Annotated in this window: 55 protein-coding genes and 1 tRNA gene; 29 read left to right on the forward strand and 27 right to left on the reverse strand. The window is 44.8% G+C overall.

Annotated features, from left to right (window positions below):
• The coding region (locus IQ270_RS04040) for a glycosyltransferase family 2 protein (RefSeq protein ID WP_193971975.1) at nucleotides 1–1,191 on the reverse strand (1,191 nt) is incomplete at its 3' end.
• A 529-nt stretch (nucleotides 1,192–1,720) separates the two neighbouring features.
• On the opposite strand from IQ270_RS04040, the gene IQ270_RS04045 reads away from it, so the two are divergent.
• Both IQ270_RS04045 and IQ270_RS32210 read left to right on the forward strand, forming a co-directional pair.
• Nucleotides 1,721–2,017: a hypothetical protein gene (locus tag IQ270_RS04045; RefSeq protein ID WP_193971976.1), complete on the forward strand. Its 297-nt coding sequence runs from the start codon at nucleotides 1,721–1,723 to the stop codon at nucleotides 2,015–2,017.
• 16 nt (nucleotides 2,018–2,033) lie between these two features.
• Nucleotides 2,034–2,189 carry a transposase gene (locus IQ270_RS32210; protein WP_368670082.1) on the forward strand — a complete coding sequence of 52 codons (156 nt, stop codon included), beginning with the start codon at nucleotides 2,034–2,036 and terminating at the stop codon, nucleotides 2,187–2,189.
• 120 nt (nucleotides 2,190–2,309) lie between these two features.
• Here IQ270_RS32210 and IQ270_RS04050 read toward each other — a convergent pair whose 3' ends face one another.
• Nucleotides 2,310–2,699 (reverse strand): phycobilisome rod-core linker polypeptide, encoded by a 390-nt coding sequence (locus IQ270_RS04050; RefSeq protein WP_339384279.1) that lies wholly within the window; start codon nucleotides 2,697–2,699, stop codon nucleotides 2,310–2,312.
• Nucleotides 2,700–3,447: 748 nt separating this feature from the next.
• On the opposite strand from IQ270_RS04050, the gene IQ270_RS04055 reads away from it, so the two are divergent.
• Nucleotides 3,448–5,082 (forward strand): MBL fold metallo-hydrolase, encoded by a 1,635-nt coding sequence (locus IQ270_RS04055; RefSeq protein ID WP_193972019.1) that lies wholly within the window; start codon nucleotides 3,448–3,450, stop codon nucleotides 5,080–5,082.
• 241 nt (nucleotides 5,083–5,323) lie between these two features.
• Here the strand turns inward: IQ270_RS04055 and IQ270_RS04060 are convergent, their stop codons facing one another.
• A complete protein-coding gene (locus tag IQ270_RS04060; RefSeq protein ID WP_106148100.1) occupies nucleotides 5,324–5,635 on the reverse strand; it encodes a DUF6679 family protein in 312 nt (103 codons plus the stop codon).
• Between the two features lie 678 nt (nucleotides 5,636–6,313).
• Between IQ270_RS04060 and IQ270_RS04065 the strand changes: the two genes are divergently transcribed.
• The 7 genes from IQ270_RS04065 (at nucleotide 6,314) to IQ270_RS04095 (ending at nucleotide 12,426) form a co-directional block, all read left to right on the forward strand.
• Complete coding sequence (locus IQ270_RS04065; protein WP_193971977.1) at nucleotides 6,314–6,508, forward strand: hypothetical protein; 195 nt, start codon at nucleotides 6,314–6,316, stop codon at nucleotides 6,506–6,508.
• A gap of 220 nt (nucleotides 6,509–6,728) precedes the next feature.
• Nucleotides 6,729–7,049 (forward strand): hypothetical protein, encoded by a 321-nt coding sequence (locus IQ270_RS04070; RefSeq protein ID WP_193971978.1) that lies wholly within the window; start codon nucleotides 6,729–6,731, stop codon nucleotides 7,047–7,049.
• A 48-nt stretch (nucleotides 7,050–7,097) separates the two neighbouring features.
• The gene (locus tag IQ270_RS04075) at nucleotides 7,098–9,164 is read left to right on the forward strand and encodes a CapA family protein (RefSeq protein WP_193971979.1); all 2,067 of its coding nucleotides are present in this window, start codon (nucleotides 7,098–7,100) and stop codon (nucleotides 9,162–9,164) included.
• Nucleotides 9,165–9,268: 104 nt separating this feature from the next.
• On the forward strand, nucleotides 9,269–10,171 hold the full coding sequence (locus IQ270_RS04080) for an aldose epimerase (protein ID WP_193971980.1): 903 nt from the start codon (nucleotides 9,269–9,271) through the stop codon (nucleotides 10,169–10,171).
• Between the two features lie 64 nt (nucleotides 10,172–10,235).
• A tRNA-Lys gene (locus IQ270_RS04085) sits at nucleotides 10,236–10,307 on the forward strand.
• A gap of 187 nt (nucleotides 10,308–10,494) precedes the next feature.
• Nucleotides 10,495–11,574: a class II fructose-bisphosphate aldolase gene (fba, locus tag IQ270_RS04090; protein WP_193971981.1), complete on the forward strand. Its 1,080-nt coding sequence runs from the start codon at nucleotides 10,495–10,497 to the stop codon at nucleotides 11,572–11,574.
• A 204-nt stretch (nucleotides 11,575–11,778) separates the two neighbouring features.
• The gene (locus IQ270_RS04095; RefSeq protein ID WP_193971982.1) at nucleotides 11,779–12,426 is read left to right on the forward strand and encodes a type I restriction endonuclease; all 648 of its coding nucleotides are present in this window, start codon (nucleotides 11,779–11,781) and stop codon (nucleotides 12,424–12,426) included.
• Between the two features lie 74 nt (nucleotides 12,427–12,500).
• Here IQ270_RS04095 and IQ270_RS04100 read toward each other — a convergent pair whose 3' ends face one another.
• Nucleotides 12,501–13,886 carry an NB-ARC domain-containing protein gene (locus IQ270_RS04100; RefSeq protein ID WP_193971983.1) on the reverse strand — a complete coding sequence of 462 codons (1,386 nt, stop codon included), beginning with the start codon at nucleotides 13,884–13,886 and terminating at the stop codon, nucleotides 12,501–12,503.
• A gap of 213 nt (nucleotides 13,887–14,099) precedes the next feature.
• Here IQ270_RS04100 and trpS point away from each other — a divergent pair, with 213 nt between their 5' ends.
• From trpS to IQ270_RS04130, 6 genes are all read left to right on the forward strand, one after another.
• A complete protein-coding gene (gene trpS / locus IQ270_RS04105) occupies nucleotides 14,100–15,536 on the forward strand; it encodes a tryptophan--tRNA ligase (protein ID WP_193971984.1) in 1,437 nt (478 codons plus the stop codon).
• 2 nt (nucleotides 15,537–15,538) lie between these two features.
• The gene (trpA, locus tag IQ270_RS04110) at nucleotides 15,539–16,312 is read left to right on the forward strand and encodes a tryptophan synthase subunit alpha (RefSeq protein WP_193971985.1); all 774 of its coding nucleotides are present in this window, start codon (nucleotides 15,539–15,541) and stop codon (nucleotides 16,310–16,312) included.
• Nucleotides 16,309–17,616: a tryptophan synthase subunit beta gene (trpB, locus tag IQ270_RS04115; RefSeq protein WP_339384280.1), complete on the forward strand. Its 1,308-nt coding sequence runs from the start codon at nucleotides 16,309–16,311 to the stop codon at nucleotides 17,614–17,616. The genes trpA and trpB overlap by 4 nt, the downstream gene beginning before the upstream one ends.
• Nucleotides 17,609–18,790 carry a hypothetical protein gene (locus IQ270_RS04120; RefSeq protein WP_193971986.1) on the forward strand — a complete coding sequence of 394 codons (1,182 nt, stop codon included), beginning with the start codon at nucleotides 17,609–17,611 and terminating at the stop codon, nucleotides 18,788–18,790. The genes trpB and IQ270_RS04120 overlap by 8 nt, the downstream gene beginning before the upstream one ends.
• 85 nt (nucleotides 18,791–18,875) lie before the next feature.
• Nucleotides 18,876–20,309: a M14 family zinc carboxypeptidase gene (locus tag IQ270_RS04125; protein WP_193971987.1), complete on the forward strand. Its 1,434-nt coding sequence runs from the start codon at nucleotides 18,876–18,878 to the stop codon at nucleotides 20,307–20,309.
• 10 nt (nucleotides 20,310–20,319) lie between these two features.
• The gene (locus tag IQ270_RS04130; protein WP_193971988.1) at nucleotides 20,320–21,006 is read left to right on the forward strand and encodes an aminodeoxychorismate/anthranilate synthase component II; all 687 of its coding nucleotides are present in this window, start codon (nucleotides 20,320–20,322) and stop codon (nucleotides 21,004–21,006) included.
• Between the two features lie 30 nt (nucleotides 21,007–21,036).
• Here the strand turns inward: IQ270_RS04130 and IQ270_RS04135 are convergent, their stop codons facing one another.
• From IQ270_RS04135 to IQ270_RS04170, 8 genes are all read right to left on the reverse strand, one after another.
• Nucleotides 21,037–21,405, reverse strand: coding sequence for a hypothetical protein (locus IQ270_RS04135; RefSeq protein WP_193971989.1), 369 nt, complete (start codon nucleotides 21,403–21,405; stop codon nucleotides 21,037–21,039).
• A gap of 42 nt (nucleotides 21,406–21,447) precedes the next feature.
• Nucleotides 21,448–21,864: a papain fold toxin domain-containing protein gene (locus tag IQ270_RS04140; protein WP_193971990.1), complete on the reverse strand. Its 417-nt coding sequence runs from the start codon at nucleotides 21,862–21,864 to the stop codon at nucleotides 21,448–21,450.
• 217 nt (nucleotides 21,865–22,081) lie between these two features.
• Nucleotides 22,082–22,537: a type II toxin-antitoxin system VapC family toxin gene (locus IQ270_RS04145; RefSeq protein WP_193971991.1), complete on the reverse strand. Its 456-nt coding sequence runs from the start codon at nucleotides 22,535–22,537 to the stop codon at nucleotides 22,082–22,084.
• Complete coding sequence (locus IQ270_RS04150) at nucleotides 22,534–22,803, reverse strand: hypothetical protein (RefSeq protein WP_193971992.1); 270 nt, start codon at nucleotides 22,801–22,803, stop codon at nucleotides 22,534–22,536. Before IQ270_RS04150 ends, IQ270_RS04145 begins: the two co-directional genes overlap by 4 nt.
• A 43-nt stretch (nucleotides 22,804–22,846) precedes the next feature.
• Nucleotides 22,847–23,014 carry a hypothetical protein gene (locus IQ270_RS04155; protein WP_228056067.1) on the reverse strand — a complete coding sequence of 56 codons (168 nt, stop codon included), beginning with the start codon at nucleotides 23,012–23,014 and terminating at the stop codon, nucleotides 22,847–22,849.
• A 41-nt stretch (nucleotides 23,015–23,055) separates the two neighbouring features.
• Nucleotides 23,056–23,283, reverse strand: coding sequence for a hypothetical protein (locus IQ270_RS04160; protein ID WP_193971993.1), 228 nt, complete (start codon nucleotides 23,281–23,283; stop codon nucleotides 23,056–23,058).
• A gap of 157 nt (nucleotides 23,284–23,440) precedes the next feature.
• The gene (locus IQ270_RS04165) at nucleotides 23,441–23,776 is read right to left on the reverse strand and encodes a XisI protein (protein ID WP_193971994.1); all 336 of its coding nucleotides are present in this window, start codon (nucleotides 23,774–23,776) and stop codon (nucleotides 23,441–23,443) included.
• Nucleotides 23,764–24,180, reverse strand: a complete 417-nt coding sequence (locus tag IQ270_RS04170; protein WP_193971995.1) for a XisH family protein — start codon at nucleotides 24,178–24,180, stop codon at nucleotides 23,764–23,766. Before IQ270_RS04170 ends, IQ270_RS04165 begins: the two co-directional genes overlap by 13 nt.
• A 242-nt stretch (nucleotides 24,181–24,422) precedes the next feature.
• On the opposite strand from IQ270_RS04170, the gene IQ270_RS31800 reads away from it, so the two are divergent.
• Nucleotides 24,423–24,557, forward strand: coding sequence for a hypothetical protein (locus IQ270_RS31800; RefSeq protein ID WP_255532366.1), 135 nt, complete (start codon nucleotides 24,423–24,425; stop codon nucleotides 24,555–24,557).
• 50 nt (nucleotides 24,558–24,607) lie between these two features.
• Here the strand turns inward: IQ270_RS31800 and IQ270_RS04175 are convergent, their stop codons facing one another.
• Nucleotides 24,608–24,886, reverse strand: a complete 279-nt coding sequence (locus IQ270_RS04175; protein ID WP_339384283.1) for a type II toxin-antitoxin system RelE/ParE family toxin — start codon at nucleotides 24,884–24,886, stop codon at nucleotides 24,608–24,610.
• Nucleotides 24,883–25,110, reverse strand: coding sequence for a hypothetical protein (locus IQ270_RS04180; protein ID WP_193971996.1), 228 nt, complete (start codon nucleotides 25,108–25,110; stop codon nucleotides 24,883–24,885). Before IQ270_RS04180 ends, IQ270_RS04175 begins: the two co-directional genes overlap by 4 nt.
• A 363-nt stretch (nucleotides 25,111–25,473) precedes the next feature.
• Between IQ270_RS04180 and IQ270_RS30680 the strand changes: the two genes are divergently transcribed.
• Complete coding sequence (locus IQ270_RS30680; RefSeq protein ID WP_228056069.1) at nucleotides 25,474–25,776, forward strand: hypothetical protein; 303 nt, start codon at nucleotides 25,474–25,476, stop codon at nucleotides 25,774–25,776.
• Between the two features lie 78 nt (nucleotides 25,777–25,854).
• On the opposite strand, the gene IQ270_RS04190 is transcribed toward IQ270_RS30680, so the two are convergent.
• From IQ270_RS04190 to IQ270_RS04210, 5 genes are all read right to left on the reverse strand, one after another.
• Nucleotides 25,855–26,514, reverse strand: coding sequence for an MAE_28990/MAE_18760 family HEPN-like nuclease (locus IQ270_RS04190; protein ID WP_193971997.1), 660 nt, complete (start codon nucleotides 26,512–26,514; stop codon nucleotides 25,855–25,857).
• Nucleotides 26,514–27,635, reverse strand: coding sequence for a DUF262 domain-containing protein (locus IQ270_RS04195; RefSeq protein ID WP_193971998.1), 1,122 nt, complete (start codon nucleotides 27,633–27,635; stop codon nucleotides 26,514–26,516). The genes IQ270_RS04190 and IQ270_RS04195 overlap by 1 nt, the downstream gene beginning before the upstream one ends.
• 163 nt (nucleotides 27,636–27,798) lie before the next feature.
• The gene (locus IQ270_RS04200) at nucleotides 27,799–28,395 is read right to left on the reverse strand and encodes a Uma2 family endonuclease (protein ID WP_193971999.1); all 597 of its coding nucleotides are present in this window, start codon (nucleotides 28,393–28,395) and stop codon (nucleotides 27,799–27,801) included.
• Nucleotides 28,396–28,496: 101 nt separating this feature from the next.
• Nucleotides 28,497–29,093: a Uma2 family endonuclease gene (locus tag IQ270_RS04205; RefSeq protein WP_193972000.1), complete on the reverse strand. Its 597-nt coding sequence runs from the start codon at nucleotides 29,091–29,093 to the stop codon at nucleotides 28,497–28,499.
• 79 nt (nucleotides 29,094–29,172) lie between these two features.
• Nucleotides 29,173–31,413: a phosphoketolase gene (locus tag IQ270_RS04210; protein WP_193972001.1), complete on the reverse strand. Its 2,241-nt coding sequence runs from the start codon at nucleotides 31,411–31,413 to the stop codon at nucleotides 29,173–29,175.
• Between the two features lie 503 nt (nucleotides 31,414–31,916).
• Here IQ270_RS04210 and IQ270_RS04220 point away from each other — a divergent pair.
• Together IQ270_RS04220 and IQ270_RS04225 are read left to right on the forward strand one after the other, a co-directional pair.
• The gene (locus IQ270_RS04220; RefSeq protein ID WP_193972002.1) at nucleotides 31,917–32,159 is read left to right on the forward strand and encodes a hypothetical protein; all 243 of its coding nucleotides are present in this window, start codon (nucleotides 31,917–31,919) and stop codon (nucleotides 32,157–32,159) included.
• Nucleotides 32,160–32,871: 712 nt separating this feature from the next.
• On the forward strand, nucleotides 32,872–33,900 hold the full coding sequence (locus tag IQ270_RS04225; RefSeq protein WP_193972003.1) for a hypothetical protein: 1,029 nt from the start codon (nucleotides 32,872–32,874) through the stop codon (nucleotides 33,898–33,900).
• 155 nt (nucleotides 33,901–34,055) lie between these two features.
• Here IQ270_RS04225 and IQ270_RS04230 read toward each other — a convergent pair whose 3' ends face one another.
• Together IQ270_RS04230 and IQ270_RS04235 are read right to left on the reverse strand one after the other, a co-directional pair.
• Nucleotides 34,056–34,313 (reverse strand): transporter suffix domain-containing protein, encoded by a 258-nt coding sequence (locus IQ270_RS04230; RefSeq protein ID WP_228056071.1) that lies wholly within the window; start codon nucleotides 34,311–34,313, stop codon nucleotides 34,056–34,058.
• A 154-nt stretch (nucleotides 34,314–34,467) separates the two neighbouring features.
• The gene (locus IQ270_RS04235) at nucleotides 34,468–35,286 is read right to left on the reverse strand and encodes a carbohydrate ABC transporter permease (protein ID WP_193972023.1); all 819 of its coding nucleotides are present in this window, start codon (nucleotides 35,284–35,286) and stop codon (nucleotides 34,468–34,470) included.
• Nucleotides 35,287–35,466: 180 nt separating this feature from the next.
• On the opposite strand from IQ270_RS04235, the gene IQ270_RS04240 reads away from it, so the two are divergent.
• Entirely contained in the window at nucleotides 35,467–36,159 is a 693-nt protein-coding gene (locus tag IQ270_RS04240; protein WP_193972004.1) for an aldehyde oxygenase (deformylating), read from the forward strand.
• Nucleotides 36,160–36,300: 141 nt separating this feature from the next.
• Complete coding sequence (locus IQ270_RS04245; RefSeq protein ID WP_193972005.1) at nucleotides 36,301–37,326, forward strand: long-chain acyl-[acyl-carrier-protein] reductase; 1,026 nt, start codon at nucleotides 36,301–36,303, stop codon at nucleotides 37,324–37,326.
• Between the two features lie 225 nt (nucleotides 37,327–37,551).
• Here the strand turns inward: IQ270_RS04245 and IQ270_RS04250 are convergent, their stop codons facing one another.
• Nucleotides 37,552–38,058 carry a tellurite resistance TerB family protein gene (locus IQ270_RS04250; protein ID WP_193972006.1) on the reverse strand — a complete coding sequence of 169 codons (507 nt, stop codon included), beginning with the start codon at nucleotides 38,056–38,058 and terminating at the stop codon, nucleotides 37,552–37,554.
• 221 nt (nucleotides 38,059–38,279) lie between these two features.
• On the opposite strand from IQ270_RS04250, the gene accA reads away from it, so the two are divergent.
• The 4 genes from accA (at nucleotide 38,280) to IQ270_RS04270 (ending at nucleotide 42,668) form a co-directional block, all read left to right on the forward strand.
• Nucleotides 38,280–39,260: an acetyl-CoA carboxylase carboxyl transferase subunit alpha gene (accA, locus tag IQ270_RS04255; RefSeq protein WP_193972007.1), complete on the forward strand. Its 981-nt coding sequence runs from the start codon at nucleotides 38,280–38,282 to the stop codon at nucleotides 39,258–39,260.
• 243 nt (nucleotides 39,261–39,503) lie between these two features.
• On the forward strand, nucleotides 39,504–40,229 hold the full coding sequence (locus tag IQ270_RS04260; protein WP_193972008.1) for an SDR family oxidoreductase: 726 nt from the start codon (nucleotides 39,504–39,506) through the stop codon (nucleotides 40,227–40,229).
• Nucleotides 40,230–40,371: 142 nt separating this feature from the next.
• Nucleotides 40,372–41,106: a GTP cyclohydrolase I FolE gene (gene folE, locus IQ270_RS04265; RefSeq protein ID WP_193972009.1), complete on the forward strand. Its 735-nt coding sequence runs from the start codon at nucleotides 40,372–40,374 to the stop codon at nucleotides 41,104–41,106.
• Nucleotides 41,107–41,237: 131 nt separating this feature from the next.
• Nucleotides 41,238–42,668 carry a phosphoglucomutase/phosphomannomutase family protein gene (locus tag IQ270_RS04270; RefSeq protein ID WP_193972010.1) on the forward strand — a complete coding sequence of 477 codons (1,431 nt, stop codon included), beginning with the start codon at nucleotides 41,238–41,240 and terminating at the stop codon, nucleotides 42,666–42,668.
• Between the two features lie 1,942 nt (nucleotides 42,669–44,610).
• On the opposite strand, the gene dacB is transcribed toward IQ270_RS04270, so the two are convergent.
• Nucleotides 44,611–46,059 (reverse strand): D-alanyl-D-alanine carboxypeptidase/D-alanyl-D-alanine-endopeptidase, encoded by a 1,449-nt coding sequence (gene dacB / locus IQ270_RS04275; RefSeq protein ID WP_339384282.1) that lies wholly within the window; start codon nucleotides 46,057–46,059, stop codon nucleotides 44,611–44,613.
• Between the two features lie 283 nt (nucleotides 46,060–46,342).
• Entirely contained in the window at nucleotides 46,343–46,669 is a 327-nt protein-coding gene (locus IQ270_RS04280; RefSeq protein ID WP_193972012.1) for a ferredoxin, read from the reverse strand.
• A 245-nt stretch (nucleotides 46,670–46,914) separates the two neighbouring features.
• Between IQ270_RS04280 and IQ270_RS04285 the strand changes: the two genes are divergently transcribed.
• Together IQ270_RS04285 and nblB are read left to right on the forward strand one after the other, a co-directional pair.
• A complete protein-coding gene (locus tag IQ270_RS04285) occupies nucleotides 46,915–47,376 on the forward strand; it encodes a CBS domain-containing protein (RefSeq protein ID WP_193972013.1) in 462 nt (153 codons plus the stop codon).
• Between the two features lie 119 nt (nucleotides 47,377–47,495).
• Nucleotides 47,496–48,158 carry a phycobilisome degradation protein NblB gene (gene nblB / locus IQ270_RS04290; RefSeq protein WP_193972014.1) on the forward strand — a complete coding sequence of 221 codons (663 nt, stop codon included), beginning with the start codon at nucleotides 47,496–47,498 and terminating at the stop codon, nucleotides 48,156–48,158.
• A 354-nt stretch (nucleotides 48,159–48,512) separates the two neighbouring features.
• Here nblB and IQ270_RS04295 read toward each other — a convergent pair whose 3' ends face one another.
• Entirely contained in the window at nucleotides 48,513–48,674 is a 162-nt protein-coding gene (locus tag IQ270_RS04295; protein WP_193972015.1) for a hypothetical protein, read from the reverse strand.
• Nucleotides 48,675–48,804: 130 nt separating this feature from the next.
• On the opposite strand from IQ270_RS04295, the gene IQ270_RS04300 reads away from it, so the two are divergent.
• Nucleotides 48,805–50,091, forward strand: coding sequence for a CAP domain-containing protein (locus IQ270_RS04300; protein ID WP_193972016.1), 1,287 nt, complete (start codon nucleotides 48,805–48,807; stop codon nucleotides 50,089–50,091).
• Nucleotides 50,092–50,487: 396 nt separating this feature from the next.
• Here IQ270_RS04300 and murQ read toward each other — a convergent pair whose 3' ends face one another.
• Together murQ and IQ270_RS04310 are read right to left on the reverse strand one after the other, a co-directional pair.
• Nucleotides 50,488–51,402 carry an N-acetylmuramic acid 6-phosphate etherase gene (gene murQ, locus IQ270_RS04305; RefSeq protein ID WP_193972017.1) on the reverse strand — a complete coding sequence of 305 codons (915 nt, stop codon included), beginning with the start codon at nucleotides 51,400–51,402 and terminating at the stop codon, nucleotides 50,488–50,490.
• A 208-nt stretch (nucleotides 51,403–51,610) separates the two neighbouring features.
• Nucleotides 51,611–51,985 carry a DUF3110 domain-containing protein gene (locus IQ270_RS04310; RefSeq protein ID WP_193972018.1) on the reverse strand — a complete coding sequence of 125 codons (375 nt, stop codon included), beginning with the start codon at nucleotides 51,983–51,985 and terminating at the stop codon, nucleotides 51,611–51,613.
• Nucleotides 51,986–52,233 lie beyond the last annotated feature (248 nt).

Genomic DNA, 52,233 nt, shown 5'->3' on the forward strand with positions numbered 1-52,233 from the left:
ACTGATGAGTTTTTCCTTAATTTCTTGCAACCGCTTCCTTGACGCAAAATAAGCCATCGGGCCGCTAATGCAGCCCCGCAACCCGGCCAACAACAAATCACTAGGGATAGAATCCGGTTGCTGCCGCAAAGAAGCAATTAATTCTGGAATTTGCTTGCAACGCAGCCATTCCCAAGCTAACAGAGGTACGCTAAATTCTCTGTTGACCACAAATATCCGCGTCCAGAAAGCATAAACTCCGATTCCGTAGCCTTGGAGCGTTTTTTGCAATTCTTTCCAGGTGCGGCGGTGGCGGTGCCAACTCAAAGCTCTCGGCTCGTAGACGATGCAGTAGCCGGCACGCAAAATGCGCGCAAACAGTTCGCAGTCTTCGCCGCCCACAGTCGGAGTTCCCGCCCCCAAAGCTTCGTCAAACAGGCCAATGCAGTCGATCGAACTTTTCCGCAAAGCCATACTCGCCGAAACCCCCACCGGAGAGACTATCAGCGGGTTGCACTGCGCCCCGTCAAAAACTCGGCGATAGAAGCCCCGTCCGTGGGGGCTGTAGCGCTCGAACCATTCTTGCGCTTCGGTTTCCAGTTCCAAGGGCATGATTAGCCCCGTCACGCACATAACTCGCGGATCGCTAAAATTCCACAACAGAGATCGCAGCCAATTCGGATCGGGAGCCGCATCATCATCTGTAAACGCTACGAATTCGTGTTTAGCTTCGCGTAAAGCGCAGTTGCGGGCGGCACTGGAACCCGGTACATCTTCGCGCACGTAGCGGACTGTTGGGTAATTTTTGATTAATTCTTCAGTAACCTCCGTGGCGGGACAATTGTCAATTACTAAGTATTCCTGACCGTCATCTGGCATCAGCATCAGCGCGTCAAGAGTGCGCCGCAAATCTTCCGGGCGATCGCGCGTGCAAACTGCTACTGTGGCGATCGGCATTGCCTGCACGGGCCCCCGCTCATCCCATTCCAGGGCATCGTAGAGCCAATTTTTCCACAAGTTGTCACCAGCAGCATTCCTCAGTGTTTCCCGCAATTCCTCACTGACAATGCGACCTCCGACTACCGGCAAAAGAGCTTGACCGCTCGGTTTTCCCTGCATTCTAATTAAAATCAAGGCTTTGCTGTAACGCTCCTCAACCGCAATTTCTGGCGGGAGTGTGTAGAGATCCAGGTCGATAATAGCTGTTGCCATTGTTAAGCATCTTCTATTTTAGATTTTAGATTTTATCTTTCAAAAAACTCAGAGATTCTCAGTATTTTACCTGATGTATTTTAGCCAAATTTGTTGTATGGCGATCGCAGCTTATCAAGGCCGTACTTGCCGATCGCAGATCGCAAATCAAACATAAACCCTCATTTTTGTTATTGCTGTTATTTATTTTTACTTTCGATTACCTCCTAATGTCAAGTTTTTTTCAGACATAAATTTGACAGCCGAAAACTATCGCCCGGATCGGCTGGTGTCAGTTGCAGGTATTATTGGTATTAATCGCCTTACCAGATATCGCGATTAATACCCAATCAAGGCGTTGCTTAATCAGGGTATGAAAAAAATCAGTTTAAAATCCAGAAGCTTTGTGGGTACTGGTTTCTATGATTGGCATATTTAGTCTTTCATACCGTAAATCAGCAACGCCATCCAACAAGAATGGGATATTACTACTATAAGCACGGAAACAATTAACAGAATACTTAAATCATTTTCCATGAGTTGGCACCGGATGCGTCGAGGTGTTGGGGGAGAGCCAGACCCAATAGAATACAAGGAAAAACAAGCACAACTATCAGAACTACAACGACTCGAAGATCTAGGCGAGATAGATTTATACTATTTAGATGAAACAGGATTTTTTCTAATTCCTTCTGCTCCTTATGTTTGGCAAAATATCGGTGAATATTTATCGCTCAAGAGTTGGCGCAGTCATCGTTTAAACCTCTTGATAATCATGAACATAAAAAACAATTTTAACGCCTATATATCAACTGACACCATCAATTTTAATGTAGTTTCTGCCTGAAACTAATAGTTTTTTTGTGGTCAAACGACATACATTTATTGTAGTCAATCGAGCTTTTATTCATACTACCGATTTCATCTACGACCGACTTGAAGAATGGAAAAAACGCGGTCTATATATCTTTGAAATACCGACTTATTCACCAGAATTTAATTTAATTGAGATTCTGTGACCGTTTATTAAATATGAATGGATCGAAATAAATGCCTATTCTAGCTGGCCAGCTCTTGTTTCATGTGTGGAAAAAATACTTAAACAATTTGGAGAAAATTATGTAATTAATTTTGCTTAACTAGTTATCAGCCTCAAAGCCGCTTGCATTGAGGATATTACTGTGATGCTTCGTTTCTTGATAGCCGTCAGGCGCTCTACCTAACAGGTGCTTGAAAGTCAGCTCCGTATAGCGGTAGCGCGGACAAACGTCAAAAAAGCGCGATCGGTAAAGCTCCGATTTCGCCACTTGGCGCACGAACTCGCGGACGCTGATTTCGCCACGTTTGAGCTGCGATTCGGGAACCGAAAGCCGTTCGCTCTCCATTACGTAAGCATTGCCCAAAACTTGTCGGTACACTGCTTGAATTACGGTGGCGGCTTCCTCCTCCGAGCGTCCGGGCCACAACTGAATAGGGTCTGTGTCTTCAAATAGGGCGACGCCCAATTGAGATGCAGATCCAAAAGTCATTTAAACTCTCTCCTGGATAGCCACAAGGTTTGCTTAGAAAAATGTATCAAAGCTTTTACAAAAAAACCGATCGAACTCATAAACTCCCTATCTGCCCTGACAGCAGCAGTTAGCTAGCACAAGTCTGGTTCTCTAAGTTTTTCTTATTGGACTACACACCGCCCTCAAAACCCGATAGATGAAGATTTGTAAAGTTTTGTCAACATCTTTGGGCTACTGAACTAAAATCTTCTCATAAAAAAGACTAGCTTTTAGCAGGCGCAAATTGTGAAAAAAGGTTTAAAACCCAAAATACAAGATCGAGTTCGCTGCTCCAATCAAAGTGCAATAAAATGTAACTTTTGATGCTGGAACCAGTAGCATTAACTTTGTCGAAAGGCGAAGGCCTAAAGGTCGCTGCCTTCGGGAAATTGCTTTCAGGGCGCTGCATCAAATCTTAAGTGCCATTAGTTTCCTTGCACGGGAGCCGGAACCTTCGAGCAAACATTAAATTCTCTTAGCCCGCGCACCACCGTTTTTTTCTGGATCTGTGGCGGAAACACAGTCTTTTCGTCCGTCTTTCCCCGGTTGATGCGTTGATGACTGAACTCGATCGAAGAGACAAATTCAGTAATTCTCGCTTCAATCGCCAACAAGCCTTCTGGCTGACTGGCTTTTGCACCAGATGTCTAATGAATGCAGTCGCTATTGATGTTTGAATCTGGCAATACTGCAAGTTGCGCGCGATCGCAGGGAGCTAACCGCAGTGATGGATCTCGATTGTTTACCTTACGGCGCAGGCCACGGAGAGGAAGGAGTGTGTTTGCTAGTCCGCATGGGGCCGCACCGCATTTTACTTGACTGCGGTGTAGAGGATGTCTCGCCCCTGTCAGCGACACTAGATCGATCGCTCCCAGCCGATTTTGTGGTGTGCACCCACGCCCACTCCGACCACGCCAGAGGTTTGCTAGCACTTCACCAGTCTTTCCCCCGCTTGCCAATTTACGCCAGCGAAGTGACAGCGCGACTGCTAGCCCTCAACTGGCCGGAACAATCTCAGCAGCCGGAGTCCAAGTTCTGTCAAGCACTGCCCTGGCAGTCGTCGATCGAACTGCGCCCCGGACTAAGCGTTCAGTTATTCCCGTCAGGCCATTTGCCCGGAGCGGCCTCGGTGCTGCTGACTTATGCAGCCCCCCACCGCACCTACACCCTGGTTTACACTGGCGACTTTTTCCTGTCCAATTCTCGTTTGGTAGAAGGTTTGCCACTCGGAGAACTCAGGGGCATGAAGCCGGACGTATTAATTGTCGAAGGCAGTTACGGCACGGCGCGCCACCCTCACCGCCGACAACTGGAAAATCAATTAGCCGATCGCCTCCACCGGGCGATCGCCGACGGGTACTCGGTACTGCTGCCCTCGCCGGCCCTCGGTTTGGGTCAAGAACTGCTGATGCTGCTCCGCAGCCACCACTATTTCACCGGCCGCGACTTGGATATTTGGGTAGACGGCACTGTCGCTGACGGCTGCGACGCTTATCTCGAACTGCTGCCCCAATTTCCCGCCGCCGTCCAAAATTTTGCTCTGCACCAACCCTTGTTTTGGGACGAAAGAGTGAAACCCCGCGTCCGCCGCAGGGCTGCCGAACAGTCTCCCGGATTGGGATCGGCTCCCTGTATTGTGATTGCTGACCGCATTGCTGATTTGAATTTGTATGTTGCCCATCGGACAAATCCTTGGATTTTGCTCGCACCTCAAAAACCCGGATATCCCCTCAAAGACTGGCTCCCCAACTTGCCCGAATCAGGAGTCAGAAGCGTCGAAACTTATTTGCTAGCCGAACACTGCGACGGCCCGGGGACTACCCAGCTCATCCACAACTTGCGTCCCCAGCACGTAATTTTAGTACACGGTTCCCCCGCCTATTTGGCTGACTTAGCTAACTTAGACGAGCTCCGCAACCGCTATCAGTTGCACACTCCAGCGACGGGTACGATCGTTGAACTGCCGATCGGGGAAATGTTTTTGCAGCCCGCGATCCCGGAAACTAACTATGAGGGAGAACTCAGCGAATTAGGCACAGAGGTAGCAATTAGCTTGCCGAGTCCGATAACAGCCGATCCTCGGTGGGCCAACTTTGCCGATACCGGTTTAGTAGAAGCCCGCTGGCAAGGCGAAGAACTGGTACTGCGCGGCATTTCCCAGCGGGAACTGCTTTTTCAAGCCAGCGCCGTTGCCACCAACCTCGAATGCTGCGGCAATTGCCAGCACTACCGCGGCCAGCGCTGTTGGCACCAGTCGAGTGCTTTGTTTGGCTTCAAAGTTACTCCCGACGGTTACTGTCCGGTGTTTGAATCGATACCGGAGTCCGAACTTTTCCTAGATCCGGACACAGAAGGCGATTGAAATATAAATCACGCGCTTTTCCGAATCCCTCCTGCCTTCTGCCCAGTGCCTTAAGCCGATCCCAACGATAAATATTCACGCCTAATTACTTACAGATAGCTAGCAATACGATCGTACTCGAACACAAACGCTTCTTACTCTCATTAAATCGGGTTTTTTGCCTAATTCTTCGAGAAAAAAGGGAGAAAAGTCATTTTCTTTTCCCCCAAATCTTATTTGTGCCTCAAGGGCGAGATCGAAACTAATCTAAATTCGAGTCCGGGTAATGATTGCGAATTTGTTCGGCTTCGGGACAATCGTCAGAAACTAGGGGTTCGCAGTTAGTTCTCGACACCGAAGCCAACTTCTGGGACACAGCTCCAATACTTTCTAGACGCACCATTTCTTCCCAGGAGCTAATTTCGTCTTCTTCGTCGGTTTCGTAGCGCAGCGTGACTAGATCCCCTTCAATATCTAGGATACGAGCGCGCTCTATCCAACGTTGCTGATCTCGAAGAAAAATAGAAACCTCACGACCATCACAACAGAGTTGATAGATTTTGCGCTGTAGCATTTGTCAGTTCTCCTGCGCAGTGTAACTTGCTTAAAATATGGGCTGTTTACCTTGACATACTCCCCAACCTCAAGGCGTGGGGATTCTCGATTCAAATAGCTTTCAGCAAGCACGGCTTGTCTGATATTGCCTAGCCCGATAGTTGATGCCCCAACCTATTTGAGAATTTTGGGATTTTATAGAGTTGAGACCGGATTTTTACATCTGGCGAATCAACAATACATAACTTATCATGAAAGCCGTCCGACAAGGACTGGATTCCTATCCCAATTTTTCTGTAATGTACTTTGAGTTTTAAATCGGAAAGCACAGCCATATTGACTGGCCAGTTTCACGTTTTCTGAAACTTCAACACCGATTGGTGTGATTGAATTTGATTCTACCACTAAATCTATCCAGTACGCCATTTATCCGATCGCAGATTTTGCAGCCGCCGGCATCTCTCGCTAGAGGCATTTGCCCGAATACATCACAGAATCAGGACTTGAGGGAACGATGGTTAAAGAAAATCTCGCGACAGACACTTTTTGCTCAGAAGTCATGTTCAGATTTAATTTGACCCTAATTACTTGGGTCACAAATTCTGCCAACAGTCCCGACTGTTTTGAGGTCTCACTCTGAAACTGTTGATTTTGCCTTGGTTGCGGGATTGCCCTGAAACGCCCAACTCTTTATTATATGGTGGTCAATTCGCAACTGTCTGGAGTATTGTCTTCAATAGCTCGATCGAGCTATAGACTATGTGAAAATGCTCTGTGCGATCGTAGAGTATTGGTGCGCTTTCCTCAAGTACCGCCAAACCGCTCTCAAGTAGTGAGTGACGAAGAGTCAGTGGGTTTGGCGCTGGTGTCGTCATCTCGATCGCTGGGCTGAACCGCCACTAACCGAGTACGATATGGTGGGGGAATCATCCTGTTCTAGTTGAGTCAGCAGAAATCGAGATTTTCACAGCGCAGAGTCTATGTTTGTTGTCGCTCTCTTTTGTCGCTGTTTGAGCTATCCGTCGAACAGTTGACACCAGCAGACAACCTACTACTAACTCGCGCTAGAGATAGCCAGTCTCAGTTCATTAAAGAACTAGGCTATCTAGCTAATGACACCTCGCTTTCGTTCCCCGAAGTCTGGGCATACCTCTAAAGCTAATCAACCGCAGAAAAAGCTAATTTTCCGCTGTGAATACTTTGGGTATGAACTTGATGCCGCCCTCGCCGGAAGCAGAAATATCGCACTCAGAACGCTGCTTTTCCGACAAAACTTGACGAGTACGGGGATATTGTCCGCACTCCCTAATGTGTCGAACAGCGATTCGCGAGCAAAAGCTGAAACCCTTTTGCGGTTTTCAGGCGTTCGTTGCAGTCGAGTTCAGACGCAAGCCCCCACCGTGCAGCCATACTCGGCCTGCGGTGGCGGGTAGTTGACAACAAATTGGAGTCATCGCTCGATCTGTTAAGGAGGGTAATTTATGGTATATGCAGAAAATTGGTCGCAGCCGTCAATCTTGGATCTAGCGCGAAAGGGCAACTTTCAAGCCCTGAATTACTGGATTGACAGTTTGCTCAGACCCGAAGGGATTTATGCCCGCGTCGAACAAGCTCAGGCCGGCTGCGTGCAAATCTTAGTAGAATTCCAGCGCGAATTTACGCCAGATACTACTTTACTGGGGAGCACTCTCCGGGAAGGCTTAGTCAAATTTATTTGTCACCAACTCTGGAGACTTAACTCGCCAGCAGTAGAAGGGGTGCGAATTCACGCGCGGTTGGCTGGAGAACCAGAGATTCTCTGGAAACAGTCGGTGCGAATTGTGACTCCGGCAAATCGGCGGCAGCGGCGTTACCGTTCCCTATTGGTCATAGATTGGGTTAAATTTAAAACGTATCGTTCTCTGCTTTTGGTGGGTTCGGCACTTGCTTCATTTATTTTAGGGTGTTGGGTGAGCTACCACGAGGCTCTGGCTATCCGGTTAGTATCCCCAGTCTCGCCTTACCAGCACGCTGCGGTAATGTCGGGGCCGCCTCCTAAACGTCCAGATGCGGTGCAAGCTGCTTTAGAAGTAGTACCCGTAGTCAAACAAAAGCAGGTTGCTAATCCCTACGACCCCACCGTAACGCTGATGTTCGGAGGAAATGTGAATCTATCGGATGCGATCGCAGCATCTGCAGGTAACGATTATCATTGGGCTTTCGCCAATATGGACGAGTACCGGCAAGCAGATGTTTCGATGGTTAATCTAGAAAACCCCCTGACTAGCTCTACCTTGACTAAGAGCAAAAAACAATTAAATTTTAAAGCAGATCCAGAATCGGTGAAAGTATTAACCGAAGGAGGAGTGGATATTGTCAATCTGGCAAATAGCCACGCTATGGATTATGAGGAACCGGGGCTGGTGGAGACTATAAATACTCTAAACAATGCTGGAATTGGGTATCTGGGAGCCGGTAGAAATATTAAAGAAGCTAGGCGCCCAGATATTATTGAGGTTAAGGGTCAGCGGATCGCTTATCTCGGTTATTACGATGCTGACCTTAACGCCGCCGACCAAGGGAAAGCGGGTACTAACCCCCGCCGCAACAATCGCGTGGCAGAGGATATTCGAGCTCTCAGGGGCCAGGTAGACTGGATTATTGTTAATTACCACTGGGGAGTTGAATTGGCAGATTATCCGGGAGACTGGCAGATTGATTTGGCTAGGTTCACGATCGACCAAGGAGCAGATTTGGTAGTGGGACACCACCCCCATGTCCTCCAAGGTGCAGAAGTTTACAAGGGCCGCCCGATAGTTTACTCGCTAGGTAATTTTATATTCGGCGCGAATGCTCGCAGCGATTACGATACCGCAGTCCTGAAAGTATCGCTCAAAGACAGGAATATGAAGGTAGAATTTCTGCCTGTGGAGGTGAAAAAGTTTCAGCCGAAGGTGGTGAATGGGGCGGCGGGCGATCGGATTCTCAAACGCGTGGAGCAAATTTCTAGTATTTTCGATCGACCAATGCGATCTTCTGTAGTTCTAGATGCCCCAATCAACCCAGGAATCACACCAAAAACTCCAAACTCGACCTTGTACCCAGCCAAAAGCGATATCTACCGACCTAAGCTTAATTCCCCAGTCCCGACCGGTGAAAGCAATCTGCCAGACCCAGCACAACCCAAACCTACTCCGATTTTGCCAGCTTTGCCTGCTGCGCCCAAACAGCCGGACAAATCGTCATTTTTTCAGAATGGGACAGTACCTGCAATGGAGTCGAGTCCGCCTCCTAGTCGAGATTTGCCACCTCGTCTATACCGGACTCAACCTCAAAAACCGAGCCGGGAAGCAGATCCGTTTACTCAAGAGCCATTCATTAAAGAACCGTTTATTTCGCCCCCACCTCGAGGCCAAGGAGAAAGTCCCCAAAGCTATGTTTCCCCGAGTGGGGATCTATCTTTCAAAGTTGGACTCAAACAGCAGCCGACAAACAGGATCGTTCCACACACAGTCGGCGACCCCTCCGGGCCACAGATCGTCCTGCCTCCTCTAGCTAGCATTGGTTAGCTGGTGGGGTCGGAGCTTTTGATGCAGAGGGAGGAAAGGGGCGGTAATGGGTGAACAGCAACATACCAGCCACCAATGATTAACGACCGATTTACTAACAACCAATGATCGACGACCTACTACCGATGACAAATGTGTTTGCGATCGCGCTGAAGCAAAAGCAGTACAAAACCTATATCCTCTCCGACGAAACCGCTAACTCTGCTCTAGAAGTTGTGCCGGAACGGGGCGGTATTGCCATTAGCTGGCTGGTTGAAGGCAAAGAAATGTTCTACTTGGACGCGGAACGGTTCGCCAATCCCGATCTGACTGTACGTGGCGGGATTCCCATCCTGTTTCCGATGTGTGGCAATCTCCCCGACAATACCTACACGTACAAAGGAGTTGAGCGCAAGCTCAAACAGCACGGCTTTGCTCGCGATTTGCCTTGGACGGCGACGGAACAAGTCACGGATGGTTGCGCGGCTATTACCCTGGTGCTTAACAGCGATGAGAAGACTCAGGCTGTTTATCCCTTTGATTTCCAAGTAGCTTTTACTTATCAAATTAAAGGCAATTCTTTGGAAATTGTGCAGGAATATACCAATATTGGTGCTGATCCCATGCCTTTTTCTAGCGGCTTGCACCCTTACTTTTTAGCTCCAGACAAGACAAATCTGCGCTTTGAGATTCCCGGGATGCAGTACAGGGATCAGAATACCCACTCCAAGGGTTATTTTACGGGGGTTTTCGATCCGACGCTGAATGAAATTGATGTTTCGTTTGATGAACTCACGGGTCTTGCTGCGATTGTTACTGACGCGACGCGCAACTTGCGGCTCACCCTCAGTTACAGTTCCAGCTACGGGAAGTTGGTATTCTGGATGGTCGAAGGCAAGGATTTTTACTGTCTGGAACCTTGGACGGCCCCTCGAAATGCCCTCAACACAGGCGAACACTTGATTTATTTGCCCCCCGGCGCAACTTGCCAGATGCTGGTTCGCATGACTGCAACTTTTTTTGAATAAAGACTTGCTATTTGAATAGATGGGTGCTACTATTATAAATTGTGTGCGGTAACAATGTTTTGGCGGGTCGCTAGCTCAGCGGTAGAGCATTCGGCTTTTAACCGATTGGTCTCGGGTTCAAATCCCGGGCGACCCATAAAAAATCTAGAATTTTGAGTTTTGAGTTGAATGCTCGGAACTCAAAATTTTGGTTTTTGAGCTTTTAACTAGAAATTTGCAAAGATAATGCGCGATCGGTTACAAATTGTCTTAATATTGTCGTAAGAATTGAAGTTGTCCAAAATCCACTGCCCGGAAATCACAAATAACTAGGAGGAATATCTATGGCGCTTGTACCTATGCGACTGCTGCTCGACCACGCGGCTGAAAATGGTTACGGCCTACCGGCTTACAACGTCAACAACATGGAGCAAATCCAAGCCATCATGCGCGCTGCTGACGAAACCAACAGCCCCGTGATCCTGCAAGCTTCTCGCGGCGCTCGCTCCTATGCTGGGGAAAATTTCCTGCGCCATTTGATTTTGGCTGCAGTTGAAACCTATCCTCACATTCCCATTACCATGCACCAAGACCACGGCAATGCCCCCGGCACTTGCTATTCTGCCATGCGCCAAGGTTTCACCAGCGTGATGATGGACGGTTCTCTGGAAGCGGATGCTAAGACTCCCGCCAGCTACGAGTACAACGTTCAAGTTACTCGCGATGTGGTGAATGTTGCTCATTCGATCGGCGTTAGCGTTGAAGGCGAACTGGGTTGCTTGGGTTCTCTGGAAACAGGAATGGGCGAAGCAGAAGACGGCCACGGCTTTGAAGGTGCGCTTTCCCACGATCAATTGCTCACAGATCCCGAAGAAGCTGTTAATTTCGTTGAGCAAACCGGGGTTGATGCTCTCGCAGTGGCGATCGGCACTTCCCACGGCGCTTACAAGTTCACTCGCAAGCCGACTGGCGAAATTTTGGCAATCAGCCGCATTGAAGAAATTCACCGCCGCTTGCCAAATACTCACTTGGTAATGCACGGTTCTTCTTCTGTACCCCAAGAATTGCTGGAAATCATCAACAGCAACGGCGGCAAAATCCGCGAAACCTACGGCGTACCTGTGGAAGAAATCCAAAAAGGTATCAAGTGTGGCGTTCGTAAGATCAACATTGATACTGACAACCGTTTGGCGATTACCGCTGCGGTGCGCGAAGCTTTGTTTGCTAAGCCCGAAGAATTCGATCCGCGCCACTTCTTGAAGCCGTCGATCAAGTATATGCAGAAGGTTTGTAGCGATCGTTACAACTCTTTTGGTTGCGCCGGTCAAGGTACAAAGATCAAGCAAGTTTCTTTGGACGATTTCGCAGCTAAGTATGCTAAGGGAGAATTGAGTTCTTCTACTAAGAAGACTGTCGCTGTTTAAGAATTTTAGGTTTGAGATTTGAGATTTATCTGAAGTCTAAAGTTTGGATAGCCGGGTAGCTGCGAAGTTGCCCGGTTTTTGTTTTTGGACAGAAACCGATCAGAGTTGTGATTGACAACTGCGATCGCTATAGCAGTTTTCCTAATTTTGCTTACAATGAAACTAATTTTCGTGTGAAAAACCGTTTGAATCAAAGGTGAAGGAATGGCAAAGGTTATTGCAGTTACAGAAGCAATTAAAAGCCTTGCTGAGGCTGAATCAAGGTTGAATTTGAGCCGAACAGAGGATGAGGCTTTTTTTACTGAGTGGCTAGCCCAATTGCCAAGTCCCAGCGATGCTGAACAGACTGCTTTAGATACGCTACGACGCAGATTGCTATATCATAGAGCAGATGGAGAATTGTTAGAAGGGTCAGTGACTTTGCTGGTGGCATCACCTTTGTTAGAACTGGCGGGTTTCTACGATCCACCGTTTAGAATGAAGGCTGAAGCTGCGGTCGAAATTGCGATCGATGATGGGGAAGAAACGCTGCGGGGACGCATTGATATTTTGATTTTGCTTCAGCAGCTTTGGGTAATGGTTTTGGAGTGTAAGAAGACTACGATTTCGGTGCGATCGGCATTACCCCAAGCATTAGCATACATGATGGCAAATCCCGATCTGGATCAACCGAGGTTTGGGGTGTTGACGAATGGTGATGATGTGTTGTTTGTGAAACTTATGGCTCAACCTACGCCCGAATACGGGTTATCGCGGGCATTTTCGATCTATACTGTGCGTAGTGAATTGCGCTCGGCTTTTCAAGTCTTGAAGCATTTAGGGCAAAGCATTACTAGATCGGACGGCGGTTGAAACCGCGTCTACACAAACGATGTCCGCCTCCGCGGACTAAGAAATAAAGGGGTATTTAAGATAAGACGGCGGTTTCAACCACCGAGTCTTATGGTGGCATATTGCCTCAATACAGGTGAAATAGTGTAAAATTTTGCTTGTTGTTCTATCAAGCAGCGCCGCGATAAAGATTGCAGCGCATTTACCAAATCTGAGGCGGGAATTTGGCTATTTTCTAGCAATTGGGTGAGGTTAATTGCATCGCTTGCTTTGGCTAACAAGGAGATTACTTGTTTTTCTAGTTCGGATAGGCGGCTAAATTGCTGCTGTAAAACATCTTTCAAATCTTCTGGCAACAATATGGTATCATTTGGTAATAACTGATTCACGCCGCCTCCCAATTCTTGAATCAGAGTCGCCACGCTTTTTAACCATAGGGGATTTCCTTGGTAGCGATGAATGAGTGTTTCAATGTTATCGCTTTCTGCTAACCCATAATCTATCAGAATTTTCCGTCCGGCTGCGATGTCTAAACCCTTGAGTTGTAAGGTACGAATGGAAGTATTTTGGTTTTTAACTTGAGTCACTTCTCTGGGTTGTTCCCAACCAATTAACATCAAGCAGCTTTGATGGGATAATTTTTCTATTTGTTTGAATAAAGTGCGATATTCTTCGCATTCAGGTTTATATTTTCCTGCGAATTCGCCGCCACAAAAAAGGTTGTGAACGTCATCTAATATTATTAAACAGCGATGGTTTTGTAAATACTTAATTAACGGTAAGGGTTTCTGGTTGGTTGGGGATGAATCTGGTTTTTGTGAATTGGAAAAAAGCTGTGTTAGGTTAGATTGAAATTTATCTATGGTGGGGAATTCGTCGAGGGTGTACCAAGCTGTGTACTCAAACTCGTGTTTGATTTGTTGTACGAGTTGTACTGCTAGGGTGGTTTTGCCGATGCCGCTGATACCGGTGAGGGTGATGAGGCGGCTGTGTTGTTGTAGAATCCAGGTGGTGAGGGTGTCGAGAGAGGAAGTGCGATCGTAGAAAGCACCCAACTCCGGCATTTCGCTTAAATCTTGATGTAGAGTTTTGATTTGTTTTGAGTTAGATGTTTCCTGATTTGGTGGCTGTGAGTTGGGTAGTTCTGGTGGGTGTCTAGCTTGTCCGCAAATGTTGAAAATACTGCTCACTACAACATCTTGTGCAAAGTTTACAACATTAGAGTTTTGCAACCTCTCCATTGTCGATCGAAAATTTGTTTTATTAACATCTTCTCCCAACTCTTCTGAGAGTATCGGCCATAACTTTGAGCCAACATCCCTGACATAACTCTCGTTACAGTGAATCTCCTCGGCAATTTTGGTATATTTCTCACCTTGCATGGTTCCTCGCAGAATTGCCTCTTGTAAGTTATCGAGGTGCTGACCGGTTTTGGCAAACACCACCTCGTCAGCCATTTTTAACACTTCCTTAAGATTCATGCAGCATCGTGGATGTTGTGATTTTCCGTATTATACCTAACATTTTCCAACATTTTCCAACATTTTCCAACATTTTTTAGACAGGGCGGGTTGGATTAGCCAACAAAATTGCCAACAAAATTGCCAACAAATAATAATTATTTTGCAAGCTCATTAATATAAATTGAAGTTAAATTACTCTCCTGCTTAATAGCTGCGGATTTTAACTTAACTATGACAGACGCCTCTTTATTGAGAGAAAAAAACTGCCCTCACAACGTCGTTTACGAGTTTGAGCCTTCCAAGTTGGTCAGGACTTTTATTTTAGAAAGCACTCAAAAAGACTTAATCTTTATCTGTGAAGAAAACTTGGGTTCGCCAGAATCATTGCTAGACCTGTCGGTGCTAGAGACGCTACTGGGATCGTCTTCACTTACATACAATCCAAGTGGAGTGGCAGATGCACTCTCTTTGATTGCAACAAAAAGCAGTGTACAACGGGTGATCCTGGATGAGTCAGTATTTGACCGGGATTTAGTCTATCTACCAACAGCAGGGCGGAATGCTGCTATTGAAATTAGACCGGACGATCTGCGAAAAGTGCTGATAGATTTAGGCTTTGATTCTGAAGCGGACAAGCCAAAGCTGATTACTTATGATTTTGGCTACACAACTAATAACCAGACCACTCAACACCGAGTTATTTCCGGCATTCAGTCATCAGGGGATATGACGCTGGGGAATTATTTGGGAGCGATTATTAACTGGAAAAAGCAGATCGAAAAGTACGATGAGAATTTCTTTTTCATCGCTGATTTGCACAGCTTAACTGTATTGCCTGACCCGGCTGATTTGCGAGATCGCATTCGCAAGACTGTAATGACTTTGATTGCCTGCGGTCTGGATTTAGAGAAGGCTGCACTGTTCCGTCAGAGCGATCTGGGTGGCTATCATACTGAACTTGCCTGGATTTTTAGCTGCTTGACACCAGAGGGCCGGTTAGAGCAGATGACCCAATTTAAGGATAAGTCACAGAAGCAGCAGATGATAGGAACTGGTTTGAAGACTTATCCTATTTTGATGGCGGCGGATATTTCTTTGTACCAGGCAACTCTTGTACCTGTAGGAGACGATCAGCGGCAACACCTAGAACTGTGTCGGGAGATTGTGCGGCGATTTAATAACCGCTATGGTTACACAATGCCTGTGCCCAAAGCTGAAGTACCGGAAGTTTTAGCGCGTGTAATGAGTTTGACTGATGGGACAAAGAAAATGTCCAAGTCAGATGAAAATCGAGACAGTTGTATCTATTTGTTAGATAGCCCGGATGAGATTAATCGCAAAATTAAACGAGCTAAGACAGACAGCGATCCTACATTAAGCTTTGATGAGAATCGGCCTGAAGTTTTTAACCTGTTAAGTATCTATCAAGTTTTATCAGGTAAGGAAAAGGAAGCAATTGAGCGTCACTTTGAAGGAAAGGGTGCGGCAGCACTTAAACAGGAATTGACAGAATTGCTGGTTGAGGAGTTAAAACCCATTCGACAAAAATACAATGAGTTGGCTAGTAATCCCTGTCTAGTAGATGCTGTTTTGCAAAAAGGTAGGGAGCGGGTAGAGCCAATTGCTAAGCAGACTTTGGCGATCGCTAAGCAGCGTGTGGGGTTGTAATTATGCCACGCTTAATGACCCATTTGGTTGCCAACTATCCCAATCCGCAGGGGTTTTGTGAAGCTCTGAGGGCAATGCTTGAAGTCAATGTTGACTTTTTAGAAATTCAACTGCCCTTCACTAATCCAGTGGCAGATGGAGAGGTTATCTATCAAGCTAACCAGGTAGCTAGAGAGTACGGAGATAGTTTGAAAAAAATTCTAAATACCTGCTGCCAAATCAAGCAGAATAATTTCCCGCATAGTGCAACTAAACTGATGTTAGTAGCCTATGGAACTACCGTTCTGTATAGGGACTTAGCCGAACTGGTCGCTTTACTCAAAGATAACGGTTTTAGTGGCTTGATTATCCCCGATCTCCCTTTTGGTCGATCCCCAGAACAAACTCAACTCAGTCAATTGTGCCAACAACATCAATTACAACTAATTCCTGTAATTGCTAGAAACACTGAGGATCAACGTCTGGAGGAAATAAAAACCTGGTTAGAAGCTAACCAGCTTATCTATGCTATGGCTCGTACTGGTCAAACCGGAGAACTGACCAACCAAGCTGACCCAATAATAAGTAAGTATTTGCATGGTCTAAAGCATTCTCTATCGGACTATCAGATTGCTGTTGGATTTGGCATAAAAGATAAGGAACAAGTAAAGGATTTAAACTCCCAAGGATTTATTGCTGTAATTGGCACGGAAATTGTCAGAAGGATTAGTAAAGCCAAGCAAGCTAATTCTAGTATTTACGATGCTGTTTTTGAATTTTTACAGGAGTTGAAGTGAAGAATATTTATTCTGCAAATCAGTTTGAAATACACGATCGCTATTACGGGGAAAACCAAGAATTTGGCGGTCAGTATGTCCCGGAGATTCTATTGCCGTCTCTGGATGAGTTAGAAGCAGCTTTTCAAAAGTATCGTAATGATGCAGATTTTCTAGCTGACTTGAAAGACTTGCAGCAAGATTTTATTGGTCGCCCTAGCCCCTTGATTTTTGCTAAAAGACTCACAGAAAAACTTTGTGGCGCTAAAATTTATCTAAAAAATGAAGGTAACAATCTTACAGGCAGTCACAAAATCAACCACTGTGTTTACCAAGTATTACTGGCGAAAAGAATGGGAAAAAAGCGGGTAATTTGCGAGACAGGAGCGGGACAGCACGGTATAGCAGTAGCAACAGTTTGTGCTAAATTTGGCTTAGATTGTGTGGTCTACATGGGGCAAAAGGACATTGAAAAGCAGTACCCAAACGTCTTTTTTATGAAACAAATGGGGGCAGATATTGTCCCCGTTTTGAAAGGTAAGCAAAGGCTTGTAGAAGCGGTAGACGCAGCTTTGGGCGATTTTCTTCAAAACCCTGACTCTTACTATATGCTTGGTTCGGCGCTAGGGCCGCATCCCTATCCTGAAATAATGCGCGAAGCTCAAAGGATTGTGAGCGTTGAGACTAAACAACAATTGCAGGAAATAGAAGGGAGATTGCCGGATGTAGTAATAGCTTGCATCGGAGGAGGTTCAAACGCGATTGGGGCTTTTAACGAATATTTGTACGAAGAACAGGTGCGATTGATGGGAGTAGAAGCTGGAGGCGAAGGAATCGATCGGGAGGGGCGACACGCTAGCCGAATTTCATCGGGGCAAGGAAGAATTGGGGTCATGGAGGGGTTCAAGTCTTACTTTTTACTTGATGAGAATGGGCAATGTTTGCCAACAGAAACTATTTCTGCTGGTTTGAACTATGCAGGAATTGGGCCTTTACACGCTTATATGTATTCTGTCGGTCGTCTTGAAATTAGCTCAGTTACTGATACCGAAGTTTTAAAGGCTTTTCAACTTTTAGCTGAGACAGAAGGACTGATTTCAGCTTTAGAATCTGCTCACGCGGTGGCAAAGGCAGTAGAGGTAGCGACAGAACTTGGTAAAGATAAGATTGTGCTGGTTAATTTATCGGGTCGTGGCGATAACTATTTATTTAATATTGCCAAAGGACTCGAAGATAAAGAGTTTAAGAGGTTCTGTCAGGAATTCTCAAAACCCCCTTCTTTATCAGAAATTATCGTCAAGAAACAACAGGTAAGCAATGCCTAGAAACATCCTGATAATTCTACTAGGAATGCTTGCTTTTGGTTTTGCGGGTGGTGCCAGTGGTCCTGTGATTATTGAGATTATTGGTAAGAGCAAAGATCCTCTCACCAATGCCTTCTATAACGGTTTCCCCTACGTTATGTACTTTATAGCTGCTCCTTTGGCTGCCAAACTCATAGAACGTTCAGGGGGTCGCGCATCCCTGCTGGTCGGCTCATTATTCGTGAATGGGGCACTTGGATGTTTTGCTCTGTTTTATAATTCTTCAAGAGGGCTGTTTATTACCAATTTTATCGTCATCACAGGAGCTGCTTTTTTACGGGTAGGTGGCAACACAGTTATCAATCAAAACGCGCAACCAATTAGAGAGCTAGCACAGCCTTTATTTTCTCTCTCAACTAAAGTGGGAACACTTTTGGGGAGGGGTTCGCTAGAGTTATCCACGCTAGTTCCAGCGCTACAAACAGTACGGTCGTCTTACCCATTTGCACCTTTTATGATTAGTGGTGCTGCCTTTGTGCTATCTTCTACCGCTGCCCTGCTATTTTTATGGAAACCACAAAAAACAGTATCTATCCCTCAAAATAGCAAGCCAAAACTAACAACAGATGAATATTTTTCTGTGCTTCCACTCCCTAGCATAATCGCTATTTTCCTGTCTAGGTTTGTCGAAAGTTCCATGGCGTTTAGCATTGTCATTCTGTTTCATTCAAATTACGAAGGATTTTTGAGATCGCAGTCTATAGGGGTCTGTACTACGGCTATAGTTTTGGCTATAGCTGGACATTTCTATAAAGGGCTACTGTCCAGCTTTTTAACAGTAGAAATAGTGATTGTACTCAATTTCTTGGTAATTGCCGGATATGGGGTTTTGATTTCCGCCACTACCAATATACTGATATTATCACTTTCATTTTTAGTTTTGGGGGCGATCGCCAACTGTCTTGACGTTTTTGGAAGGCTTTTTTACGGTAACTTTTATGATAGCCAGCCTGAAATGCAGCCGCGAGCAAGTGCAGTGGCAGAAATATTTACCAATTTCGGATCGATAGGTGGCTATATTATCCCTGGCTTCTTGCTGACTTTTTTACCAAATTACACTTGGCACGTTTGTCTGGGAGTAAGTGTGGTTGCCCTATCTCTAGGGATTTATCACCGCCTCCAATCGGCTAACTAAATATCAAGCAAAATAAATGAAACAGGTATTAGTTATGGACTATTGCAAGAATTATAAAAATCTATTCAACTCAAGGTATAATAATATGAATAAGACAAATAATCAAGATTTCGATTCTAGGGGAGAGATAAAGATTAATATGCTGAAGCAATCTCAAGTTATTGAAATATTGCAACTGGTTAACACTGACGGTGCATCTCATTGTCACCCTGACCAAATTTTGCCACAACTACAGACAATTCGTAACCATAATCCTGATCGCATCCGCATTGAAGAAATTGGTCATTCTCGCGCTCGCCATCCTCTCTACGCATTGCTGATAGGCGATACAAATAACAACCCTATCATCGCAGCCACTGGCAACTGTCACGCTGAAGAAGCCATCGGCACAACTACAATTCTGAAGTTAGCAGAAGCGATCGCATCTCAACCCAACTTTCAACCCATCCTAGAAAACTACTCTTTTGCCTTTATCCCACAAGCTAACCCCGACGGTACATTAAAAAACTGGGAATGGCTAAAACTCGATCGTCCTACCTACCGCGACTACCTGCGACATTACTATCGAGACAATCGTTCTGAAGATGTTGAGCATGGTATTCCTACTCCTGAAACGGCACAAGAATGCCGTCCCGAACCAGAAGCCATAGCTAAATTTTATCGTCGCTTTCCCAAAATTAGTTATTACGTTACTCTGCACTCAGCTAACGTATTTCCGGGAGCGATGTTTTTAGTAAGTCAAAAACCACCCTCTGATATTTCTGAAACTTTGCGTGCAGTCACCCATCAACAAGGTTTATCTGTGTACGAAGACAACGATAATGGCATGGATGGTTTTGAGTTTATCGAACCAGGTTTTTATGGGATTCCCCGCTTTGAGGTGATGCGCGAAAAAATGTTAGCAGGAGGAGATCCAGAGCGAATTAAAAAATTTAAGCTTAACTCATTCCAATTAGTTGAAAGCGAATGTCAATGTCAGATGTCCTTAGTATCTGAGCTACCTTACTTTCAAGTAGTGGGACTCGATGATTTAACTCCTTTATCCGATTGTATTCCTGTAGCTTGCGATCGCGAAGTCCCAAAACGCAAGCTCGTTGATTTTGAAGAGGCAAGTGCCAAGCAGCGAATGAATTTGCTTTCTTGTCTATCAGCCTCTAATTTTTCGTCACCGCTGATGGAGTTTTACCAAGAGAAAACTAAATGGTTGTTAGGAAATATTGCAGGCGATCGCCAAGATTGCCAAAAAGTCAGGGGATGTCCGGCTTTAATCAAAGACTTGCTAGAAGTCCGTATTCGACCTCTAATGCTAGAAGCTGAAATAGCTGCTATGATGATCCGGCTTTACGAGGAGTCTGGAGAAAAATCAGAGCGCGTCAAGTCAGCTATTTCGTACTATGAGGAAACATTTAATAACGCTTGCGATCGCATAGACGGAATCGCAACAATCAAAACCGTTTATCTAGCCGATCAAGTCAAAATCCAAGCCGGAATTATTTTATCTGGACTATTAGCAAGCTAAAGGTAGTGCAATGACTAGAATTTTACTGATTGATAATTATGACAGCTTTACATATAACGTTTCTCAGTGTCTCAGCGCTCTTAAACTCGGAACCGAACACCCTGTTATTGACGTTATTCGTAACGATCAAATTACCGTAGAAGAGGTGAGAGATAGAGTTAAAGAGGGCTACTATAAAGCAATAGTGATTTCACCTGGGCCAGGTCGCCCTTCAGACGCAGGTATAACAATGGATTTAATTAGGGATCTGGGGCCAAGTTATGAACGTGAAGAAGAATTTTGGCCAGGGGTTCCGATTTTGGGCGTTTGCCTTGGACATCAAGCAATTGGTGAAGTGTTTGGTGGTCGTGTTATTTTAGCACCTGAGCCGATTCACGGTAGAACTTCACCAATTTATCACAAACGGAAAGGTGTTTTTGCTGGCTTACCCAGCCCTTTTGACGCGACACGCTACCACTCTCTAGTTGTTGAATTAGAAACTTTACCTGAAGTCTTAGAGCGTACAGCATGGACTGCGGGAGATGATTTAATTATGGGTTTTCAGCATCGGGAATACCAATGGATTCAAGGAGTGCAGTTTCATCCTGAAAGCATACTGACAAACGATAAAGTTCGTGAAGGCTTATTACAAAACTTTCTTAACTTTATTTCAAATTCTACAGATGATGAATCTGCTGTGGGTGCATGGGAACAATAACATTTTGATTAAAAATGATCGCCCTTTCTATCAAATTCTGAAAACTTGCACTTTTTCCTCTATATCCAATCCGCCCTCGCCTAAAGTATCAGCAGAAAAATCACGATCGATAAACTCATCTAACAGCTCAAAAAACTTATCGAGTGCTTTGCTTTCATCCTCAGAATAAAACAGAATGACGTTAGCCCAAGATTGGCTAGTCTGCACATTAAATCTTTTTCGTATCCACTCAGGAAACTGCATAAAATCGCTATCTTGTTTTGTTGGCTGTTCTCCTAACTCATATTTAGCAACGCTGTAACCCGATAAAAAAGCCTGAAGGCAAATAATTGAGTGTCGTCCCAAGTACATTGAAGGAGCTTTCTTAATTTTCTCAATCACCGTATATAAATCGTGCATTCTTTTACCTCAATATTTTTCAATAATTGTAATTTTTGCCACTCAAAATTCCTCTTCTATAATCTTAAAACTTCCCATACCCAGTTCCAGAGTAGGAGATGTTAAATTTTGGAGCCATTCCTGCCGAGTCACGCCACTAAAATCTATATTATCAAAAACAATTTCCTGTTCGTCGATTGTAATTGATATCCCTTGATGGTAGCCATTAGTAGCAATTTGCTGCTGTCGTCGTAAATCATAAATCACTGACCAAGGTAGGTCTTGCTTTTCTAAATCCAGTTTAATCTGCTTACCATTTACATTTTTGACTGTCAAGAACTCTTTGATAGCTTGACTGCATTCAACACATTGAAAAACTCCATACAGGCTGGCAATTTTAGCGATCTCTTCTCGAATCTCATCTAAACTACTCGGATCTAAACTCAAAGTGGAAAATTTACCTCCTATCTTTGTGTACAAGTATATCTCAAAATCTGTCTGGATGAATTGCTGAGTGTTGGGTCAATCCCTTCAGTGGTGCGATCGCCCCTCACAGCAAATACCAAATAGTGGGATGATTGTACAGATTGCGAGCGCCCCATAACGCATCAAGAGCGATCGCCCTTTCTTGTTTCTGATGACCGATCGCCTATTTTCAATTATCTAAAAACATCAATCTATTAGTCAATCAGAATTATTACGCAGAGCGAGTTGGTACTGTGAAATTTGTAAACAGTCGCACATCAAACTTACTATCTCTCAACGAATTCACTAAGCGTTCATCGAGTGTTAGCAACGGTGCCATAACTTGCTCTGAAAGTGCCACATAACAGCCATCATAAGCTGTAATTCCATAGTCCAAACCAATTTGGACAGCTTCACTCATTAGATACTTCGTTGAAGTAACTTGAAATCCTAAAGCTTTCAAGTCACTTAAATCTGCCTGAACTTGTTCAGCAGTGTAAAGGTTAGCTCGAACATATTTCCAAAGAACATTAGCACACTCAATATAAAATAGATCGGGTACGAAAAACTCAACATCCAGATCGTCGAGACAATCGAATAGTTGATTAACTTTTGGAGTCAGTGGATCGGAAATAAACTGCTTAATACAAATATTTGTATCGATGACACATCGTAACGGAACAGTCATCTGTTGCGATCCTCTCCAATCAAAATCGTACTATCCATTAAACCAAAATCCCTTGGATTAACTCTAGGACGACTGCGAATCCTCTGTAGGATTGCTGACATTGGTTTGCTCTCTTGCGCCCGATCGATCGTTACCTTGTCAGACTCAAATGATTGCTTCAATAGACGAATGACTGCTTCATTGAGAGTCAAATTTTTTTCTGAGGCAAGATATTGAATGCGACTGTACAATTCATCAGGCAGGTTTTCAATCTGAAGTGTAGCCATTGCAGTCTTATAATTATTTGATTTATTATATCACCAGTTTAAGTTAACTTTCCACCCTACGGTAATCGCCGATGCGGATGCGATAGCGACCCGCGTAACCTCTCATGGCTTTAATGTCAGAAATCTCCTCCAAGGTGTTGATTGCTTCTAGTGTTGTAAAAGCCAGATCGTAGATGCGTTGGTAAGATGTCGAGCTCTTCAGTTGTTTCAAGTCTTTTAGAAAAGCCTGACGGTATTGAACTTCCCAGATAACTATTCCTCAAGATAAGCTAAGGCTTGCGAGCGATTTAGCAAGGGAGTATTAACAGCTTCATCCATTGCTTTGTTCATGCAATAATCTTCTACCGCACCCGCAAGTTGAGCGACAGAAACTTCTTCATTAGGTAGTAGTAGTTGTCGCCATAGCTCAATAGGAATCACCACAGCGCTTACATCTCCGTCTTTGTTCGTAAGATATTCAATATTTAACGTTGTTTCCATGTCATACTCCCGAAACTTCCTGCAATTCTAGCTTACCTGAGAGTGCTGTGGCAATATCTGGTTTAGGATAAAATATCAAGTAAACATTGGTAGCGATCGCCCCATAACGCATCAAGAGCGATCGCTCTTTATGCAACCAAAAGCATCAACGTTAGTTTTAACTCACTGCAAATTCTGTGAACTGACGCATATAAGGTGGATGAAACCCAACCACAATATCAGACTTCGGCACACCTATATCAACCAGCTCTTGCCCTAAATCGATTTCTGTTCCATTCTGCTGAATCCAGATTTTGCCATCCTTAATATCGAGATGTATAGGACAACCGTAAACTCGCTGTTTGTTATCCCAACCCACTCGAACAACTTGATAATGATTGTGTTCTGTGTCAAAAACAACTTGCACATCCACTTCTCCATAAGAAGGCTTGTATGCAGCATATTTCGTGAGAACTTGTTTGATACAATCCCGATATTTTTCTACTTTTTCCATAAAGCTATCACCTCTTCTTCTACGTCATATACTAATAATTTGAACTGGTAATCTTCCACAACTGCGATTGTAAATTCACGCTTGAAAAAATCGTTATACGCTGTCAAAGGAATTGCCAAAAATAGCTGACGTTGGGGGTCTTTAAACTTGAGTGCTGTACGGTAGTTAATAAATTGTCCAACCGCTAAATGAAAATCTGTTATCGCTGAAGTATTCAAAAAGCTCTTGATTTCTACAGCAATTTTCTCGCCCTGCCGTTCGGCTGCCAGCAGACGTTCCGCCCCCAGATCGATTAACATATCAACTCCACCCACACTGATGGAAAGTGGGTCATCTGTAATGTGCCAACCCTCCTTTTGCAACGCAATCTTCACAACATCATGAAATTTATCCTTTGCTGACATAAAGCCCTGATGACAAACAACTACAATTATACTGGCGTTAATTGAGATGTGTGAGCGCAATAGTCATTACAAACACACAAGGAATGTCCGCATCCCTATCTATCGAAAGCTTACCACCATTTCGCAAACCCCCAAAATTTGGCGGAGATCCTCATGAATTGCTGAGCATGGGGTAAATCCCTTCAGTGGTGCGATCGCCCTTCACACCAAATACCAAACACTGTGATAATTTTACGAGTTGCGTGAAGCGTAGCTATCCCGCAGGGCGATCGCCCTTTCTTGTTTCTGATGAGCGATCGCCTAAAATGAAAGATCGATCGCCCATTACACAAAATACCAAACAGTGCGATACTTGTACCAAGAGCGATCGCCCATAACACATAAAGAGCGATCGCATTTCTCTTTTACAAATCAAGATTCCAACTGCTTAGGGAAAATAACGATAAAATTCCCGACGATGTAGAACACGCATCACTTCTATAACATCTTCATTAACCTCTATTCCAATACGGTAATCGCCGATGCGGATGCGATAGCGACCCGCGTAACCTCTCATGGCTTTAATGTCAGAAATCTCCTCCAAGGTGTTGATTGCTTCTAGTGTTGTAAAAGCCAGATCGTAGATGCGCTGGTAAGATGTCGAGTTCTTCAGTTGTTTCAAGTCTTTTAGAAAAGCCTGACGGTATTGAACTTCCCAGATAACTATTCCTCAAGATAAGCTAAGGCTTCCGAGCGATTTAGCAAGGGAGTATTAACAGCTTCATCCATTGCTTTGTTCATGCAATAATCTTCTACCGCACCCGCAAGTCGAGCGACAGAAACTTCTTCATTAGGTAGTAGTAGTTGTCGCCATAGCTCAATAGGAATCACCACAGCGCTTACATCTCCGTCTTTGTTCGTAAGATATTCAATATTTAACGTTGTTTCCATGTCATACTCCCGAAACTTCCTGCAATTCTAGCTTACCTGAGAGTGCTGTGGCAATATCTGGTTTATGAAACAGCTCTCGCCCAGACACAAAGCGAATGGGAGAAAGTTTGAGAGTTTAATTTAGTCAACGGGAGAACAGCAATGGCATGGGTGTTTAGCTTATCGGCTGAATGTGGAATAAAACAATCTGAAGCAAAGCAATTTGCTCAATATTTTAATGAAATTTTCTGGACGCTCTCAAACGGTAGACATTCCCAATGTAGGGCAGAAATTTTTCAGGATATAGAATAAAATTGGTGGTGCCGAGTTTGTCCGAGTGGCATCAGTGAGATTGGGACAGGCACTCCAGAAAGTGCTTATTTAATGACAGAAATAGGTCTCCCTCTGTATAATAATTTGCGGTTGGCTCCACCGTTTCGGTATGCTTTAGTTGGTATGGAAGCAGACGAGTTTAGAACCTATAGCGAATTGATTGAAGAGTCAGCCTTGGTTTTTCCAGGATTGGTTTTAGCTGAAGCTGTTTGGCAAGCGACTGGAGCGGATTCGGTTTTTCGATCGTTCACTCTTGGATATGTTTGGAAGCCGTATGAAGGTGAAGCTTACAGACCGCTAATAGCATCGCCCGAACTAAAAAACAAGCTTGATGAATTGCTGAGTGTGCGGTAAATCCCTGCACTGGATCGATCGACCTTCACACCAAATACCAAACACTGTGATAATTTTACGAGTTGCGTTCTCGCCTTTCTAAGGTGAATTCCGCATATAATCCTTATTAACAGCAGCATTTTCTATCTGATTACGAAATACATCAAGCATTCCCATAATTTCTGCGTGTAGCTCTATATACTCTTCTCTGTCAAACGTCAAATAGTTACCATGTGCAATTTCGTTTCTTGTTTTCAAAAGCTTAATATCGATTAACACGGACTTAGTAGAGTAAACAGAAAAGTCTATTCCCAGAGTACAAGTTATTTCCCTCAAAATGTCAGAAGACAGATTGGATGCAGTAGAAATTGCATCTTTGTCTTTGTATGGCAAAGAGCATTTAGCATTTAAGTTAGAAAGGAATAAATCACAAACAGGTATATATAATGATGGTTTATTAGTGTCTCTAGCCTCATTCAATTTTGTCTTCATTGCCAGAGCCAGAAAATTGCTACTAAGCTGATCGTAGCGAAGTTTTTGCATCGCAACAAACTCTAGGTAACTATTTGATGCTAATTTGACAAAACCTTCCCAATGAGCATAAAGAATACATATTCCACTCCGAATCAACGCACTATGCCTTTGAGGAGAAACATTTCTCGCTTCTACCAAGGATTTGAGTTCCGAAAGTTCCTTCTTTCGCCAAGCAAGATCGGTGGAAAGCTTATCACTTAATTGTTCAGCAGTTCGGATACTCATTAGGGCGAAAATACTTTCCTACCAAGCGGAATCAGGTAAGGTAAACGTCTTGCAGCATTCACGCCTGCTCCCGACCATTTTTGATAAGTTGGATGTGACCAAATACCTTTTATTTTATCAGATATCTGGTTTGTTTGAGGTAGATTTTTATAGTTATATCCGATTCCCAATGCTACCACTTCATATGCCGATAATAGAAAACCACCAAGGAACCTGTCTTGTTCAGATTTATATCTCTTGAAACTATCATCACCTGTAGTTTCATTAAGAAGATCGAATGTTGTTTTGAATGCGGTTTCTATATGGTGATAATCTAATTCTTTATTGACAGCCATTTCACGCATTTTTTCTGTTAGGAAAACGTGAACATCACCACCCAACTTTTCAAGGCTGCTCTCATCTTGATTTAAGAGAAGTATGAAACGCAATACTAACTCCATATCATACTTTTCTTCATAGAGTCTATCGCTTAAAGCCGTGCATTTTTTGAATGATTCATAATCGGCAAGTGAACGCATCAATTGATATAAATCTTTATTCAACATCAAAAGAATGCAATTTCTCACTTCTTGAGGTGTAGCAACGGAACCTCCTGTATTCAGTCGCTGAAAGAGCTCATATTTAATCATTTTGTCGCTTTCTTTCTCAACAATATTGACAGCAATTTTTGAGCGCTTAATCAATAAACGCTGTGCTTGAGTGAAAGAATTATCTTTGTCATTTGGATCGTCCCATTTTTTACCTTCTAAAGAAGCTAAATATGTAGTTTTTTGTAAGGCTACTGGATGTGTATTGTTTTCTGATTCATCTTTTTGTGATTCATCTTTTTTCAAAATTCCGACAAATTCATATATTGTGGATAGTCTCTGAACACCATCTACAACATCCCAAACACCATCATCTCTTTGGCTCACAAAAATTGGTGGAATAGGTATACCTAGCAAGATTGATTCTATGAAGGTAGATTTTTGATGATCTGACCAACGAAAAAATCTCTGAAAATCTGGATGAATATCAATCTCACTCTTTTCATAAAGGCTGATCCACTCTCCAATAGACATTGAGTAGCCATCAGTCCTAATTTCTTGCCTTGTTTTGTCAATCTCATCTTGCAGGGACATAGTTCAAGGTGTGCTAAATGTTGTTATGTTTAACTATTTTTGTAGAATAGGGATACTTAGCTATTCTACTGTGTTTCGTTGCGCCTGACTAAAAGTCAGTATTTAACCCTGCAATTATAGCAGATCAAGCGATTTGTTGCTTAAGTCCTATTAATTAACCAAATTACTGCGGCCGAATTCCCTTCAAAAACTCCTGTCTTGCCTCAATCCTTGAAGGCATTAAAACACAACGCACCAACAATTCTAAATCCAATTCCGGCAACAAATCACTTTTAGAAATTAGCTCATAATCATTCTCGCGCAGCCCATACACAGCCAACTGATTATTTTCCCAAAACCAAACTTCTGGAATCCGAAGTCGCAGATATTTAGCTAGTTTATTTGTACTACCGCTAGTAATTGTCACTTCTACTGCTAAATCGGGATGTTCTTTCGTTTCACCTATATAATAAGACTCATCAGGCTCAAATGAGACATCTTTGGCTCGATTTTTGCGAGTTGCACTTCCTACAGGAATATATTCAATTTCCATTTCACAAAAGTAGAGTTGTATCAAAAAATTAAGAATACAACTGATTGTCTCATGTGCTTCGCCCAATGTCATAAACTCGATCCACCCATCAAGATAAATAATTCGCAAACCAGGCGCATCTGCCATTAAAGATTCCAGCGCCTCAAATTGCTCCCAACTATAATAACCGGGGAGAATCAATCGCTGTTCGGCAAGCGTAACTACTTCTTCTAAAACTTGTGCTGTCATAGGTATAGCCATTCTATTTTAATATTGCTAGCCATTATATAGTGTAACCCTGGTAGGGACAGCATGAAATCCCATTCAAAACTTAGCGAACAAAGTCGAGCTTACTGCGGCCGAATTCCCTTCAAAAACTCCTGTCTTGCCTCAATCCTTGAAGGCATTAAAACACAACGAACCAACAATTCTAAATCCAATTCTGGCAGCAAATCACTTTTAGAAATTAGCTCATAATCATTCTCGCGCATCCCATACACAGCCAACTGATTATTTTCCCAAAACCAAACTTCTGGAATCCGAAGTCGCAGATATTTAGCTAATTTATTTGTACTACCGCTAGTCATCGTTACTTCTATTGCTAAATCGGGATGTTCTTTTATTGAACCTATATAATAAGACTCATCAGGCTCAAATGAGACATCTTTGGCCCGGTCTTTGCGAGTTGCACTCCCTACAGGAAAGAACTCTATTCCGAACGCAAAAAAGTATGCTTCCAGCAATATAGCGATCGCCTTTTTAAAGCTTTCATGTGCTTCGCCCAATGTCATAAACTCGATCCACCCATCAAGATAAGTTATCCGCAAACCACAAGAGTTTGCCATCAAAGACTCTATAGCCTCAAATTGCTCCCAACTATAATAACCGGGCAGAATTAATCGCTGTTCCCCAAGCGTAACTACTTCTTCTAAAACTTGTGCAGTCACAGCTATCACCATCCTATTTTAAATATTGCTAGCCCCTACCCAGTAAAAACCAGGCAGGGGCATTCTTTCACATTCTAACTTAATGAACTAGCTCGATCGCCCTTTTAGTCAACGCCTCAGCAGTCAACCCGTTAAACGCCATCAACTGACCCGCACTAGAAGTAGTTTCCCCCCGCTTCCAAGCAAAAGTATCACGCGGGCAATTGCTGCGGAGCATCACCGGCTCCAACATCCCAGAAGCACCGCCTGTCACGCCAATCAAGGCATCTCCGCCAAACATTTCAGCAAATTTCTCATCGCTCAAAAAGTCGCCGTCAGCTTCAGAACAAGTATCCCAAGCAACATCACTTGAACGGTACAAACGGCGCGGATTCACAACAGAAACAATCCGCACTCCAATCCCTTCTGTTTCCAAAAATGTCGCCGCTTCAAACACCGGTATTAAAGTCATATCGCCGACAACAGCAAACACAACTTTCTTGCTTCCCCCTTGATTGTGAGGAGCTTGGGGAGAATTGATTTCGTGCAGCACAACTGCACCGTCTTGCAAACCTTGGCGAGTCTGTGCAAAAGTAGTGCGAATTGGCAGCGGCGACTTGCTCGCAGTAATCACAACTCCCTTATTTTTAGCACTCAAAGCCCACTCGTAACAAGCTTGAATGCTGTTAGCATCCGGTGGAAACAAAGGAAACACATTGCCGTTACGCATCATTGCGGCAAAATAAGCCTCAATTTCCGGCCGCTGGTGCGTCCAACCGTTGCGGCCTTGCTCCAATGCACCTGCCGTAAATAAGGTGACAGTAGCCGGAGTTGGACGGCGCAATTCTGCCATTGCTTGGGTAACAGTTTGCCAAATTGGTAAACCGTTGATAGCAAAAGATTCGTAGGAACACCACAAACTCCGCCCTCCAAATAGCGACAAACCTACAGCCAAACCCGCGCAAGCATCTTCGCTCAAGGGTTCGTAAACTTGACCGTTTGGCGATTGATTGTAGAGGTCATCTGTTGTCGGGTGAATGATTTTGAGAGCTTGATTGATGTTGGCAATTGCCGATGCTTCATTACCGTCAGCATTGGTGACAACAAAAGTGCGATCGCACTCGCCGACTTTCGCTACCAAACGTCCCATTGCAGTTGTCGAAATCTTGGCTTCTCCACCAACTGCAAATTCTTCTAAAGGCAATTCGCCCAAATCTGCCAGCGGCAATGTAAACTCAGTAACAACTGTTTTCGCTGCAGGCCCGCCGCCGGCGCGCTCGCAATTTGTCCGCACCAACTCCCAAGCAGCCACCGTCAAAGCGCGCTCTTTTAAGGCACTAATAATGTGCGGAGCATCCAGCGTATCTTTTGGATAAAGGTTGTGAGATTTCGACCCGCGCGCGTGCACTCCTGCACCTTTCAACTGTTTGATAATAAACGCAGTTAATTTGCCGCCGAGAGCAGATTTGGCTGCTTTGTCAACTCCTTCTAAAACAGCTTTGGTAAATGCCATGCGCTGTTCGAGTGAAAAAGCAGTGCTGTCAACATAAGCTTCCGGTTGATTTTTATCGTCAAATTCCTTAGCATCAACTAAGATGACTTCTTCAAAACCGTTTCCTTGCCAATAAGCAATCATTTCAGCATTAGTTTTTGTCGAAACCATGCTGTGATGTTCTTGAGAATATCCGTTCCAAACTAACACTGGTAAAAAGTTAGTAGCCTTGGGATAAGCAGTGTGAAAATGCGCCATGCTGCTCATGGGATAGGGTTCGCCCATACCGCCGTCGCCCATTGTGAAAGCAAACAGTTTTCCGGGATGCAAAAGTGCTCCCGCCATTGCAAAATGCTGCCCTTGTCCGAGGGGACCGGCTGGTGCTAAAAGGCCGGGAATGAAACCGGAAAGATGTCCTAATAAACCGTCTTTTTCGCGGAATTTATCGCGCACTTGCTGCACGTTGACAATTCCCATGTCTTCTAAAGATCGATCGAGAAACATGGCACTGTAAAATCCCGGCGCGTGGTGCCCGACTTCGGTGACAATGTTCTTGTGTCCGAGCATCACCAACGCGGCATAGGCCTCGGCTTGGCTGGCAAAACCGCCCGGATGTCCCGATGCCTTGCTGGCGGTGACTTGCAGCGTCAGGTAGCGCAGGGCGTCTGCTCCCAGCATTGTTTGAAAGACGGCGACGGGATCGGCCGCATCGGCGATCGACTTGCTTCCGCTGGCGATCGCGGGTGCTTTCCCGTAAGTCTCAAAACCCGGCACTGTTTCGGAGAAATACTGGATTCCTTCGCAAAAACTGGGGATGGCTGACGTTGCCTTCGACGTAGTTGCAGTCATGCTTGATACCTGAAAAATTTGGATTAGATTAATTTAACAGTAATTTTATAACTTATTTGTTGCAAAAGATCGTTATTTCTGTTGTTGCCAATTATAAATCCAATCATGTCCGATCGACTATCGCAACAAAAAAGGTTCGTAGTGCGGACTTCAGTCCGCTTCCGGATTGCGGACTGAAGTCCGCACTACGAACCCTTTTTATATCGCTAAATTTAGGTTCTTCCTTATTTGGTATGCCTAACTAACAATTAAAATACCAAGTAAGGAATGAAGAATAAATAACTTAATGAATTACTCAGGTTTAGGTAAGGCTCGATAATTCCATTCTGGCAAATATTCGTCGAAAACAATTTTCATAGTATTCTTGAAATTATCAGCGACCTTTCGACCAATTTTATAAACCTGATTAAGGACATTTACAGATAGCCCCGTTTTAGTTTTAGGTAAGGATTCAGGTAAAAATCGTTCCGCTCCCGAGCCGAACAATATGGTAATGTAGTCAGATGAGCGAAAATTCAGAGTTATCAGCAGCACTAAAATTAGAAATGGTTGACCAGTTGAGCCACCAGGAGCTGGTCAAAATTGTGCTAACCCAACACAAGCTGATTGAAAAATTACAACAAGAGCTTGAAAAACTCAAAGAGAGACAGCCCAGTAATGGTAAAACATCATCAAAGCCACCATCGAGCGATCTGATACAGAAATCAGAGACAGCCGCTTTTGATAACTCAAAAGAGCCAGAGTGAGAGTCCGAGCCAAAGCGTAAACCAGGAGGACAACCGGGACATATCGGTAAAACCCGAAAACGATTTGGGCGAGTAGATAGATATCAAATCAGCACCCCTGATTATTGTGAGCATTGTGGTAGCACAGAATGTCAGGATTCAGGTCTAAAAACTTGCGAGTCCAACGCTTGTCTGGTAAGGGTTTTAGGGCAAAATAAGGGTTTTTGTCTTTGGTGGTTGATTGTCAATAAAGGACGAAAAACTGTCATTAGTTCTGATTTATTGAGAATAGATATTTATTTAGCATCAAGCTCCATATCTAAAGTCTTTGCCCAGCAAGGAGTTATGTTACCTGAATGCTTACGATTTACATTTTGACATATTTGTTCAATTGCTTTTAGTGATTTAGCTATTGATTTAGCATAATAAGTAAGGAAGAACCGAACAATTACTCAGCTAACAAACATAAACCGCTCTCGTTTAGCCGCGAAACTGATTAACTCAATCCCCGCACCGCCAGCACTCGCATCAAGTCCCATCAGGGGTGTGCCCAGAGTCTTTTTGGGTATCTTTTCGCCGATCGCTCTCCACCGTGCAATAATAAAATGACTTGCACAAAAAACTCTATTAGTAGGTAAGTCTTGCCCACTTTACCCCTACATATAGCGTCTCAAAAGTCAAACCGTGCAAGTTCCAAATCAAATCGGCTGTTGCACTACCCACATTTTTTCTAATGGCTGAAGTCCCCCAATCTCCCGCAGAACTTGCCGAAGCCCTCAGAGGCTTGACAGATATCGATTTCCAATTACCAGATCCCGAAGACGAACAAATACCAGACTTCGATTTTGACAATCAGGTTGACAATGCCTGGAAAGTGTGCGATCGCTTCGACCTGCAAACCGACATCTGGCGCGGACGCATTCTCCGAACAGTGCGAGACAGAGAAAAAAAAGGCGGCGACGGACGTGGCACCGGCTTTTTGAACTGGCTCAAAGAACGAGAAATTGGCAAAAGTCAAGCCTATTCTTTGATAGAACTAGCCAAGAGTGCCGATACTCTGATCGAGCAAGGAGATTTAGACCCAGATTCTATTAGAAACTTCAGCAAAAGAGCCTTTGTAGAAACCGCCAAAGCATCGCCAGAAGTACAGCTAATGGTAACAGATGCCGCATCAAAGGGCGATCGAATTACCCGCCGCGAAGTCAAACAACTCTCCGACGAATGGATGGCAATGAACTCAGACTTACTCCCAGAAGAAGTCAAAGAAAAAGCATCTAGCGGTTCGCTTCCTTCCCGCTATCTGGCTCCTTTAGTCAAGGAAATGGAGAAACTATCTCCATCTCACCAAACAGAAATCCAAAAAGAAGTAGCAGAAAATCCAGACGTAGATACAGTAAAACAGCTAACTTCCGACGCAAAAAACTTATCAAAATATCTCGACGCAGCCGCCCAAGTGCAAGCCCTCAATCAGTCTCACTTAGACATGGAAATGGCTTTAGAAGAATCTTTGCGCGTCGGTTGTTTGGGAACCACCGCCGATGTTGTCAAACAAGCTGCCTTGCTAGAACAAACTGTAGTCAAACTCTACACTGTTTGGAAGCGTTTAGGAAGTTTGGCAGATAGATTGTACGTCGATACAGGAGCAAGCACACCAAATTTGCGCTTACTTTTGGGATGCTTGGACAGTCTTTCGGGAGAAAAGATTGAAGTGGATTTCGGAGACGGAGAACGCTCTATTCGCTTGCAAATTATTAGCGAATAGCTCAACCTTTACCTGGGTTCGTAGTCAGGAATGCGAGTCTTCTCCAAATGCGGACTCGCATTCCTGACTACGAACCAAGTCTGTGAGGAATGCGAGTTTTCTCCAAATGCGGACTCGCATTCCTCACTACGAACCAAATGTGCGTCAATCCCTGTTTATCTGCGGTTAAATTTTCTGATTTTGTTCCAAAGATAGCGGGGATTCAAATAACTCCGATATTTGGTAACTACTTCTTTTCCCAAAATTACCACGCTCAGCCAAAAACACACTTCAGCTAGCACAGCTAAAACAACATCTATTTGCGTTTTTTCGGCGATACTCAGTGGTAGGAATGGTACAATAAACAAGATTGCCAGCCAGGGCAAAAAAGATGCAATAAATAAAAACCAACCCAGCTTTTGCAGATTCTGCATAAATTTGATTTACTGGATAAATTTAGATTCCACGGCGGCAGGCCTAACTGAGATTATAGAGAACGTCTCGCAAAAGTCTCCAAGTATCTGGAAATTATCTGCGTTAATCTGCGTTAATCTACCTAGCATCTGCGGTTTGCATTCCATTTCCAACTCAATTCTTAATTCCCGTCGCCGCAATCCCCCGAATAAACTGCCGCTGACCGACCAAAAACAGCAACACCACCGGCACAGTCCCAATTACCACCGCCGCCATCAACAACTGCCAACTGCTAGTAAACTGTTCCTGAAACTCGGCCAAAACCAACTGCACAGTCCGCAACTCCGGCCGCGTCGTAAACACCAGCGGCTTAAACAAATCGTTCCACTCCCCGATAAACGCAAACAAAAACAGCGTCACCAAAGCAGGGCGGGCAATAGGCAACATCACCTGCCACAACACCTGCCAGCGGTTAGCTCCGTCCAGCATTGCCGCTTCTTCCAATTCCACCGGAATTGTCATAAAATACTGGCGCAGCAGAAAAATCCCAAAACCGTTAGCAGCAGTCGGCAAAATCAGCGCCCCGTAAGTATTCAGCAGATGACCCCACTTCAAAACCATAAAAATAGGAATTACCAAAAGCTGAAACGGAATCACCAGCGTCGCCAAAACCACCAAAACTAGAGCCTGCCGCCCCCGAAACTTGAGCCTGGCCAAAGCATAACCTGCCAAAGCAGAAGTCACTACCTGAAAACCTGTCACTGCGATCGCCACTAGAGTAGAATTAACAAATGCCAACAAAAAATTTCCCCTCTGCCAAGCCTCCTGATAGTTCGCCAAAGTCAAGCCTGTGGCCTTGACACCGACACCTGATGGTGATACCGAAACCAAAAAAACAGCAGCCAGCGGCAGCAGCACCAGCGCAGCCCCCGCCAGCAACAAAATAAAACTCAGCACTTCCAGCGCTTGAGACCAGCCCAACGATTTACCCATAAACTTGTGAATTAACCTAAAATAATAAGCTTGTGAGGCTCTCAAACTCGATCGCCCCCCTGATTCCCACACAATCGTAAATTTTTAGTCGAAAATAGGTAAAGTGTAGTGCAACGCGACCCCAAAATTTTAAGGGGTTCCCAAACATCCTACAAGGTTATATAAGGAGAAAACGTATCTATGCCCCAGCTTGAGGCCAGCCCAACAATAGACTTTCAAACCGAAACTTACAAAGACGCTTACAGCCGTATCAACGCCATTGTGATTGAAGGCGAACAAGAAGCTCACGACAATTACCTGACACTGGCCGAACTGTTGGCTGACAAAAAAAGCGAGTTAGTTGGCTTGTCCAAGATGGAGAACCGCCACATGAAAGGCTTCCAAGCTTGCGGCCGGAATCTCAAGGTCACGCCCGATATGGCATTTGCCAAGCAATTCTTTTCTGATTTGCACAGAAACTTCCAAACCGCCGCGGCTGAGGGTCAGGTTGTAACTTGCTTGCTGATTCAATCCCTAATTATCGAGTGTTTTGCGATCGCAGCCTACAACATCTACATCCCCGTCGCCGATGACTTTGCCCGCAAAATCACCGAAGGCGTCGTCAAAGAAGAGTACAGCCACCTCAACTTTGGGGAAGTCTGGCTGCAAGCTCACTTTGAGGAATCAAAAGCCGAACTCGAAGCAGCCAACCGCCAAAACCTGCCCATCATCTGGAAGCTGCTAAACGCTGTCGCAGACGATGCCCGCGTCTTGGGAATGGAAAAAGACGCTTTAATCGAAGACTTTATGATTGCCTACGGCGAAGCTTTAGGCAACATTGGCTTTAACAACCGCGACATCATGCGGATGTCAGCACAAGGTCTAGCAGCCTAGTTAATTGGGAAATAAGGAATGGGAAAAGAATTAAAAATCAAAAATGAGGCATCTCATTTTTAATTGGAAAATTTCCTTCTTCCTTCTTCCTTCTTCCTTCTTCCTTCTTCCTTCTTCAATCCTCCTTCATTTGACAACTTAATGTTTGGTCTAATCGGTCACTTAACCAGCTTAGAACACGCCCAATCAGTAGCTAACGAGCTGGGCTATCCAGAATACGCCGATCAAGGTCTCGATTTTTGGTGCAGCGCACCGCCTCAAATAGTTGATCATATCACTGTCACTAGCATTACCGGGCAAAAAATAGAAGGCCGCTATGTGGAGTCGTGTTTTTTGCCAGAAATGCTAGCCACTCGCCGGATTAAAGCAGCCACTCGCAAAATCCTTAATGCGATGGCGCACGCTCAAAAAAACGGGATTAATATCACTGCTTTAGGTGGCTTTTCTTCGATCATTTTTGAGACTTTCAACTTGCAGCAAATTAAGCAAATTCGCAATCTCAAGTTGGAGTTTGAACGGTTCACCACTGGTAACACTCACACAGCTTACATCCTCTGCCGCCAAGTAGAAGAAGCAGCCCCTAAATTGGGGATTGAACTTTCAAAAGCCACGGTAGCGGTTTGTGGTGCTACCGGCGATATTGGCAGTGCTGTATGTCGCTGGCTCAATGTTAAAACAAATGTGGCAGAATTGTTGCTAATTGCCCGCGACAAAGAACGCTTGCAAGATTTGCAATCGGAATTGGGGCGAGGAAAAATCATGAATTTGGAAGAATCCCTGCCCCTAGCGGATATTGTTGTCTGGGTCGCCAGTATGCCAAAGGGAGTAGAAATTGACCCCAAGACATTGAAGCAACCTTGTTTATTGATTGACGGTGGCTATCCGAAAAATCTGGCAACTCAGGTGAAGTATCCCGAAATTTACGTGCTCAATGGCGGGATTGTGGAGCATTCCCTCGATATTGAGTGGAAAATTATGAAGATTGTCAATATGGATGTGCCGGGCCGACAGTTGTTTGCCTGTTTTGCCGAATCCATGCTGCTGGAATTTGAAAAATTGTATACCAATTTTTCTTGGGGACGGAATCAAATTACAGTGGAAAAGATGGAGCAAATCGGCGAGATTTCCGTCAAACACGGTTTTCGACCTTTGATGATGTCATTTTGATGTGATTTTTTGCAGTTATTGGTTATTGAGGAAATTTTTTTCTGATAATAACCAGTAATTTTTTTGAGAAAGCTAAGAGTTAACATTATGTTCGATCGCGCGACGAGACTAAAAGTTGTTTGCAGTCAGCACAAAGAGTCCTAATTTGTCAAAAAACAGTTAATTTACAACTTATCTAATCGTCCTTTCCACTCAAAACCTGTAAGCGAGCCTGCGAACCGAGCATTATGGGAGATGTTTAATAGATATATCGCCTCGGAAGTTCTCTCCGCAGTTTTTGAGGGTCATGACTGCGATAATGTTTTTACTAAGTTCGTCTGGAATGTCCAAAGCTTCGGACAGTTCCAGCAAAAAATCCTGTTCCTGGACGGTGAAAATTCCATCTACCAAAACCAAATCCGCGGCAATAGCAAAAGCTGTTTCTCGAAGCTGAGGAGTCAAGGCATTTTTAGCAGCAGCAAATACCTCAGCCGGAGTGTACTGACGGCTCAATGCTAAGACTTTCTTAAAAAGTTCTTGGAAGTGCTGGCCTGAATAAGACCTGAACAAGCGAATGTGATTGGCGGCCAGAGTTTGTCTTTCTTCTTCTGAGATTTGACCGTCGGCGGCAACAGCTAATACAGACAGGGCTGTTAAAGCTTCCGAAGGGGTGAGTTCGATCGCACTTGTGTTGCTTTTTGCACTTTGGAACAATTCAACAGGATTTAGTTTTTTGTCACTGTCGGGGGGCATAGGAGTGCGCGTATCGGCGCGGGTAAAACTCTGGATCTAGCAAAAATAGTTTAGCAAAAAAACGAGGCAGCCGCCTCTGGTTTAAAACTTTTGTTACCAAGCAAAGCATAATTCAAAATTCAAAACTTCCCAGGAACCCTCTTTTTCAGCAACACCTGACAGGGTAGGATCGTCCAAGTGCCGATCGACTTTCACCTTAAAACCCTATACAAATTATCAGCGTGACAAACCCAGACCGCAAACCACTACTCCTAGATTTTGAAAAGCCGCTGGCCGAACTCGAAACCCGAATTCACCAGATTCGCCAACTCGCCGCAGAAAACAGCGTCGATGTCACCGACGAAATTCGCAAACTCGAAGCTCGTTCGACCCAACTGCGGCAAGAAATTTTCAGCAGCTTGTCCCCCATGCAGCGGCTGCAACTCGCCCGCCACCCGCGCCGCCCGAGCACCCTCGACTACATTCAGGCAATTAGCGACGAGTGGATGGAACTCCACGGCGATCGGCGCGGCGGAGACGACCCGGCCGTCGTCGGCGGAATTGCCCGCATAGACGGCCGTCCTACAGTCATCATCGGCCATCAAAAAGGGCGCGACACCAAAGACAATATCGCCCGCAACTTCGGGATGGCAGCGCCAGGGGGCTACCGCAAAGCCCTGCGGTTGATGGAACACGCCGATCGCTTCTCGATGCCAATTTTCACCTTTATCGACACTCCGGGGGCTTGGGCGGGCTTAGAAGCCGAACAGCTTGGACAAGGAGAGGCGATCGCCTGCAACCTGCGAGAAATGTTTCGCCTCGAGGTGCCGATTATTTGTACCGTCATCGGCGAAGGAGGTTCCGGCGGCGCATTAGGTATCGGGGTCGGCGAGAGGCTGTTGATGCTGGAGCATTCCGTGTATACCGTGGCCACCCCCGAAGCTTGCGCCGCCATCCTCTGGAAAGACTCCGGTAAAGCCAACTTAGCCGCAGAAGCTCTCAAAATCACTTCCTGGGATTTGAAAAATCTCGGCGTTCTCGATCAGATAGTGCCCGAACCTGTTGGTGGCGCTCACTCTAACCCCCTGAAAGCTGCTGCTATGCTCAAAGGAGCTTTGTTGGAAAACTTAGCAGAACTGACACAGCTTACCGGCCAGCAGCGGCGCGAACTCCGGTATCAAAAGTTTCGCGACATCGGTGTCTTCACCGAAATTGCTGCTTGAGCCGATCGATTCAGATTTATTAGTTATGAAGTGAACTTCATAACTAATAACCCATAATTCATAATTCATAATTCTGCAAATCTATCAGCAGTGTTATAATTTTTCAGATGAGATCGGCTTAACAGTTCTTAATGTTACTCTCATAATTAATTGTTATCGCCTGCAGCCGACAGTTGTCTAATTTGCCGAAGAAGGCTGTAACGATCGATCGAGAGTTGCCGAGGGAAAGTATCAGGAAATTTAATGAACGATCGAACAACAAAGCAGGCTCTGATTACCGGAGCTAGCAGCGGTATTGGCAAAGCGACAGCGCTAGCATTAGCCGCCGAGGGCATAAATCTGGCCTTAGTTAGCCGAGAGTCAGAAAAATTAGAAGCTGTTGCCGCAGCAGCCAGAAAAGTCGGAGTGAAAGCAGAAGCTTATCCCTTAGACTTGGCAAAAATTGAGCAAGTGCAAAACGGCATCAGGGCGATCGTATCTCAATGCGGGCCCGTAGATATTCTGGTCAACAGCGCTGGTATGGGCTACACCGGCTCCTTGACCGAAACGCCCCTAGCCGACTGGCAGAGTGTCCTAGACCTCAATCTTACTAGCGTTTGGCAGTGTATTTTAGGAATTTTGCCCTCCATGCGCGATCGCGGATCGGGAATCATCATCAACGTTTCCTCGATCGCCGGCAGCCAAGTCTTCCCCAACTGGGGAGCCTACTGCGTCAGCAAATTCGGTCTCATGGCTTTGTCCAAGACATTGGCCGCAGAAGAACGAGCTCGGGGAATTCGCGTCACAGCCATCTGTCCGGGTTCTGTCAACACTCCCATGTGGGACACAGACACCGTACAAGCCGACTTCGATCGAACTGCCATGTTAACCCCAGAAATCGTCGCCCAATCAATTCTGCACGCAGTTCAGTTGCCGGCAAGTGCAGTAATCGAAGAAATCACCCTCATGTCCAACGCTGGAGTTTTGTAAACTTGAGATTTTAGACTCCTGGATTTTGCTCGAATTCAACCATCTTTGAATCTGTATCCCCCAATCAAAAATCAAAAATCAAAAATCAAAAATCAAAAATCAAAAATCAAAAATCAAAAATCGACCCTCACACAAAATTATTATGACAATTGCATCCAACAACGGTTCAAACACCTCGAACTCAATCTTGACTGACAGCATGAAACCTTCAGAAACCGCAGACAACAACGCCTCGCGCATCAGCACTCGACCAGATCGCAATTCCTCCAACGGTCAAGAATCCAACGTGCCCGTCCCCTCCGAAGTAGGCCAGGAAGAAATGATGGAGGCCGTTCGGACGCTGCTGCTGGGAATAGGAGAAGACCCCGAACGCGAAGGACTGCTCAAAACCCCGAAGCGGGTAGCAGAAGCAATGCAGTTTCTCACCAGCGGCTACAGCCAATCCCTCGAAGAACTTCTCAACGGCGCTATCTTTGACGAAGGTCACAACGAAATGGTACTGGTGCGAGACATCAGCGCCTTCAGTATGTGCGAACATCATATGCTGCCATTTATGGGTCGAGTTCACGTCGCCTACATTCCCAACCAAAAAGTAGTGGGACTGAGCAAATTAGCCAGAATTGTCGAGATGTACAGCCGTCGGTTGCAGGTGCAAGAACGTTTGACACGCCAAATTGCCGAAGCAGTTCAGACAATATTAGAACCGCAGGGAGTGGCTGTAGTAATGGAAGCTAGCCATATGTGCATGACGATGCGGGGCGTGCAAAAACCCGGCGCTTGGACGGTTACGAGTGCCATGTTGGGAGTGTTTCAAGACGAACAAAAAACTCGCGAAGAATTCCTCAATTTAATCCGCCACCAACCGGCATTCTTTTAGTCAGTTGACAGTTGGCAGTTGTCAGTTGACTGTGGTGAGCTTTCCAGCGAACAGTCAACAGTTATCAGTTTATAGTGACGATCGCCCGTTCTGCTAATAAAATGAATTGATGACTCATCGCTTGTGACTAAATGAATCCTATTAAATTCGGCACCGATGGCTGGCGCGGCATAATTGCCGACGATTTTACATTCGATCGCGTAGCGTTAGTAGCTCCCCTAGCGGCACAAGTTCTCGCAGAAACTGGAGGCAGCAGCGATAGCAGCAGCGGTACCGTAATTGTCGGTTACGACCGCCGGTTTTTGGCTGAAGAATTTGCCCAAACAGCGGCTAATGCCGTCCAAAACGCCGGATTTGACGTGCTGCTGAGCGAATCTTACGCTCCTACTCCGGCTTTTAGTTTAGCTGCCAAACAATTAAATGCTTTGGGTGCGATCGTCCTGACAGCCAGCCACAATCCCGGTTCATATTTAGGGTTAAAAGTCAAGGGCGGATTTGGAGGTTCAGTTTCGCCCGAAGTTACGCAACAGATAGAAGCAAAACTGGAAAATCCGGCGGCACTTTCAGCAACTGGCGGAAAATTGGAAAATTTCAATCCTTGGCCGGCTTACTGCAAAACATTGCGGGAAATGGTGGATATCGAGGCGATTAAAGATGCGATCGCCTCTGACAAAATTACAGTATTTGTAGATGCCATGCACGGTGCGGCCGCCGGAGGACTGGCACAAATTTTAGAAGAAACAGTGCACGAAGTCAACAGCGATCGAGATCCTCTGTTCGGCGGCGGTGCACCAGAACCCTTACCCCGCTACCTGTCGCAGTTGTTCCGCGTGATGCGTACCCACGGGCGAAAAGCATCTGGTTTGTCGATCGGATTTGTATTTGACGGAGATAGCGATCGAATTGCAGCCGTTGACTCTAGCGGAAATTTTCTGAGTTCACAAATCCTAGTTCCCATCTTAATCGAACATTTAGCTTCGCGGCGCGGATTAACTGGGGAAGTGATCAAAACTGTCAGCGGATCGGACATAATTCCCAAAATAGCCCAACTGTACAACTTACCTTTATTTGAAACGCCGATCGGTTACAAGTATATAGCCGATCGAATGCTAAGCACCCAAGTCCTAGTCGGCGGCGAAGAATCAGGAGGAATCGGCTACGGTACCCACATTCCCGAAAGAGACGCTTTGCTGTCAGCCCTGTACTTGTTAGAAGCAGTAGTCAAATCCGGGGAAGACTTAAGCGAAATTTACAGCCGACTGCAAACAGAAACTAAATTTACTTCAGCCTACGATCGCATTGACTTGCACTTAGCAAACATGGACGAACGTTCGCGCTTGCTAGATTTGTTAGAAAATCAACCTTTAACAGAAATTGCCAGCAAAGCAGTTGTAGATTGCAACAAAGTTGACGGATATAAATTCCGTTTAGCCGACGGAAGTTGGCTGTTAATTCGGTTTAGCGGAACCGAACCAGTATTGCGGCTGTATTCTGAAGCTGCGACCTTGAAAGAAGTCATGCAAAACTTGAACTGGGCGAAGAGTTGGGCGCAGAAAGGTTAATTTTTAAGTTAGATGAATGACACGGGCGAGACGCCCGTGCCACAGTTTAATTCTGTCAATAAAACTCGTTGGTAGTCAGGACTTTAGTTTTTGTTCAACGAAGGAACCGAGGAAATGGCAATGCCGTTTCCCTATCCCAAAATAATCAATTTTGATCGACAACAGATGTAACCATCGCCCGATTAATTGTAGGGATACGGCACTGCCGTTTCCTCCTCCCTTGCTTGTTGGTAATATCAATAATGGCATTGAAAAATATTTTTTCTAGTAGTTATACCATTTTGCCAAAATCCTGCCACAGTAGTTGTAAGATGCGTCACCCGAGAACAATTCCTCGCATTTCACGCCAGATATATCGTGCGACGCACCTTACACATTGGGTAAACGAAACAAACTCAAAAATTCTCTTGCAGTCAGCTTTTTTCTAAATAATATTCAACAAAATTAATTACATAAACAACTAATATGATATACTGAAATATTAAATTGTATTCAAACAGGTTTTATGCAGGTTTTTACTTCGAGATATCAATCCACTTTCGTTGAAATTGCTAAACCGAATTTATCCAGAAAGCAGACATCATCAAGTGCGCCACGCGAGCAGATTTTTTAATTTTAGTTTCACAAAATGTCAAAAATTAAAACAACCATGAAAATCTTTAAAATTAGTTATAACACCATGTATAACTGGTTGAATCGATGGGAACATTAGGTAATGATCAGAGTATACAATCAACCAGGTAGAGGCAGAAACAAAATATTTGATTCCGCACAATCAGCTCAAATTAGAGACTGGGTAAAATTGCAACCAAAACAATTAAAGCAAGTAGTACAACAAATAAAAAAAAGAATTCTCTATTAATATGAGTACGGAAACAATTAAAAGAATAATTTCAAAAAAAGTATGAATAGGCCGAGAATCCGTCCAGGTGTTGGCGGCCGGCCAGACCCCATAGAATACAAGTAAAAAAACAAAGATTTTCATAACTAAAATAACTAGAATATGAGGTAACAATTGATTTATACTATTTGGATAAATCTAGATTTTGTGGCATCCCATGTGTCCCTTATGGATGGCAAGAAGATATTGGCGAATATTTTTCAATTAATAGTCGTATAACTAAGCGTTTAAATGTCTTGTCAATCATGAATATACAAAACACTCGGTCTGCTTATATTTCAGAGCAGACTATTAATTATGATGTAATCGTAGCCTGCAAGTGATACTTTGTTTGCTGTGGTGGAGCGGCTAACATTTATTGTGCTACATTAAGCTTTTATTCATACTAGCAATGCCATTTTAGATCCAATACGGTTTACTTAAGACGATCTCCCTGGCACACCCCTTAAAAAGAGAGGGACAAGAATGCCCTCAAAGTTCCCCAACAATCAGGGGGATGCTGCAAGGGATCTCCAGGGCATAAATATGTTAAGTGAACCGTATTGATTTTAGATCAACTTGAAGAATGAAAAGAACGCGAATCTACTATATTTTGATTACCGATTTATTAACGTAAATTGAATTTAATTGAGATTCTATGGCGGTTGATCAAATATGAATCGCTAGAAATAGATGCCTACTCTAGCTGGCAATCTCTTGTTTCATGTGTAGAAACAATTATTAAAAGTTTTGGAGATAATTATGTAATTAATTTTGCTTAAGCTGTCGCGCAGATAAACATTGCATATTCAGGGCGGGCGGTAAAGCCCACCCCACAATAGTTTTATTGTTTTTTGACAGACAGTTTAAATGTAGAACAGCAAACCCTAATTAAACTTAAAAGCGAGCATCTCAATTTTGCTCGCAAGCGGACGCTCGCAAATCGTAAAAAATGCTTTTTTGCAAAAATGAGGTTTTCCAACCTTAAAACTTGGAGGGTTTTGCAGAGTTGGGTATTTTAGGTGTAACTACTTATCTAAAATTTCTTACCTTAAATCTGTTTTAACAACGACGCAGGCGATTTAATAATAGCACAATTTCGTCGGTTGCCGATCGCAATTTTGAAGCCGGCAGGTCAGATTGATTGACAATAATGCTAAACACCAGCGGCTCGTAGTTGGGAACTTCGATATATCCCGACAGCGCCGAAACTCCGCTCAAAGTTCCTGTTTTTGCTTGCAAAATTACGCGGCTTGCGGTAGAATTAAATCGATTTTTTAAAGTGCCGTTTTCGCCGGCGATCGGCAGCGAGGCGCGGTAAATAGATGCAGCAGGTGAATTCGCCATCAATCTCAAAGTTTGCACTAAGGCTTCTGGACTAATTAAATTGTGGCGGGAAAGTCCTGACCCGTCGGCTAATATGTAGCTGTTTGGATTCACCCCTAATTCTGTTAAAGCTGTTTTTAACTCTTTCAAACCAATTTCACTGCTATCTGTTGGCTGCAGGGGTATACTCTCTGTAATTTTGCCCAACAATCTCAACAAAACTTCAGCATAAACATTATCGCTTTCCTGATTGGTTTCTTTAACTAATTCCGCCATTGGCGGTGATTCGACTGCCGCTAATTCCTGACTAAAACTGCGAGAATTAGATGCAACTACTGCCCGATCGACTTTAATTCCTGCATTTGCTAGAGCTTGCTGAAAATGCTGCAAAAAATTGCTGGCAGGATTGACAACGGCCACATAGGCAGATTCAGATTCAGCACCAACTCTCAACTGTCCGCTAACTCGAATTGTCTGCCGATCGAACTCTCTCCCCACGTCCACAAACTCCGGTTCATTTTGTCTGACAGTCTCAGAGTTATTCAGAATTTGCCATTGATTTGTCAGTTGCGGTTCGGCAAAAGTAACTTTTAGAGGTTGCCCTAGATCCTGCGGGGACAAAAGAAGCTCGATCGAATTGCGATCGAAGATCAAACTATTAATCGGCGCGCCGTAGCCAGCTTGAGCATCTTCCCATTCCCAATTTGGATTGACCGCATTGCCTTGAAAATAACTATCATCCCCAATCAACTCGTTTACTTGACTAATTCCGCGCCGTTTCAACTGCTGCGCTAAGGATTTTAACCCAGTTTCAGTAATACTCGGATCTCCCCTCCCAACAATATATAAATTACCATTTTCGCCGCTGTAAACCGATGTCTTAATCCGAAAATCGGCACCGAGTTTCTGCAATGCAGCGGCTGTAGTTAGCAGCTTGACATTTGATGCCGGAATGAAATATTTGGCTGCGTCGCGGCTGTAGAGAGTAGCTGTAGAAGATAGAGGTTGAATCAAAATGCCCCAGCGCGATCGGCTAAATTCAGGACGATTGGCGATCGCATCTATTTTTGCGCCCAATTCCCCGGAACAAATATCCCCAGCAACCGCCGGCGTTTGAGCGACTGCCGCCGGCGCGCGCCCCAACACTAGCATTAGCAAACTAACTGCGATTCCTTGAATTTTCACAGTGCAATTTCCATAATATGTAGCCTTTTGAACTCTCATATGAGGTACTATGCGGCATAGGGCATCGGCCTGGGTGGGCATACCTCACACCTAACTGAGAACCGCTATATAAGATTGCCTGAATTTTTGATTGATAGGAAAACCGCAGATTTTAAGCAGATTTACACATATTTACGCAAATTTTTTAGAAAAAAAACGAGCAAATAAATGCAATCTTATTCTAACAATTTCTATTCAAATTAGATGCGCCATAACTTACAATTATCACCGCATCAAGTGAAGACTAATAATAATAACGCATATGAATTCTCGGATTGAACAGCGCCTCTACAGGTTTTCCCTCTTTGAGGTGCTCTTCCACAATCAACGGTACATCACTCGGTTTAACTCGACAATACCAAATTTCGTCAGGCGTGACTCGCACAGTCGGGCCTGTGTTGCACTGTCCCTGACAGCTACAGGCTTTAACACTCACCCCTGCAACGGGTTCGGCTTCAAAAGCAGCGAGCACTTCTGCTGAACCATTTTTTAGGCAAGATTGATACTGGCAAATTAATACACAGCGCGCTTCTGGTTGAGATTCTGATTCTGGGGCTGGAGATTCTGGCATCGGTAAGGATTTATCGGCTGTTTAATATATTTTAACAATGTCGTCGTCTGCCCGATCGCGTTATTCTAGACAAACGGCAGAATTCGCCAGTGCGATTGAAACAACCTTTCAAATTCTGGCATTCAAACTTTTTCCTTCCTTCTACCTTCTCACAAATCCCTTCAGCAGAGCTGCCTTTCTTCAGTCTATGTCACGCTTTGCCTATATGATCGGATGTAGAGCAAAAACTCAATCAACCGCCAATCATGCCCAAAACAGTAGCCGATCTGATGAGCCGCGAGCTAATTTTAGCGCGTCCCGAAATGCCCTTGAACGAAGCGATTAAAATTTTAGCCGATCGACGTATTAGCGGTCTTCCCGTCGTAGATGAGAATGGCTTATTAGTAGGAGTCATCTCCGAAACCGACTTGATGTGGCGGGAAACCGGCATAACTCCGCCCGCTTACATCATGGTACTCGACAGCGTGATTTACCTAGAAAATCCTTCGCGTTACGAGCGAGAACTCCACAAGGCTTTAGGACAAACAGTAGGAGAAGCGATGAGTAAAGAGCCAGTTACCATCGGCCCCGATGAATCTGTCCAAGAAGCTGCAAAACTAATGCACGATCGCAGCATCCACCGATTGCCGGTAGTTGATACAGAAGGCAAAGTAATCGGAGTCCTCACTAGGGGAGATATTATCCGAGCGATGGCTGCCGAGTCTTAATTAATTGTTGTAGTTGAAGGATTGTATCAGAAAATGAGTCGATCGCTCCTTCAATCTGCGAATTTTTGGCAATTGCCAATTACCAAATCTAAAATCTAAAATCTAAAATCTAAAATCCGATGAGCATTACCCCTGAATCTGTAGAACAATTGTTAAATTCCGAGGATTTTGGCGAAAGGCTGCGAGGTGTCAACCAACTGCGACAACTAGAACCTGCGATCGCCTACAATTTGATTCAAATTGCGATCGGCGACAAAAACGTCCGAGTCAGATACGCTGGCGTCAGCCAAATGTCAACCCTCGGCACGCAGAATCTGCCGAATGCTTTAGAGGTACTGCTTCACAGCTTGCACAACGACCCCGAACCCGACGTGCAAGCAGCAGCAGCCGATGCTTTGGGCGCATTGAAATTAACCGCTGCTTTAGAAGATTTGGAGCAAGTTTACGGCAGTACATCTGAATGGTTGGTGCAACTGAGTATCGTCGCGGCGTTGGGAGAAATGGGAGATTCCAAAGCATTTCCCATGTTAGAAAATGCCCTCGGTTCTGAAAACGAATTGATCCAAACTATTGCGATTAGCGCATTAGGAGAATTGGGAGATAAACGGGCGCTGCCGCTGCTGCTTCCCTACGCTTCTAATGCAGATTGGCAGATTCGTTATAGAGTCGCCCAAGCTCTGGGGCGGTTGGGCGGTGCCGAAGCAGAGGCGGCGTTGGAAATTCTCGCCCAAGATGACGTTGAGCAAGTTGCTCAGGAGGCTAAAGTCGGACAAAAAAAATAGTTGGAAATCTGGAGATTGCCACGCTTGACTCGCAACGCTGAGCGGTTGTTAATTTTGAATTAATCATACTGGACGAACAAACTTTCTGTTTAGGGTGCTACAAGATCGCACCCGATCGCGATCGGTAGCGGGATCAGGTGCGTGTCAACTGAAATGTTCCACAATTAATTCGTGTGGAAGCCTTTTATGGACTGGCTCTGGGGCCCATCTCACCAGAAATTAATTCTTTGAGAGAACACCCCGGAGAGCCTGTTTTTGACGGTGCAAGATGTCAGTGTAAAACGACTTTTTGCATCACTCCTCAAACTGTCGGAAGCCAATAGTAGAATTACTTCTGAGTATTTTAGAAAAAACTTAGTTGGCGCGCGATCGCACGTCTGAGAAACCAGGCTTTTTAACTGGTAGAAACCGGGTTTCTAGGTTCTGGCGCCAGCGCGCGATCGTCCTATTCCCCAGCCCCACCACAGCCGGACTCTTGACATTCGCACTTTGACCAGAGCTATAATCAAAATACATACAGCAGCAGGGGCAGGGATTAACACAATTATTGAATTGTACCCAGCCAACCAAGAATCGGGGAAACTATCGTTAAGACGGTAAGCAATCTACTAGCACTCGCCAAGTCTTAAAATTTTTAATCATCTCCATGATAGAACAAAATTCCGGTTCTCAGTCTTTGGACATTTTAACAGGAGAGCGATCCGCTTCTCAAATTTCCCAATCCCCAACCAATCAAAACTTTATTTATAGAGTTTTAGAACTAACCAATATAGAACGCAGTAAATTAGGTTTATCCCCCCTAACTTTAAATACTCAGTTACTGAGTGCGGCGCAAACTCAGAGCCAAAATATGGCACTGCAAGACTTCTTTTCCCACACTGGAAAAGATGGTTCTTCAACGCGAAGTCGGATTACTGCAACGGGCTATCAATTCAGGGTAGCAGCAGAAAACATCGCTGCGGGTTCTTCTACACCGGAACAAGTCGTTGAAGGGTGGATGAACAGCAGCGGCCACCGGACTAACATTCTTAACCCCAATCTCAAAGAAATAGGAATCGGTTACTATTTCTTAGCCAACGATACTGGCACAGAAAATAGGAATCACTATTGGACACAAGTTTTTGCTACTTCTGTTGACGGTAGCGTCAATGCAGCACCAACTACAACTACAACTCCAACTCCAACTCCAACTCCAACTCCCAACACATTAGTAGCAATTACTTCCCCAATACCCAATGCTGCGGGGGAGGGCAACCCGACACCAGTACCCAAGAATACAGCCAGCGGCGGCAACTATTTCCTATCAGATAGTGGCGATACTCAAATACCGACAACTGCTGCGGGATTGTCAATTTTTGCTCTTTCTGGCAAAGACAGTCTCATGGGTGGAGATGGTGTTGAGATAATTAATGGAATGCAAGGTGCGGATACACTTAATGGGGCTGGGGGCAATGACAGTTTATGGGGCGGGAAAGAATCGGATTTAATTGATGGGGGGGTTGGTAATGATTTTATCAGTGGCAACAACGATAACGATCGACTGATCGGATCTGACGGTAACGATACGATTCGCGGCGGCAAAGAAGATGATATCTTGATTGGCGGTAACGGATCGGATTTGTTGGGGGGCGATCGCGGGCAAGATATTCTGACGGGCGGTGACGGAAATGATACGTTTATTTTAGCAGGAGGTTTGTCTGCTGCGGCTGCTTTAATTAGTGCGGATGTGATTACTGATTTTGGGGCAGGAGATAAAATTGGTTTGACTGACGGTATCGGGTTTGCCAACTTGACTTTTGAAGCTGTGAGTTTGCAGTTGGATGGAGGTGCAAGTGTCGCTTCTACGGCGATTAAGTCTGGCAGTAATTATTTGGGAATTGTGCAAGGTGTAAGTGAAAGTCAGCTTGCATCAAGTGTTTTTGTGAATGGGTAACGGGGAATAGGTAGCTTGTAAGGTGCGTCAGTTGGTAGGGATGGGATGGGTAGCCCAGATTGTCGAAGCTGACGTACCCTACTACTTCAGAAGTAAGCTGTTGTGGCATTTAAACTGTATGTTAAAAAACTATAGACTTCTTGCAAAAATAGTTAGGACGGGTTCGAAGCCATCCCAAAATTTGATTAAAAGGACTTTTGCAAGAGGTCTAATAAAACAATGAGTGGGGTGTCGGGCCCGCCCTGAATATGCAATGTTTATTGGCGCGACAGCTGATCGCGAGTAGGTCGCGCTCAAAATACCAACAGTGTTTATCACATCAGATCCGGGGAAGAGATTTCACAATTTCTTGAATCGATTGCAAATGACAACTGACAACTGACAACTGACTAATGACTAATGACTAATTGATGCTACAGCCGATCGCAAATTTCCTTGAAACTCAGCCAAAATTCGATCGCACTCTTCCTTCTCCAAATTAGTCCAGTGCATCATCAAAGCTAATTTAACAGACTTGCCGCTTTTTTCGAGCAAAAAACCCGCTTCATCCCGACTCAAATCAGTCAAATCCTGCAACATCCGCACCGCCCGATCGCGCAATTTCTGGTTGGTCACCGCCACATCAACCATGCGATTGCCGTAAACCTTACCCAGCTTTACCATTACACCAGTCGAAATAATATTCAAAGCCATTTTTGTGACTGTACCGGCTTTCAAGCGCGTCGAACCCGCCACTACCTCCGGGCCAACCAACAACCGAATATCAACATCAGCCTCAAAATTCACCTGTTCCACGGGTACGCAGGCGATAAACACAGTCTTCGCCCCCCGCTGTCGCGCTGCGTGTAAGGCACCAGCCACAAAGGGCGTTGTACCTCCTGCGGTAATTCCGACAACCACATCTAAGTTGGTAATGTGACGGTGGGCGATCGACTCCGCCCCATCCTCACTCCGATCCTCCAAATCCTCCGAACTCCGCACTAAAGCTCCCGCACCCCCGGCAATTATGCCCTGTACGAGTTCTGGCGGGGTGCAGAAGGTGGGGGGACACTCGGCTGCATCGAGCACCCCCAAACGCCCGGAAGTACCTGCACCGACGTAAAACAGGCGGCCTCCTTGACGCAGAGATTCGGCGGCGGTGTCGATCGCCCGGGCTAACTCTTGGCGGGCGGTGGCGATCGCGATTAATGTGTGGGCATCTTCCCGGTTGAACAAATCGACTAATTCGATCGAACTTAACTGGTCTAAATTTTCGCTGTTGGCATTCACCTGTTCAGTCAGCAGATGCCCTCTTTCTTCTAAATTTTTCATTTTTTTTTATTAGTCACTTGGCAGTTGTTAGTTGTTAGTTGTTAGTTGGCAGTTGTTAGTTGTTGGTGATAATTACCAAGGCCCAATGCCCGGAGCGGGCCGGAGCGGGCCAAGGCCCAATTCCCGGAGCGGGCCGGAGCGGCCCATGACCATTAACCAATGACCATTAACCAATGACTAATGACTGCTGACTGCTGACTGCTGACTGTTACAAGAGTCCTTCGAGTCGGCGACGCATAGAATCGAGTTCGTTTTGGGAAACCTCAGAATCCGGCTCCGGATCAGGTTGCTCCTGGGCCTGCCACTGAGTTTGTGTTACATTGTCTTCTGGCGGAATCGCTAGCGCGCCCGCCGGCACCAGTTCCCAATCATAATCAACACTGTCGCAGAACTCCTTAATTTCTTGATCGTCGATCGCCTCGACGGTAGCTTCGGGGAAATCCTGAGCTTCCAACATCACGCCAAAGCGGGTGGCGTCATCTTCCGACTCAAACATCAGAACTTTGTTGCGATCGCCGAGTTGAATGGTATGAATTCCCTCATTCTCGGTGCGGGCATTGAAGAGTAAGACGAACACTCGCATAAGTTTTAAAGACCTTCTTAACCACCGTTTTTTTATCTTAGAAGCGATCGGGCAACCGATTTTAGATTTTAGATTTTAGATTTTAGATTGAGGGCAGATCCTGGACTGGGGGGGATCGAAAAGAGTTGGGGCATTTAGACGACTCGGTTGGAGATTTTAGATTTTAGATTGAGGGCAGATCCTGCACTGGGGGGGAAATCTAGGGGATTTGGGGGAGTTGGAGGACTTGGTTTTGGGTAGTGTTGCGT

Origin of the sequence: Microcoleus sp. LEGE 07076 (assembly GCF_015207455.1) — a bacterium.
In the GTDB taxonomy this organism is placed as follows: Bacteria; Cyanobacteriota; Cyanobacteriia; order Cyanobacteriales; family Microcoleaceae; genus Microcoleus.

Excerpts from the sequence above, each read along its gene's own strand:
- IQ270_RS04045 (WP_193971976.1), top strand. The coding sequence starts at position 1,721 with ATGCGTCGAGGTGTTGGGGGAGAGCCAGACCCAATAGAATACAAGGAA.
- IQ270_RS04050 (WP_339384279.1), bottom strand. The coding sequence starts at position 2,699 with ATGACTTTTGGATCTGCATCTCAATTGGGCGTCGCCCTATTTGAAGAC.
- IQ270_RS04055 (WP_193972019.1), top strand. The coding sequence starts at position 3,448 with ATGGATCTCGATTGTTTACCTTACGGCGCAGGCCACGGAGAGGAAGGA.
- IQ270_RS04060 (WP_106148100.1), bottom strand. The coding sequence starts at position 5,635 with ATGCTACAGCGCAAAATCTATCAACTCTGTTGTGATGGTCGTGAGGTT.
- IQ270_RS04065 (WP_193971977.1), top strand. The coding sequence starts at position 6,314 with ATGGTGGTCAATTCGCAACTGTCTGGAGTATTGTCTTCAATAGCTCGA.
- IQ270_RS04070 (WP_193971978.1), top strand. The coding sequence starts at position 6,729 with ATGACACCTCGCTTTCGTTCCCCGAAGTCTGGGCATACCTCTAAAGCT.
- IQ270_RS04075 (WP_193971979.1), top strand. The coding sequence starts at position 7,098 with ATGGTATATGCAGAAAATTGGTCGCAGCCGTCAATCTTGGATCTAGCG.
- IQ270_RS04080 (WP_193971980.1), top strand. The coding sequence starts at position 9,269 with ATGATCGACGACCTACTACCGATGACAAATGTGTTTGCGATCGCGCTG.
- fba (WP_193971981.1), top strand. The coding sequence starts at position 10,495 with ATGGCGCTTGTACCTATGCGACTGCTGCTCGACCACGCGGCTGAAAAT.
- IQ270_RS04095 (WP_193971982.1), top strand. The coding sequence starts at position 11,779 with ATGGCAAAGGTTATTGCAGTTACAGAAGCAATTAAAAGCCTTGCTGAG.
- IQ270_RS04100 (WP_193971983.1), bottom strand. The coding sequence starts at position 13,886 with ATGAATCTTAAGGAAGTGTTAAAAATGGCTGACGAGGTGGTGTTTGCC.
- trpS (WP_193971984.1), top strand. The coding sequence starts at position 14,100 with ATGACAGACGCCTCTTTATTGAGAGAAAAAAACTGCCCTCACAACGTC.
- trpA (WP_193971985.1), top strand. The coding sequence starts at position 15,539 with ATGCCACGCTTAATGACCCATTTGGTTGCCAACTATCCCAATCCGCAG.
- IQ270_RS04120 (WP_193971986.1), top strand. The coding sequence starts at position 17,609 with ATGCCTAGAAACATCCTGATAATTCTACTAGGAATGCTTGCTTTTGGT.
- IQ270_RS04125 (WP_193971987.1), top strand. The coding sequence starts at position 18,876 with ATGAATAAGACAAATAATCAAGATTTCGATTCTAGGGGAGAGATAAAG.
- IQ270_RS04130 (WP_193971988.1), top strand. The coding sequence starts at position 20,320 with ATGACTAGAATTTTACTGATTGATAATTATGACAGCTTTACATATAAC.
- IQ270_RS04135 (WP_193971989.1), bottom strand. The coding sequence starts at position 21,405 with ATGCACGATTTATATACGGTGATTGAGAAAATTAAGAAAGCTCCTTCA.
- IQ270_RS04145 (WP_193971991.1), bottom strand. The coding sequence starts at position 22,537 with ATGACTGTTCCGTTACGATGTGTCATCGATACAAATATTTGTATTAAG.
- IQ270_RS04150 (WP_193971992.1), bottom strand. The coding sequence starts at position 22,803 with ATGGCTACACTTCAGATTGAAAACCTGCCTGATGAATTGTACAGTCGC.
- IQ270_RS04160 (WP_193971993.1), bottom strand. The coding sequence starts at position 23,283 with ATGGAAACAACGTTAAATATTGAATATCTTACGAACAAAGACGGAGAT.
- IQ270_RS04165 (WP_193971994.1), bottom strand. The coding sequence starts at position 23,776 with ATGGAAAAAGTAGAAAAATATCGGGATTGTATCAAACAAGTTCTCACG.
- IQ270_RS04170 (WP_193971995.1), bottom strand. The coding sequence starts at position 24,180 with ATGTCAGCAAAGGATAAATTTCATGATGTTGTGAAGATTGCGTTGCAA.
- IQ270_RS04180 (WP_193971996.1), bottom strand. The coding sequence starts at position 25,110 with ATGGAAACAACGTTAAATATTGAATATCTTACGAACAAAGACGGAGAT.
- IQ270_RS30680 (WP_228056069.1), top strand. The coding sequence starts at position 25,474 with ATGACAGAAATAGGTCTCCCTCTGTATAATAATTTGCGGTTGGCTCCA.
- IQ270_RS04190 (WP_193971997.1), bottom strand. The coding sequence starts at position 26,514 with ATGAGTATCCGAACTGCTGAACAATTAAGTGATAAGCTTTCCACCGAT.
- IQ270_RS04195 (WP_193971998.1), bottom strand. The coding sequence starts at position 27,635 with ATGTCCCTGCAAGATGAGATTGACAAAACAAGGCAAGAAATTAGGACT.
- IQ270_RS04200 (WP_193971999.1), bottom strand. The coding sequence starts at position 28,395 with ATGACAGCACAAGTTTTAGAAGAAGTAGTTACGCTTGCCGAACAGCGA.
- IQ270_RS04210 (WP_193972001.1), bottom strand. The coding sequence starts at position 31,413 with ATGACTGCAACTACGTCGAAGGCAACGTCAGCCATCCCCAGTTTTTGC.
- IQ270_RS04220 (WP_193972002.1), top strand. The coding sequence starts at position 31,917 with ATGAGCGAAAATTCAGAGTTATCAGCAGCACTAAAATTAGAAATGGTT.
- IQ270_RS04225 (WP_193972003.1), top strand. The coding sequence starts at position 32,872 with ATGGCTGAAGTCCCCCAATCTCCCGCAGAACTTGCCGAAGCCCTCAGA.
- IQ270_RS04230 (WP_228056071.1), bottom strand. The coding sequence starts at position 34,313 with ATGCAGAATCTGCAAAAGCTGGGTTGGTTTTTATTTATTGCATCTTTT.
- IQ270_RS04235 (WP_193972023.1), bottom strand. The coding sequence starts at position 35,286 with ATGGGTAAATCGTTGGGCTGGTCTCAAGCGCTGGAAGTGCTGAGTTTT.
- IQ270_RS04240 (WP_193972004.1), top strand. The coding sequence starts at position 35,467 with ATGCCCCAGCTTGAGGCCAGCCCAACAATAGACTTTCAAACCGAAACT.
- IQ270_RS04245 (WP_193972005.1), top strand. The coding sequence starts at position 36,301 with ATGTTTGGTCTAATCGGTCACTTAACCAGCTTAGAACACGCCCAATCA.
- IQ270_RS04250 (WP_193972006.1), bottom strand. The coding sequence starts at position 38,058 with ATGCCCCCCGACAGTGACAAAAAACTAAATCCTGTTGAATTGTTCCAA.
- IQ270_RS04260 (WP_193972008.1), top strand. The coding sequence starts at position 39,504 with ATGAACGATCGAACAACAAAGCAGGCTCTGATTACCGGAGCTAGCAGC.
- folE (WP_193972009.1), top strand. The coding sequence starts at position 40,372 with ATGACAATTGCATCCAACAACGGTTCAAACACCTCGAACTCAATCTTG.
- IQ270_RS04270 (WP_193972010.1), top strand. The coding sequence starts at position 41,238 with ATGAATCCTATTAAATTCGGCACCGATGGCTGGCGCGGCATAATTGCC.
- IQ270_RS04280 (WP_193972012.1), bottom strand. The coding sequence starts at position 46,669 with ATGCCAGAATCTCCAGCCCCAGAATCAGAATCTCAACCAGAAGCGCGC.
- IQ270_RS04285 (WP_193972013.1), top strand. The coding sequence starts at position 46,915 with ATGCCCAAAACAGTAGCCGATCTGATGAGCCGCGAGCTAATTTTAGCG.
- nblB (WP_193972014.1), top strand. The coding sequence starts at position 47,496 with ATGAGCATTACCCCTGAATCTGTAGAACAATTGTTAAATTCCGAGGAT.
- IQ270_RS04295 (WP_193972015.1), bottom strand. The coding sequence starts at position 48,674 with ATGTATTTTGATTATAGCTCTGGTCAAAGTGCGAATGTCAAGAGTCCG.
- IQ270_RS04300 (WP_193972016.1), top strand. The coding sequence starts at position 48,805 with ATGATAGAACAAAATTCCGGTTCTCAGTCTTTGGACATTTTAACAGGA.
- murQ (WP_193972017.1), bottom strand. The coding sequence starts at position 51,402 with ATGAAAAATTTAGAAGAAAGAGGGCATCTGCTGACTGAACAGGTGAAT.
- IQ270_RS04310 (WP_193972018.1), bottom strand. The coding sequence starts at position 51,985 with ATGCGAGTGTTCGTCTTACTCTTCAATGCCCGCACCGAGAATGAGGGA.